At 59.6% G+C, this 57,671-nt stretch carries 47 protein-coding genes (1 of these 47 running past the window's edge); 18 read left to right on the top strand and 29 right to left on the bottom strand.

The genetic code is table 11. From position 1 onward, the window contains the following. The 4 genes from HMPREF2878_RS10100 to HMPREF2878_RS10085 form a co-directional block, all read right to left on the bottom strand. Positions 1-1,331, bottom strand: partial view of a bifunctional uroporphyrinogen-III C-methyltransferase/uroporphyrinogen-III synthase gene (locus HMPREF2878_RS10100; protein WP_070603565.1) — the 5' portion only. 337 nt of this gene lie to the left of the window's left edge; only the first 1,331 of its 1,668 coding nucleotides appear in the window; its start codon is at positions 1,329-1,331; its stop codon lies off the left edge, out of view. A gap of 204 nt (positions 1,332-1,535) precedes the next feature. Next, entirely contained in the window at positions 1,536-2,468 is a 933-nt protein-coding gene (gene hemC, locus HMPREF2878_RS10095) for a hydroxymethylbilane synthase (protein ID WP_049190547.1), read from the bottom strand. 15 nt (positions 2,469-2,483) lie between these two features. Beyond that, on the bottom strand, positions 2,484-3,926 hold the full coding sequence (locus HMPREF2878_RS10090) for a glutamyl-tRNA reductase (RefSeq protein ID WP_042388369.1): 1,443 nt from the start codon (positions 3,924-3,926) through the stop codon (positions 2,484-2,486). A gap of 224 nt (positions 3,927-4,150) precedes the next feature. Then, on the bottom strand, positions 4,151-4,393 hold the full coding sequence (locus HMPREF2878_RS10085) for a glutaredoxin family protein (protein ID WP_016421985.1): 243 nt from the start codon (positions 4,391-4,393) through the stop codon (positions 4,151-4,153). A 164-nt stretch (positions 4,394-4,557) separates the two neighbouring features. Between HMPREF2878_RS10085 and HMPREF2878_RS10080 the strand changes: the two genes are divergently transcribed. Beyond that, the gene (locus tag HMPREF2878_RS10080; RefSeq protein WP_016421984.1) at positions 4,558-5,682 is read left to right on the top strand and encodes an HAD family hydrolase; all 1,125 of its coding nucleotides are present in this window, start codon (positions 4,558-4,560) and stop codon (positions 5,680-5,682) included. Between the two features lie 238 nt (positions 5,683-5,920). Here HMPREF2878_RS10080 and HMPREF2878_RS11055 read toward each other — a convergent pair whose 3' ends face one another. The 5 genes from HMPREF2878_RS11055 to HMPREF2878_RS10060 all read right to left on the bottom strand — a co-directional run bounded on the left by HMPREF2878_RS11055 (position 5,921) and on the right by HMPREF2878_RS10060 (position 9,975). Further along, entirely contained in the window at positions 5,921-6,022 is a 102-nt protein-coding gene (locus HMPREF2878_RS11055) for a 30S ribosomal protein bS22 (RefSeq protein ID WP_003855542.1), read from the bottom strand. 242 nt (positions 6,023-6,264) lie between these two features. After that, the gene (locus tag HMPREF2878_RS10075; protein WP_005509751.1) at positions 6,265-6,456 is read right to left on the bottom strand and encodes a helix-turn-helix domain-containing protein; all 192 of its coding nucleotides are present in this window, start codon (positions 6,454-6,456) and stop codon (positions 6,265-6,267) included. A gap of 263 nt (positions 6,457-6,719) precedes the next feature. Continuing rightward, complete coding sequence (gene proC, locus HMPREF2878_RS10070; protein ID WP_016421983.1) at positions 6,720-7,529, bottom strand: pyrroline-5-carboxylate reductase; 810 nt, start codon at positions 7,527-7,529, stop codon at positions 6,720-6,722. Positions 7,530-7,631: 102 nt separating this feature from the next. Further along, positions 7,632-9,035, bottom strand: a complete 1,404-nt coding sequence (locus HMPREF2878_RS10065; protein WP_016421982.1) for a hypothetical protein — start codon at positions 9,033-9,035, stop codon at positions 7,632-7,634. 1 nt (position 9,036) lies between these two features. Further along, entirely contained in the window at positions 9,037-9,975 is a 939-nt protein-coding gene (locus HMPREF2878_RS10060) for a Ppx/GppA family phosphatase (RefSeq protein WP_161798518.1), read from the bottom strand. A gap of 34 nt (positions 9,976-10,009) precedes the next feature. On the opposite strand from HMPREF2878_RS10060, the gene HMPREF2878_RS10055 reads away from it, so the two are divergent. After that, the gene (locus HMPREF2878_RS10055; protein WP_016421980.1) at positions 10,010-10,942 is read left to right on the top strand and encodes a DUF3109 family protein; all 933 of its coding nucleotides are present in this window, start codon (positions 10,010-10,012) and stop codon (positions 10,940-10,942) included. A 51-nt stretch (positions 10,943-10,993) separates the two neighbouring features. Here HMPREF2878_RS10055 and HMPREF2878_RS10050 read toward each other — a convergent pair whose 3' ends face one another. The 5 genes from HMPREF2878_RS10050 to mshA all read right to left on the bottom strand — a co-directional run bounded on the left by HMPREF2878_RS10050 (position 10,994) and on the right by mshA (position 15,756). Continuing rightward, positions 10,994-11,689, bottom strand: coding sequence for a response regulator transcription factor (locus HMPREF2878_RS10050; RefSeq protein WP_016421979.1), 696 nt, complete (start codon positions 11,687-11,689; stop codon positions 10,994-10,996). A 3-nt stretch (positions 11,690-11,692) separates the two neighbouring features. Beyond that, positions 11,693-13,000, bottom strand: a complete 1,308-nt coding sequence (locus tag HMPREF2878_RS10045) for a sensor histidine kinase (RefSeq protein ID WP_016421978.1) — start codon at positions 12,998-13,000, stop codon at positions 11,693-11,695. A 130-nt stretch (positions 13,001-13,130) separates the two neighbouring features. Continuing rightward, entirely contained in the window at positions 13,131-13,877 is a 747-nt protein-coding gene (locus HMPREF2878_RS10040; protein ID WP_016421977.1) for a phosphoglyceromutase, read from the bottom strand. Positions 13,878-13,948: 71 nt separating this feature from the next. After that, positions 13,949-14,434: a type III secretion system chaperone family protein gene (locus HMPREF2878_RS10035; protein WP_048732346.1), complete on the bottom strand. Its 486-nt coding sequence runs from the start codon at positions 14,432-14,434 to the stop codon at positions 13,949-13,951. A 59-nt stretch (positions 14,435-14,493) separates the two neighbouring features. Continuing rightward, positions 14,494-15,756 carry a D-inositol-3-phosphate glycosyltransferase gene (mshA, locus tag HMPREF2878_RS10030; protein WP_193388701.1) on the bottom strand — a complete coding sequence of 421 codons (1,263 nt, stop codon included), beginning with the start codon at positions 15,754-15,756 and terminating at the stop codon, positions 14,494-14,496. Between the two features lie 258 nt (positions 15,757-16,014). Between mshA and HMPREF2878_RS10025 the strand changes: the two genes are divergently transcribed. Beyond that, the gene (locus tag HMPREF2878_RS10025; protein ID WP_083310847.1) at positions 16,015-17,850 is read left to right on the top strand and encodes a long-chain-fatty-acid--CoA ligase; all 1,836 of its coding nucleotides are present in this window, start codon (positions 16,015-16,017) and stop codon (positions 17,848-17,850) included. Between the two features lie 302 nt (positions 17,851-18,152). Here HMPREF2878_RS10025 and HMPREF2878_RS10020 read toward each other — a convergent pair whose 3' ends face one another. Then, entirely contained in the window at positions 18,153-19,328 is a 1,176-nt protein-coding gene (locus tag HMPREF2878_RS10020; RefSeq protein WP_070429289.1) for a UDP-N-acetylmuramate dehydrogenase, read from the bottom strand. A gap of 85 nt (positions 19,329-19,413) precedes the next feature. Between HMPREF2878_RS10020 and HMPREF2878_RS10015 the strand changes: the two genes are divergently transcribed. The 3 genes from HMPREF2878_RS10015 to purU all read left to right on the top strand — a co-directional run bounded on the left by HMPREF2878_RS10015 (position 19,414) and on the right by purU (position 21,702). After that, entirely contained in the window at positions 19,414-19,911 is a 498-nt protein-coding gene (locus HMPREF2878_RS10015; RefSeq protein ID WP_070653439.1) for a DUF2505 domain-containing protein, read from the top strand. Positions 19,912-20,008: 97 nt separating this feature from the next. Beyond that, positions 20,009-20,779 carry an LmeA family phospholipid-binding protein gene (locus tag HMPREF2878_RS10010; RefSeq protein WP_070429269.1) on the top strand — a complete coding sequence of 257 codons (771 nt, stop codon included), beginning with the start codon at positions 20,009-20,011 and terminating at the stop codon, positions 20,777-20,779. A 17-nt stretch (positions 20,780-20,796) separates the two neighbouring features. Further along, the gene (purU, locus tag HMPREF2878_RS10005) at positions 20,797-21,702 is read left to right on the top strand and encodes a formyltetrahydrofolate deformylase (RefSeq protein ID WP_016421970.1); all 906 of its coding nucleotides are present in this window, start codon (positions 20,797-20,799) and stop codon (positions 21,700-21,702) included. 182 nt (positions 21,703-21,884) lie between these two features. On the opposite strand, the gene HMPREF2878_RS10000 is transcribed toward purU, so the two are convergent. The 9 genes from HMPREF2878_RS10000 to HMPREF2878_RS09960 form a co-directional block, all read right to left on the bottom strand. After that, positions 21,885-22,241 (bottom strand): DUF2516 family protein, encoded by a 357-nt coding sequence (locus HMPREF2878_RS10000; RefSeq protein ID WP_016421969.1) that lies wholly within the window; start codon positions 22,239-22,241, stop codon positions 21,885-21,887. A 79-nt stretch (positions 22,242-22,320) separates the two neighbouring features. After that, positions 22,321-23,670, bottom strand: a complete 1,350-nt coding sequence (locus HMPREF2878_RS09995) for a DUF445 domain-containing protein (protein WP_070549781.1) — start codon at positions 23,668-23,670, stop codon at positions 22,321-22,323. Between the two features lie 190 nt (positions 23,671-23,860). Then, on the bottom strand, positions 23,861-24,259 hold the full coding sequence (locus HMPREF2878_RS09990) for a hypothetical protein (RefSeq protein ID WP_016421967.1): 399 nt from the start codon (positions 24,257-24,259) through the stop codon (positions 23,861-23,863). Positions 24,260-24,299: 40 nt separating this feature from the next. Next, positions 24,300-25,049 (bottom strand): succinate dehydrogenase/fumarate reductase iron-sulfur subunit, encoded by a 750-nt coding sequence (locus HMPREF2878_RS09985; protein ID WP_016421966.1) that lies wholly within the window; start codon positions 25,047-25,049, stop codon positions 24,300-24,302. Then, the gene (locus HMPREF2878_RS09980) at positions 25,049-27,067 is read right to left on the bottom strand and encodes a fumarate reductase/succinate dehydrogenase flavoprotein subunit (protein ID WP_016421965.1); all 2,019 of its coding nucleotides are present in this window, start codon (positions 27,065-27,067) and stop codon (positions 25,049-25,051) included. The genes HMPREF2878_RS09985 and HMPREF2878_RS09980 overlap by 1 nt, the downstream gene beginning before the upstream one ends. Positions 27,068-27,086: 19 nt before the next feature. After that, positions 27,087-27,827: a succinate dehydrogenase cytochrome b subunit gene (locus HMPREF2878_RS09975; RefSeq protein WP_049189509.1), complete on the bottom strand. Its 741-nt coding sequence runs from the start codon at positions 27,825-27,827 to the stop codon at positions 27,087-27,089. A gap of 415 nt (positions 27,828-28,242) precedes the next feature. After that, positions 28,243-30,858 (bottom strand): glycoside hydrolase family 65 protein, encoded by a 2,616-nt coding sequence (locus HMPREF2878_RS09970; RefSeq protein ID WP_070604907.1) that lies wholly within the window; start codon positions 30,856-30,858, stop codon positions 28,243-28,245. 15 nt (positions 30,859-30,873) lie between these two features. Beyond that, positions 30,874-31,647 (bottom strand): HAD family hydrolase, encoded by a 774-nt coding sequence (locus HMPREF2878_RS09965; protein WP_191622132.1) that lies wholly within the window; start codon positions 31,645-31,647, stop codon positions 30,874-30,876. A 259-nt stretch (positions 31,648-31,906) separates the two neighbouring features. Beyond that, on the bottom strand, positions 31,907-34,117 hold the full coding sequence (locus HMPREF2878_RS09960; RefSeq protein WP_048732321.1) for a malate synthase G: 2,211 nt from the start codon (positions 34,115-34,117) through the stop codon (positions 31,907-31,909). Positions 34,118-35,132: 1,015 nt separating this feature from the next. Here HMPREF2878_RS09960 and aceA point away from each other — a divergent pair. Together aceA and ramB are read left to right on the top strand one after the other, a co-directional pair. After that, entirely contained in the window at positions 35,133-36,425 is a 1,293-nt protein-coding gene (gene aceA / locus HMPREF2878_RS09955) for an isocitrate lyase (protein WP_070606815.1), read from the top strand. Between the two features lie 214 nt (positions 36,426-36,639). Then, positions 36,640-38,064 (top strand): acetate metabolism transcriptional regulator RamB, encoded by a 1,425-nt coding sequence (gene ramB / locus HMPREF2878_RS09950; protein ID WP_038629316.1) that lies wholly within the window; start codon positions 36,640-36,642, stop codon positions 38,062-38,064. Positions 38,065-38,300: 236 nt separating this feature from the next. Here the strand turns inward: ramB and lpdA are convergent, their stop codons facing one another. Further along, positions 38,301-39,716 carry a dihydrolipoyl dehydrogenase gene (lpdA, locus tag HMPREF2878_RS09945; protein ID WP_070546388.1) on the bottom strand — a complete coding sequence of 472 codons (1,416 nt, stop codon included), beginning with the start codon at positions 39,714-39,716 and terminating at the stop codon, positions 38,301-38,303. 82 nt (positions 39,717-39,798) lie between these two features. On the opposite strand from lpdA, the gene HMPREF2878_RS09940 reads away from it, so the two are divergent. From HMPREF2878_RS09940 to HMPREF2878_RS09910, 7 genes are all read left to right on the top strand, one after another. Then, entirely contained in the window at positions 39,799-41,973 is a 2,175-nt protein-coding gene (locus HMPREF2878_RS09940) for a prolyl oligopeptidase family serine peptidase (protein WP_083310851.1), read from the top strand. Positions 41,974-41,983: 10 nt separating this feature from the next. Beyond that, a complete protein-coding gene (locus tag HMPREF2878_RS09935) occupies positions 41,984-43,444 on the top strand; it encodes a M1 family metallopeptidase (RefSeq protein WP_016421956.1) in 1,461 nt (486 codons plus the stop codon). Between the two features lie 18 nt (positions 43,445-43,462). Further along, a complete protein-coding gene (locus tag HMPREF2878_RS09930) occupies positions 43,463-44,818 on the top strand; it encodes a lipopolysaccharide biosynthesis protein (RefSeq protein ID WP_070549778.1) in 1,356 nt (451 codons plus the stop codon). A gap of 83 nt (positions 44,819-44,901) precedes the next feature. Next, positions 44,902-45,723: a glycosyltransferase gene (locus HMPREF2878_RS09925; protein WP_049192969.1), complete on the top strand. Its 822-nt coding sequence runs from the start codon at positions 44,902-44,904 to the stop codon at positions 45,721-45,723. Between the two features lie 11 nt (positions 45,724-45,734). Beyond that, complete coding sequence (locus tag HMPREF2878_RS09920; protein ID WP_246821962.1) at positions 45,735-46,439, top strand: glycosyltransferase family 2 protein; 705 nt, start codon at positions 45,735-45,737, stop codon at positions 46,437-46,439. Next, entirely contained in the window at positions 46,436-46,858 is a 423-nt protein-coding gene (locus HMPREF2878_RS09915; RefSeq protein ID WP_038627495.1) for a DUF2304 domain-containing protein, read from the top strand. The genes HMPREF2878_RS09920 and HMPREF2878_RS09915 overlap by 4 nt, the downstream gene beginning before the upstream one ends. 49 nt (positions 46,859-46,907) lie before the next feature. Continuing rightward, entirely contained in the window at positions 46,908-47,903 is a 996-nt protein-coding gene (locus HMPREF2878_RS09910) for a DsbA family protein (RefSeq protein ID WP_070653438.1), read from the top strand. Between the two features lie 62 nt (positions 47,904-47,965). Here HMPREF2878_RS09910 and HMPREF2878_RS09905 read toward each other — a convergent pair whose 3' ends face one another. Further along, positions 47,966-48,931 (bottom strand): GDP-mannose 4,6-dehydratase, encoded by a 966-nt coding sequence (locus tag HMPREF2878_RS09905; RefSeq protein ID WP_070653473.1) that lies wholly within the window; start codon positions 48,929-48,931, stop codon positions 47,966-47,968. Between the two features lie 129 nt (positions 48,932-49,060). Beyond that, positions 49,061-50,350, bottom strand: a complete 1,290-nt coding sequence (locus tag HMPREF2878_RS09900) for an MFS transporter (RefSeq protein WP_069359068.1) — start codon at positions 50,348-50,350, stop codon at positions 49,061-49,063. An 834-nt stretch (positions 50,351-51,184) separates the two neighbouring features. Here HMPREF2878_RS09900 and HMPREF2878_RS09895 point away from each other — a divergent pair. After that, a complete protein-coding gene (locus HMPREF2878_RS09895) occupies positions 51,185-52,528 on the top strand; it encodes an MFS transporter (RefSeq protein WP_070653437.1) in 1,344 nt (447 codons plus the stop codon). Positions 52,529-52,743: 215 nt separating this feature from the next. Then, positions 52,744-54,795 carry an acyl-CoA dehydrogenase family protein gene (locus HMPREF2878_RS09890; protein ID WP_016421947.1) on the top strand — a complete coding sequence of 684 codons (2,052 nt, stop codon included), beginning with the start codon at positions 52,744-52,746 and terminating at the stop codon, positions 54,793-54,795. A 69-nt stretch (positions 54,796-54,864) separates the two neighbouring features. On the opposite strand, the gene HMPREF2878_RS09885 is transcribed toward HMPREF2878_RS09890, so the two are convergent. Then, positions 54,865-55,836 (bottom strand): N-acetylmuramoyl-L-alanine amidase, encoded by a 972-nt coding sequence (locus tag HMPREF2878_RS09885; RefSeq protein WP_016421946.1) that lies wholly within the window; start codon positions 55,834-55,836, stop codon positions 54,865-54,867. Positions 55,837-55,997: 161 nt separating this feature from the next. Further along, positions 55,998-56,579: a TetR/AcrR family transcriptional regulator gene (locus tag HMPREF2878_RS09880; RefSeq protein ID WP_042388357.1), complete on the bottom strand. Its 582-nt coding sequence runs from the start codon at positions 56,577-56,579 to the stop codon at positions 55,998-56,000. Positions 56,580-56,672: 93 nt separating this feature from the next. Here HMPREF2878_RS09880 and HMPREF2878_RS09875 point away from each other — a divergent pair, with 93 nt between their 5' ends. Continuing rightward, positions 56,673-57,641 (top strand): ABC transporter permease, encoded by a 969-nt coding sequence (locus HMPREF2878_RS09875; protein ID WP_016421944.1) that lies wholly within the window; start codon positions 56,673-56,675, stop codon positions 57,639-57,641. The last annotated feature ends 30 nt before the right edge of the window (positions 57,642-57,671 follow it).

The raw sequence follows: 57,671 nt of genomic DNA, 5'->3' as shown, positions 1-57,671 counted from the left end.
GCGACCACATCATCAACTTCCCAGCCCAGATCAATCAGACCGTCGACAAGCACGTCAGTGCCGATATCGGCGCGCGGCAGCAGCACGCGGTTGACCGGATCGAGATCCTCGATGTACTCCGGGAACACGTCGACAATGCCCGCGGCATTTTGACGAGTGTCATCCGGAAGCAGCTCCGGAGTGATGCCGAGATCGCGGATGGCAGCGGCGGTGCGATGGCCGACTGCTGCGATGCGGACCCCGGCGAAGGAGCGCGCGTCCAAACCGAATTCCTGGAACTTCTCCCACACTGCGGTGACGGCGTTGACGGAAGTGAAGACAACCCACTGGTAACGGCCGTCGACAAGCCCCTTGATGGCGCGTTCCATCTGCGCCGGGCTGCGCGGTGGCTCGATTGAGATGGTCGGGACCTCAATCGGGATGGCGCCGTGCGCAACGAGACGGGCACTCATCGGCCCTGCCTGCGCCTTGGCACGTGGGACCAGCACCTTCCATCCGTAGAGAGCGCGGTTTTCCCACCATGAGTACTTCGAACGATTGTCCACACCCTTGCCAAGCGTGACCACCAGCGGACCGGCCAGGTCACCCGAGAGCTGCGCCAAGGTGCCCAGCGTGACGTCGTAGGTGCGCTGCAGACGAGTCGTACCGTTGACAGTCACCGACACCGGCAACGACGACGGCAGGCCGCGTTCGCCGAGCTCAGTTGCAATGGCGGACAGGTCGTCCTGCACGGCCTGCAGTACCAGCGGCTGTGGTGCCTGGGCCAGCTCGTCCCAGTCCACATCGGCGCGACCGAGATCGGTCTCCGTGTACGTCGAGCCCAACGCGATACCGGCAAATGCCGGGACGGTGGAGGGCACGGACATGCCAGGGACAATCTGGAACTCAACATCGGCGTGCGAGACCTCGTTGATTTCGGCCAGCAGCGAATCGTTGGTCAGCGGATTGCCTGCCACCAAACGCACCACGTCATTGCCTTTAGCGGCTTCTTCGACCAGCAGGTTGGCCATCTTCTTGGGATCGTCGATAGGCGTGCGCAGATCTGCGGCGGTCGGTGGTGCCGGACGCGGCGGCTTACGACGAGATCCCTTGGCCTTGGCTGCGGCGCACATGCGCTCGTACTCTTCCTCGGCTTCCTTCAGCAGCTCGGGAGGAACAGGCACATCGGTTGCGACGAGCTCTCGAACCCCCGGCATGACATCGGCGTCGACGTAGGCGATAGCGGTGTCTGCGAGAATCTCACGGGCGCGAAGCGTCAGCAGGTCGGGATTTCCAGGACCAGCGCCGACGAACAGGATGCGTCCCGTTGCTGAGGGGAGGGAGGTGTTCATCGTTGCGGAGTGATTTCTTTTCTATTGGTTGTTCACTTTTCGTGCCGATGAGTCTTGAAGGAAGAAAGCGGACATGCGCCAACGCATGTGAGTGGCAGGTGGACACCTGAATCTCACATGCGAGCACACGAAGGAAACCCTTATCCCAACGGCATGCATACAGGCCTATTAGCATAAAGGGTTTGAGCCAAATTAACTAACCGGCTACTTTTGAGATTCCCGCAGGGTATCGCCCATTACCTCATGAGCACCCCGTTCGAGCAGGGCCGCCGCAACCTTCCGGCCAAGCTCATCGGCCTTATCCACGTTTGCGGTAGCGGTCTCGAGCAACTGACGCGAACCGTCGAGTGCGAACACCCCCGCCTGCAGGGTGAGTTCACCACTGTCGCTCACGGTTGAGTAGGCCGCGACCGGAGCGGTGCAGCCCGCTTCCAGCTCATTGAGTACCGCGCGCTCAGCGACAGCGCGGGCATGGGACACCGGGTGGTCAATCTTGCGCAGAATATCCACAATTTCGCGGTCAGCAGTGCGGCACTCCAGCGCCAGGGCGCCCTGAGCCGGGGCCGGCATGAGGACGTCCACGTCCAGGGATTCCGCAATCTCTCCGAGGCGACCCGTGCGCTCCAGCCCAGCGCGAGCCAGAATGACAGCGTCCAAGTCCTCAGAGACGCGCCCCATGCGGGTTTCGATGTTTCCACGCAATGGTACAAGTTCCAGATCGGAGCGCAGCGCACGCAGCTGAGAGACACGACGCGGCGCGGAGGTACCCACACGAGCCCCCTCAGGCAGGTCCATCAGCGGCGTGGCATCGCGGGAAATCAGCGCTTCTCGCGGATCGACGCGCTCCGGCACGGCTGCGACCATCATGTCGTCTTCCGGCAGGGTCGGCAGGTCCTTAAACGAGTGCACGATAATGTCGCACACCCCCTCGCGGAGTGCATGACGCAGCGCCTGGGTGAAGACACCGATGCCAATCTTTTCCACCGGGTCGTGGCGGTTATGGTCACCGGCGGTCTTTACAATCACCAGCTCTGCAGGCTGTCCCAGCTCAATCAGTGCATCACGGACGTGACCGGCCTGTGTCGTGGCCAGTTCCGAGCCCCTGGTACCGATACGAATAGTCGCTGGGTCAGGCATGTTTCCCTCCGGGTGTTAATTTTTGGTGGTTTCAGCAACGCCTTCAATGATGGCACTACTGTCAAGACCATACTGCTCAAATCCCTGCATCCGCCCAATTCGGCCCTCTACCATGAGATCTGCGGGGATATCGGTGTCAGCATACAGGCCAGAGGGGGTGGATAGGGGCAGGTCGAAGAGCTTCTGCAGGGCAAGCGCGTAGTTGCCACCACCCTGCTGGCTAGAAAGCTTCTTGACCTGAACCGTTGGCGCGTGCAAGAGCTTATCGACGACGCGGCGAACCGTGGACTCGACCTCGCGACGTTCCTTTTGAGTAAGACCCGGTGTCTTCGCCTCCAGGCGAGCGAGCTCAGCCGCCGCCACATCCGCCGCGCGCTCACGCAGAGCGCGAACAGTCGGTGCTACCTCGCTTGCGCGCTGCGCCGTGAGGTAGGACTCCAACTCTTCGGCCACAATGTCGCGCGCTGCAGCCTCATCATCACGACCCGGAACCTCCGTGCGAGTCATCTGCAGCAATTCGATGTTGAAGAGTGCGATCCCCTCAAGCCCGGAGACATCCTCCGCGACGTCGCGAGGCATAGACAAATCGACGATGGCGAGCGGGCCGTGGTCGACAACATCTGCAGCTGAGACCACTGGAGTCATGGCTCCGGTGGCACTGACGAGAATGTCCACATCATCGAGGACATCAGCGAAATCATGCAACGCAATAGCAGTAGCGGGGATGCCCGCTTCGATCGAGTGGTTAGCCAGGTTCTGCGCCCGGTCAACGGTGCGGTTGGCAATAATCAGACGATCAATGCCGCAGCGCCCCAGGTAACTGGCGGCCAGCGAACTCATCGCACCGGCGCCGAGGATAAGGGCCGAACGTCCGGCCAGAATATCGGTACCCTCAGCGACGTCAACACCAGAGTTGAACCCAGGATGCAGCGCAGCAATCGCCTCGTCGATGGCCACGGAGACCATCGATGCGCCCGCATTATCAATCAGTGTTTCGCTGTGGACTCGCTTGCCTGTGTGCAGCGCCTTCTGCGCCAAGTCATGCAGCATGCGACCGACGGTGCCGGCTTCGTCCGCTTCCTGGTAAGCATTGCGAAGCTGACCGATAATCTGCTGTTCCCCCAGCACCATCGAGTCAAGACCAGCACACACCGAGAAGGCATGCTCCGCTGCGGCCTGTGCGTACCGCACATAGAGGTGCGGTGTCAGTTCATCGAGTTCGAGCCCAGTACGACCGACAATTTCACGGACCACGGCCGATAGGCCAGAGTGGAAGCCGTTGGCCACCACGTAGTACTCAACGCGGTTACAGGTCGACAACAGCATCGCTTCGCTGATCGCTTCATCCGCGACCAGCCGAGCCAAAATGGCCTCTCGCTCAGTTTCACCGACGGAGACCTTTTCAAGAAGGGTCACCGGTGCAGACCGGTACGACATTCCGACGAGAAGCACACTCACCGCTCAATCACCGCTCTATTGCTCCTTCACAGGCCCCGCTACGGGCTTTTTCACACAGCTATGACTGTTAACGCTAGACAACTCTGCCATCTCGTCACAACAAAGGCATACTTTACTTAGTCTCTACCTCGATGTTCGCAGCACTCCCCTACTTCTTTGCCGCTACTCCACATTCTGCCATGTCTCCGCAGCTCCTAGCAGTTCGGCAGAGTTGTCTCCCGAACTTATTCGGCCTCCGCTATCGCTTCCAGGAGTTCATCATCATCGATTTCCCAGCAAGCGATTTCCTCATCATTGACCAAAATCACCGGCACGCGATCGCCAAATTCCATGGCCAAGTTCGGATCGGTATCGACGTCTTCCACCTGGAACTGCGCATTTTGGTCCCGAACTAGCGGCTCAATCTGCGCAATCACTCGGGCGCACGAACCGCACGTCTTCCTACTCATCACCGTCACAGTCACCATAACGGCCAGTCTAAAGGTCGACTGTTTCGCTTTACGACGTCCCCCTCCCCACACTTCCCCTGCAAAAGTGACTCTTCTTATCCTTGCCCCATCCGCTCCTTGAATCTCAGCGCGCAGCTTTGCCTAAAGACCGGATACTATTCAACAAGAGCTTCCGATAACGGATGTCGGTTGCATACACCGTGGAAAGAGATTTTCGTGCCGTGAGTGAGTTCAGTGCCGACAACCGCTCCCCCTTCCCCATCGACATGCTGGGTGACCTTGCGTCCTCGCAGGGTAACGTCCGCAACTTCCTCGAGCAGGTAGTTCTCGCTCCGCTCAATGACGAAGCACAGGAGGAAGCTGGTGCTGCAGCGGCTGCCAATGCACTGGAAGCTCTCGGCGAAGTCTACGACGTCGGCGGCGAAGAACTGGCTACGGGATTTCGCAGTGTAGCTGGTGCCGAAGATGCCGCTGGCGGTGCCCGTGTGCTCTCGCAGCCCATTCCAGGTGTCGAACGCGATCAGGGCGCAGCCGCTTTCTTCGATGTGGACAACACGCTTGTCCAAGGCGCATCAATCTTCCTCTTTGCCATGGGTTTGGTCGAGCGCGGCTTCATCAAGAAGCGTGATTTGGCCGGCATGATTTGGAAGCAGCTGAAATTCCGAATCTCAGGCGCGGAAAACGCTGCCGACGTAGCTAAGGCCCGTGAACAGGCATTGGAGTTTTTCGCCGGCCACGATGTGAATGAAATGGTCAAACTCGGCGAAGAAATCTTTGAAGAAAAGATCAGCGACCGCGTTTACCAGGGCACCCGCGATCTGGCGGAACTACATATCCAGGCTGGCCAAGAGGTCTGGCTGGTCACCGCCACCCCGGTGCAGCTGGCCCAGGTTATCGCTAAGCACATCGGACTGACCGGCGCCCTTGGCACGGTCGCCGAGGTCAAAGATGGCAAGTTCACTGGCCGCCTGGTAGGCGATATTCTCCACGGCCCGGGTAAGAAGCACGCGGTGGCAGCTCTGGCAGCCTCTTCCGGGTTGGACATGTCTCGCTGCACGGCATACTCAGATTCCGCCAACGACATTCCCATGCTGTCCATGGTGGGCACCGCCGTGGCCATCAACCCGGACCGCAAGTTGCGGAATTACGCCCAGAAGATGGGGTGGACTATCTACGACTATCGCCACTTTCGCTCCGCAACCTTCGCCACGATGCGGTGGCTCTCGATCGGAGCACTGCTGGCAGGAGCTGTCGGGGGCGCGGGACTCGTCGGCAAGCGACTGTGGGACGCGAACAAGGAAAGTTAAACGCTGCTAGGCGCACTCGAGAGTTAGTGACTGCGTTTATGACAAAAATGGCTCGAAAAATGGCATGAAAGTGTCATAAACTCCTACAGTTTCACATTTGCAGCCCGTAATCGGCAGCCCGTGATTAGCCCCCAACGACAAAACCCGCCCTATCTCAACGAGACCGGGCGGGTTCTGCTTTTAAAACGTGTACGCGACGCAGCACGCGCGCTCCTGCGATAACGGCAGGAATGCTGGCTTACTTGCCGAGCTTACGACGCTGCACGCGGGTACGGCGAAGCATCTTGCGGTGCTTCTTCTTCGACATGCGCTTGCGACGCTTCTTAATGACGGAACCCATCGGCTCGACCTCGCTATTCGTTGACGGAAATTTCTTTTCTTGCACAATGGCGGCGTACTCAATGCGGCCTTACAACCGCCGAGATGTCACGCCCTTTTTCCTTCCGCCTTCACAGCTAGATACTTCATGACTTGAAGACGATAGGAAACAGGGGCGCAGCACAGCACCATGTACTAATCGGATTAATCATAGCGGGGACATATGCGTTCAGGTCAAACAGCCCCGCTTAAAGGCAGAAAAAATTAACCCGCGTTGTAGAAGGAGGAGTCCAGGTATTCCTTGACTGCGGACTCATGGACGCGGAAAGAACGGCCAACGCGCACTGCCGGCAGCTCGCCAGCGTGAACCAGGCGGTAGACGGTCATCTTGGATACGCGCATGATGTCAGCAACTTCTGCAACGGTCAGAAAGGTGCCTTTATCTGCATTCTGCATTAGTAAATATTCCCTTCAGCGCACGCGACGCGCTGCAGGCTTCCCCTCCTGCAGAAAATCGTGACACGCACGTGCTTTTCATATCCTACCGGTAGGCAAGGTGCCGGTGCGATTTTTGATAAAAAATAGGGGCATTGGCGAATGGTGTGACAGTTGTGACTAACCCATCGTCCCTGCGTATCGGATTAGCTACTGCCGCTGACCATTTCCAATGCCCCAAATATTGGGGTTACTTGTACACCCGCCTCTACTCGGCGAAATGCTTATTTACCCATCTCGTTGGCCTTGTCATAGCAAGCCTGCAGCGCACGATGCACCGCGCGACGAATGCCTTCTTCCTCGAAAACTCGGGTGGCCGCAGCGGTTGTACCGCCCGGAGAGGTGACATCGGCACGCAACGCAGTCGGGTCCGCGCCTTCCTGCATCATCATCTCGGCTGCACCAGCAGCCGTAGCCGACGCCAGACGCTTAGCCTGATCACGCTTGAGGCCCAGATTCACACCCGCGTCGGTCATCGCCTCGACGAACTGGAAGAAGTAAGCCGGACCGGAGCCCGAGACTGCAGTGACTGCAGACATCAGCGACTCATCGACAACCTCAACGCTGCCGACCTTCTTCAACAGTTCGACAACCTCGTCGGTCTGGCTCTCCGTGACAAAGCGGCCCGGCGCGACTGCACAGACCCCCTTGCCCACCAGCATCGGGGTATTCGGCATGACGCGGATCACCGGAGTACCGACAGCACAGACGCTTTCCATCTTGTCCAGCGTGATGCCAGCCGCCATCGACACCACAATGGTGTCGACCTCAGAGTCATCGAGCACGTCGGCAATCTGCTCGAGCATGTCGATAATCAAGTACGGTTTTACGCACAAGAACACCACGTCGGCACCGTCGACGGCCCCTACTGGGTCGTCGGCATCGACAATGCCGTAGGTCTCCTTCAGACCGGCCAGGCTCTCCTTGGTGCGCCCCACCACATAAATCGAGGAGGGCGAGACACCACCGTCGATGAGACCACCGACGAGTGCGCTACCAATCTTTCCGCCACCAATTACAGCAATTCTTGTCATGGACGCTAAGTGTGCCAAAACTGGCCCACACATGCGAATGCAGGGACCGGAAAACTACGCTTCCGACCCCTGCATCAGGTGATGATTATTCTGTTGACCCCACTACAACTGGAAGAGAATCCAGGGGCCAAATGTCAGCGCCAAACCGACAAGTCCTGCGAGAATCGGTGTCAGTTTGTCCTTCTCACGGCGCAGGTAGTTCGCCATTCCCGCGAAGCCACCAGCGACCACGAGAGCCATGATGACAACCACAATCTTTGGCAGCGACGACCAGGCCATGGTGAAGCCCAGGAACACCAATGCACCAGCAATCAGACCCACGAAGACCTGGATTAGCAGCAACGGCACCGAGAGGGAATTGTCCTCGGCGTAGCCATCGCGCGCGACGGCCTTGCCCTTGGAGCTCTTGGATTCTTCACGCTTAACGACGTCCCGGGGCTCCGCCTGCTTCTCGTCAGCTGCGGCCTGGGTCGGTGTGGTCTCGACCTGTGCAGCCTCAGTGGGGGCGTCCTCGGCCTGCTCGATATCGGCCTGTGCGTCTTCTGCCTGTGCAACTTCAGGAGCGACAGCGGCTGCCACTGCCGCCTTGGAAGCGGCACCGGTATCGGCGTCAGCGTCGGCAGCCTCGAAGGTAGCGGTTTCCTGAGCAGCTTCAGCCTCAGCAAATTGTTCACCGTCGACGTCATCCGATTCAGCGGATGCCTCGGACTCTTCGTCGACATTGTCCTGGACAACCGGAATGGAGGCAGTCGGACGGTCGTCGTAAGCGTTGGAACCGGTGAGTACCGCACGAGCGACTGGCCCCGGCTCCCCAAGCTGCTGCGACTCGTCTGCCATGTCACGCAGTTCGGTGAAGGTGTAGGTAATCTCCGAACGCTCGGAGTTGACCATGACCGGACGGGGTTCCATCGGAATTGCCAATGGCACCGCAGGGGCTGCTGGCTGCGCAGTTGGTGTGCTCTGCGCGGCTTGCTCCTGCTGCGGAGCTGCCGGTGCAACCGGTGCAACCGGTTCTTCAGCAACTTCGGCAACCTCGTCAGCTTCGGCCTCAGCGACCTCGGCGTCAGCTACTTCGGCGTCAGCCTCAGCTAATTCCGACTCCTCTTCTTCCTGATCAGCAGCTTCAGCCTCGGCCTCAGCTTGAACCTCATGCTCCGACGAATCCGCCCCTTCAGCAACTACCACTGGCTCAGCGACAGCCTCCGAGTGCTCCGGAGCTTCTACCTCCGGTTCGGTTGCCTGCGCTTCTTCGGCGGCGTTGGCCGCAGCTTCGTCGGCAAGCAAATCACTCGTAGTCGTCTGATCGTCGTCTGCGTTGGAAAGAGCGTGAGCACCACGTCGCGGTTCGTCGGCCTTTACACGAGGGATTGAGCCGGTGAGCTCCTGAACAGACACACCGCCTTCTTCAAGGCTGCGTCGACGGCGGCGCCGCGGTGGTTCAGAGGGGGCTCCCTCCTTCTGCCGCCGCGCCAGCAGTTCGGCAACGGTGAGCTTTTCCTCGCTCATCTCAACCCTTTCCGTATAGGTCACTGTCCAGTCGTCGGAAGATAATGCCCTCACGCAGCGCCCAAGGACAAATCTCGACCTTCTCTAATCCCAATGCTCGCATACTAGCCTCTGCAACGAGAGCACCTGCGACAATTTGGTGAGAACGATTCGCACTAACACCCTCAAGTTCAGCACGGTCAGCCGCCGTCATGCGGGAAATAAACGCAATCAACTGGCGCAAACCAGCGGCAGTCAGAGTGCGCTTAACCCGGGGACCAGCAGCGGAAGGCGCCGCACCGGTCAGGCGAGCGAGAGTGCGGAAAGTCTTCGAGGTGGCGACAGCCAAGTCCGGCTCACCAAGCGTACGCAGATGACGAGCTGGCTCAGCGAGCTCAGCATCAATGTAATCGCGCAGCAGGTCAATCTTCTTGCGCTCCGGCGGATCGGTCTCGAACCACTCGTGGGTCAACCGTCCCGCACCGAGCAGCAGCGAGTACGCGGCCTCCGGATCTTCATCAGTACCCGACGTCAGCTCAAGAGAACCGCCACCGATATCCAGGTTGATTAGACGACCAGCAGACCAGCCGTACCAGCGCCGTACTGCCAAAAAGGTCAGACGAGCCTCATCCTCACCGGAGAGAATCTGCAGCTTAATGCCAGTTTCTTTCTCAACGTGGGCGAGAACCTCGTCCGCATTCGTGGCATCGCGAACAGCTGAAGTGGCGAAGCTAATCATCTCTTCGCACTTCATCTGCTCAACCAATTCCTTGGATTCAGCGACGTAGCCCGTCAGCTTGTCAATGCCCTTCTTGGACAGGTTGTTGTCCTTATCCAGGTACTCGACCAGCTTCATCGTCGACTTGGAATCGCTCATCGGAGTCGGATGTCCGCCCCGGCGGGCGTCCACCATCACCAAGTGGACGGTATTACTACCTACATCTAATACACCTAATCTCACTCTTAGTAGGTTAGACGGTCTACGGTGTATTGGTGTGAATCAACCCCACCCCCGCCCCGGTCGTGGACCGCAACCGTCTCCCGCTGAAGTCGCCTATGACTTTCCCCGCGAGTGGTTCGAGTTCGCCCACCCGGAGGACCCAGAACATATCATCACCTGCGACCTAACCTGGTTGATGAGCTCCTATCAATGCGCTTTCGGCACCTCCGCTTGCCAGGGCATCGACTCCGCGAACGCGGATGTCGGATGCTGTGGCCATGGCGCCTTTATCACCGACGAAGAAGACCGCGAGAGGGTTATTGACGTCGTAAAGCGAATGGAAGGCGACTCCGCAGAGCCCCAGTGGTGGCAGAACCGCCCCGAACAAACTCTGAAGTGGCTTGAAACCTACGAAACCGACCCCTCCGAACCGTTGGAACCGTGGTTAGTGTGGGACGAGCTTGACGACGAAAACGGAGAGCCTGAGCCTGCTCTGAAAACGAAGGTCGTGAAGAATGCCTGCATTTTTGCCAACCGTGACGGATGGCGCAATGGTGCGGGCTGTGCCATCCACCAATGGGCGATGGCCAACGACATTGACCCCGTAAAGGTCAAGCCGGATGTGTGTTGGCAGGTGCCGCTGCGCCGACTGGAGGACTGGGAGGAACGCCCGGACGGCCAGGAGATTCTGCGCACGACCATTACCGAATACGATCGTCGTGCCTGGGGCGATGGCGGCGAGGACTTTGAATGGTTCTGCACGGGCGCGCCGGCCACACATACCGGTGGCGAGCCGGTGTGGCGCACGCACAAGTCCGAGCTAATAGAGCTCATCGGCGAAGAGTGCTACGAAATTCTGGCGGAGCACTGCCGTGCCCGAGAAATAGCGGGCGCGGCCAAGGCTTTCGGGCCGAGTGGCTACCCACTGCTGGCGATTCACCCGGCCACACGCGCAGCGGCCGAGGGGCTGGCGCCGGACGAGGTTTAAGTCGGGGTTTCTCAGACCGACGGCGGAGATTGTCGGCAGCAGTCTGCTGAGCTAGTCCTCGAACTTGTAACCCAAGCCGCGAACGGTGACCAGGAACTCCGGCGAGGAAGGATTGCGCTCGATCTTGGAGCGCAGGCGCTTGATGTGTACGTCCAGCGTCTTGGTGTCGCCGACGTAGTCGGAGCCCCAGACGCGGTCGATGAGCTGGCCACGGGTTAGCACACGACCACGGTTGCGCAGCAAGTACTCCAGCAGGTCGAATTCCTTGAGCGGCATTGCGACATCATCGCCGTCAACGGTGACTACATGGCGCTCGACGTCCAGCACGACCGGGCCGCCGCGCAAGACCTCCTCGTAGATATCCTCGACATCGTCGGAGTCGTCGTGGCGACCGCGGCGCAGCACAGCCCGGATACGGGCAATAAGTTCCCGAGAGGAATACGGCTTGGTCACATAGTCATCCGCACCAATTTCGAGGCCGACGACCTTGTCAATCTCAGTGTCACGGGCGGTCACCATAATCACTGGGACAGAGGACTTTAAGCGGATGTTTTTGCAGACCTCGGTGCCACTCATACCTGGCAGCATGAGGTCCAGCAGCACAATGTCCGGTTCTGCCTTGGAGAATTCTGCAAGTGCTTCCTGGCCGTCAGCGGCCATCCGCACCTCGAATCCTTCGCGCTGCAGCAGAAACGCAAGCGGCTCCGCCAAAGCCGTCTCGTCTTCGACAATAAGTACCTCAGTCACGGATTACTTCATTCCTTCCTTGGAATCCTTGTTCTGGGAATCCTTATCCTTGCCACGGGTTTTGCCCGTACCGCGCTGCGCGTTTTTCTTAGCCGCAATTTTACCCGCAGGCTGGGTGTGGCCGATTGGCAAACGTGCAGATACATCGCCATCATTCGACGCGGAACCGTTCTTTTCCATCAGCGGGAGCTCAATGGTGAAGGTCGATCCTGTGCCCAGCCGACTCCACAGCTTCACGGTTCCCTTGTGATTCGCTGCGACGTGCTTAACAATTGCCAAGCCCAGACCGGTACCGCCTGTCGCCCGCGAGCGTGCCTTATCCGCACGGAAGAAGCGCTCGAAGATACGCTTCTGATTCGCCTGGGAAATGCCGATACCGCGGTCAGTGACGCGGATAGCGACGGTGTCGTTATCCTCCTTGACCGCAGTCACAGATACAGGCGTGGCCTCTGGCGAGTAGTTGATCGCATTTGAAATCAGGTTGGACACCGCGGTGATCAGCAGGCTGCGTTCACCTTCAACCACCAAATCCGGCTCACAGTCAACGGTGATTTCAATACCCGCCTGCTCCGAGAGCATCTGGTTACGACGCACAGCTCCTTGGACAATCTCTTCAACCTTCACGGGAGACATGTCCGGCAGCGGCTCTGCCCCCTGCAGCTTCGACAGCGAGATGAGTTCCGTAATCATGGTCGACATCCGCTTGGACTCCTGCGTCAGGCTCTCACTAAAGTGACGCACGGCAACCGGGTCGTCGGTAGCTTCATTCAGCGCCTCGACCAAGAGGCTGATGGCCCCCACCGGAGTCTTGAGCTCGTGGGAAACGTTAGCCACAAAGTCACGTCGCGCGGCCTCCATACGGGCCTGTTCGGAGACATCCGCCGCATAAATCACCACAAAACGGTCGTCCACCAGTGACAACGGAGTTAGCTGACAGCGGACAATTGTGTCCGGCGCCCCCGCCCGGCGCGACGGCAGCACCAGCGTTAGCTCCTGGTCCTCCTGCGAGTCAAAGACCTTGAGCGCAGCTTCCCAGCCCACGTCATTGAGGCGGCGCTCATAGACCAGCCCTAACTTGTGCGCCATGGAGTTCGACAAAATCAAATCACGTGAGATGTCAACGACCACCACACCCGTCGGAGACTTCTGAATGGCCAGGTGCATGACCTGCGCCATGGTGGTTATTGAACTTTCCTCGTCGCTCTTCTGACGCCGAGCGGCGTTATAGGCACCCGAGACAACTCCACCAAGAATCAGCACAGCTGCCATAACCGCAGCACCTAATAGAGCGGCGATAATGATTTTTGACACGGGTCTTACCCTAAGCTCTTTTCACAATCCGCGCGCGCTGAAAATCAGTGCGCTAGCTAGCTCTAAATAGACCAAGGAGCACAGCCCCACTTGGCTGCGCCCCTTATCGGCCTATCAAACACCTACATTTTTACTTGTTGCCCTGAGCAGCAACAGCAGCAGCACCTGCAGCTGCAGCTTCCGGATCCAGGTAGGTGCCACCCGGGTTCAAAACCTTGCCCTCAGCATCAAAGTCGTAAACCAGCGGGATACCGGTCGGGATGTTCAGAGCGGCAATGTCCTCGTCCGAGATGTTGTCCAGGTGCTTGACCAGTGCACGCAGGGAGTTACCGTGAGCTGCCACCATGACAGTCTCACCGGCCTTCAGACGCGGCAGGATTTCCTCTTCAAAGTAAGGAATGAAACGCTTCACGACGTCCAGGAGGCACTCCGTGCGCGGAACCTCATCCAGGTTGGCGTAACGCGGGTCATTAGCCTGCGAGAACTCGCTGTCATCCGACAGCTCCGGCGGCGGAGTGTCGTAGGAGCGACGCCAGGACATGAACTGGTCCTCGCCGTACTTCTCCTTGGTCTCTGCCTTGTTCAGACCCTGCAGAGCACCATAGTGGCGCTCGTTCAGACGCCAGTCACGGATAACCGGAATCCACAACAGGTCAGCGGTATCCAGGGCAATGTGTGCGGTGTTAATTGCGCGACGCAGCAGCGACGTGTAGAGAACCTGCGGCTTCAGGCCTGCCTCTACGAGCATCTCACCGGCACGTACTGCCTCAGCGCGGCCCTTGTCGGTCAGTGCAACGTCGACCCAGCCCGTGAACTGGTTGGATGCGTTCCACTCACTCTGGCCATGACGGACAAGAATCAGTTTTCCATTGCTCATACCCCTAATTGTGCCCCAAAACGGGAAAGCCCGCCGTTCGTTGCCCCGCTATGTGGGTTGCTACCCCCCGGCTACTCAACCATGTGGCGGAACTGCTCCAGATTGGCCAGGTTTTCCCCACGGTCAACCCGCCACTCCCACTCACGCTTAATTGCCGATGCAAAGCCGCGTTCGAGGATCTGGTTGAAGTCCCCATCGGCCGTCTCCAGCAGCTGACCGAGGAGACGGTCGAGGTCATCGTCGGAAAGCTCAGCGGGCAGTTGACCGACCAGGTAGATGTCGCCGGCGGCATCGATGGTGTAACCGATGCCGAACAGACGACGGTTGCGCTGCAGCAACCACTTGTAGACGGCCTCGTGGTTTTCTTCGACCGCGCGACAGACGAAGGCTTCAACACGCAGGGAGTCCGGCGCCGGGATGAGGCCGACGATAGTCTTGAGCTTCTTCTTACCAGGCAGGACCACCACGGCGGCATTGTCTGCAATACCATGCTCGACACCGAGGCGTTCCAGCTGCTCACCGAGGGATTTCAGCTGTACTTGGATGTCCGTGCTCATCGTGAATCATCTCCCTGTTTTTGTGGTTACGGCCCTGGCGATACTGAAGCTAACGAAACCTACCGGGAGCCGCCCGCATCCCGGATAGAGCCGGGACAATTTTCCTTTTGGAGTTCGGTTCGATGATAGACATCGACCAACCGATCCACGGTCTTTTGCCAGGAAAACTCCAAGGAGTGCTCACGCGCCTGGGTGGCCAACTTAATGCGCAGCTCGTCGTCCTCCACCAGGCGACCGAGGGCATCGGCCCAGGCTGCGGACTCGTGACCGTCGACAAGCAAACCGCTGACCCCGTCGTCGACAGCGATGGAGAGTCCGCCGACATTCGCCGCGACAACGGGAGTGCCGGTGGCCTGAGCCTCCATCGCCACCAACCCGAAAGTTTCGTTGTAACTGGGCACGGCGACAATATCTGCGGCCTGGTAGAGCTTCGCCAGGTCCTGCGGCGGGCGCGGGGGCATGAAACGGACCAGGTGGTCGATCCCCTCTTCCGCGGCGAGATTGGTGAATTCGTCGGGCGCATGCAGCCCAGAACCGGAAAGTCCACCGCAGATAATCACTCGGACATTAGTGGCGGGATGGCGACGCATGAGCTCACCGACACCCCGCAGCAATACCTGCGGGCCTTTCAGCCGCTGCAGCCTACCGACGAACAAAATGACCTTAGTGTGCAACGGGATGCCCAGCTCACGACGGGACCGCTCGGTGGCACGATCACTGCCCGGCGAAAAGAGCTCCACGTCCACCCCGGGCGGCACGACATTGATGCGCCACGGGTCGGCATCGTGGAGATCCGCGAGCTGCTTAGCCTCGGCATCTGTGTTGACGATGAGCCGGCACGCATTGTCCACAATCTGCTGCTCACAGATACGCCGAGACTCCGGCTCCGGCGTATCTCCCTCCGCCAGATGGAGATTCTTCACTGCCGCCAGCGTGTGCGCCGTGTGCACAAACGGAATGTCAAGCAAATCCGACAGCAGCCACCCCACCTGGCCAGAGAGCCAGTAGTGCGAATGGATCAGGTCGTATTCAATCCCCTGTTTGCGGGCGAATTCAATGACCCCACCGGCAAAGGCCGGCATCTGCGTAGCCAGGTCTGACTTCTCTAACCCCTCATAGGGACCAGCCACAATGTTGATGACGCGGAAGTTCTCACTGACCTGAATCACCGGCCCATCGCTGGAACGCGTGGCGCGGGTGAAAACATCCACCTTCACACCGCGTCGCGCCAGCTCCTCGCAGGTGCGCAGCACGTAGACATTCATGCCACCAGCGTCACCGATGCCCGGTTGCTCCAGCGGAGAGGTATGCATGGAGATCATCGCGATGCGGTTCGGCCATGCCGGCGTGTTAGAGGTGGCGGCGTCTGCGCCCGCCGTTGCCGACGGAAATGTTTCGGTCATACTGCCCAGAGTGCCTATTCCAAGGGCAACCCCGCAAATGAGTACCTCAAATACGTGTATAGAAATCCCGACATTGCAGTGCGACGTACGGCACAATAGGGGTCGATACCTACTACGTCGTAAGTTATTATCACCTCACGACGTGGTCAGGTCACACACAAAAACTAGGAGGACCCCATGGCCGATACATCCAGCTCGCGCGCTGAAAAAAACTCTGCCCCAGCTAACGGTTCGACACCCAACGCTGCTATTTCCAAGGCCTGGCTGAACCTGTATCCGGAGTGGACCCCGCCTCACATTGACTACAACTTCGACACCCTCCTAGATGTCTACCGCCACACTCTGAGCAACCACCCGCGCCGCAAGGCACTGACCTTCTTCGGTCGCTCTACCTCCTATGCCGAACTGGATGCCAAGGTTCGCAGCGTTGCCGCCGGCCTGCGCGCACTCGGTGTACGCAAAGGCGATCGCGTGGCACTGCTCATGCCGAACTGCCCGCAGCACGTCATCGCCTACTGGGCAGTTCTGCATCTCGGCGCTGTTGCCGTAGAGCACAACCCCCTCTACACCGCCCACGAGCTGCGCCATCCGTTCAACGACCACGGTGCCCGCTTTGCCATCTGCTGGGACAAGATCGTCCCCGTACTTGAAGACCTTCGCAGCAACACCCCGCTCGAGACCATCATTGCGGTCAACATGCTGCAGGATCTGCCGTTTGTCATGCGCACCGCCCTGTCAATCCCGCTGCCGAAACTCCGCGCCGCCCGCGCTAAGCTGCATTCCTCCGCACCGCAGGTCATGGGTTTTGATGCTTTGCTTCACGACGCCGTCGGCGGAGACGGCCACGACCTCCAGGCCGATGAATCCATCATTGCCGATGACACTGCAGTGATGATGTACACCTCTGGCACCACGGGCTCGCCAAAGGGCGCGCAGCTGAGCCACCGCGGGCTGGTCGCCAACATTCTGCAGGGCAAGGCCTGGGTGCCGGGCCTTGGCAAGGAGCGGGAAATCTCCCTCGGCATCCTGCCAATGTTCCATGCCTACGGCCTGACCATTGTCACCAACTTGTCCATGCTGATTGGCGCTGAACTGGTGCTGGTGCCGGCACCGGAGATTCCGCTGATTATGAAGGTGATGAAGAACAATCGCCCGACATGGGTGCCTGGTGTGCCGACTCTCTACGAGAAGATTGTCGAAGCCGCCGAGCGCGATAATGTCGACCTCTCCGGCGTGAAGTTCGCCTTCTGCGGTGCTGCTACCCTGCCGGTTTCCCTTGTGCAGAAGTGGGAGAAACTCACTGGCGGGCGCCTTGTCGAGGGCTACGGCCTCACCGAAACGTCACCGATCATCGTCGGCAACCCGATGGACGGTAACCGCCGCCCCGGCTACGTTGGCCTGCCATTCCCGGACACCGAGGTCGCCATCGTTGACCCCGAAGATCCCACCAAGCTCCGCGCTGACGGCGAGGAGGGCGAGGTCATCGTCCGAGGCCCACAGGTTTTCGCCGGTTATCTCAACCTCCCGGAGGCAACGGAGAAGTCCTTCACCGATGGGCCTGCTGAGCTTCCCGCTGGCGATCGTTGGTACCGCACCGGCGATGTCGGAGTCATGGAGTCGGACGGCTTCATCAAGCTGGTTGCCCGCATCAAGGAGGTCATCATCACAGGTGGCTTCAATGTCTACCCGGCCGAAGTCGAGGAAGTACTGCTCTCCCACCCGGACATCACCGATGCCACGGTCGTCGGCCTGCCGAAGAGTGACGGCTCCGAGATGGTCGTGGCCGCCATTACCCTTGCTGACTACGCCCGACTGGATTCTGACGCCTACCGCGACCACTGCTACGACAACCTGACCCGGTACAAGGTGCCGCGCGCATTCTTCCACCTGGAGGAACTACCTCGCGACCAGATGGGCAAGGTCCGCCGCCGCGATGTCCGCGACGTGCTGCTCACGCAGCTGGAGCAGAAGGGCCAGAGCGTCGATTCGCTTTCCCACCGCAAGCACCATTAGGTCACGGTGGTTTTGTAGTTGGGATAGGGGCCTGAGTAGAGCGGGCTCCTATCCCTTTAAGGCGGACCCCGGCTCCCCCCCAGACTTAGTGACTAGGTTTATGACAAAAAACTGAGGGTGAATACTATTCACATGTCATAAACCTAGTCACTTTCTCTATCCCCGCCATTGGGAGAAGGCCCGGGAGCGCAAACTGAGGACTACCCGGCGGTTCTATCAGCCCCAGCGCCCCGGTCAGCCCCAGCAGTCCCGCCAGCCTCTCCAGTCCGCCCCCCACTGGCCATCAGCCACCCGCCGCGGGCCTAGTCGATGCTCACGCCGACCCACACCGGCTCGGGCACCAGGGTCACGCCGAAGGCCTTTTCCACACCAGCGCGCACATCGCGCGCTAAAGCCACCAAGTCGGCGGCGGTCGTAGGCGTACCATCGCCGGACTCCCCGCGGTTGGTCAGGGCAAGAGTGTGCTTAGTCGACAGTCGCGCGGGCGCACCGTCACCGGGGTAGCCCTTGGGGAACCCGGCGCGCTCGATAAGCCACGCCGCCGAGAGCTTCACGGCTCCCTCGTGGCCGGGGCCAGCGGGGAATGCGGGCATATTCGCGGCCTCATCGGCCCCACGCAGCGCGGCAACCTTTGCACGCACGGCCTCCACCGAGTTCTCCGGAATGATCGGGTTGGTAAAGAAAGAACCCGCCGACCAGGTATCGCGGTCAGCATCTTCGAGCACCATGCCCTTGCCCCGGCGCAGCTCAAGCACCTTTTCGCGCACCAACTCAGCCGGCCTGCGAATCTCGCCAGCCGCAGCCTCGGCCTCGTCGACGCCCAGGCGCCGCGCCAGTTCGCCATAGCGAAGTGGCGCGGACATGCCATCCACACTGAGCTCGAACCGCACGGCCAGCACCACTGCCCGTGCGGTGAACTTCAGGTTCGAGTAGCGGTAGGAAAGGTCGAGAGACTCCGGTTCCACCCACTCGACCGAGCCGGTTGCGCGATCGTAAAGCTGCACCGAGTCCAGGACCTGCGACACCTCAGCACCGTAGGCGCCAACGTTCTGCACCGGAGTGGCTCCGGCCGATCCCGGAATACCCGACAGGCATTCAAGGCCGCCAAAACCTGCGTCGACACTCATCTCCACGACCTCGTCCCAGACCGCACCGGCCTCGGCCTCCACGATTGCCGACACGGACTCCAGCCCGTGTCCGCGAGTGCTCATGGTCACGTTGTCGGCCTCGATCACCACAGCCACCAGCGGCTCGAGTTCATCGGCCACCACCAGGTTGGATCCGCCTCCCACGATGAGGAGGGGCACGTTAGCGTCGTCAAGCGTGCGTACAACATCGACCACAGCGTCCGTCGTGTTGCACCGCACGACCGCGCGTGGCACCCCGCCAAGGCGGAGCGTCGTCAAATCCGCGAAAGCGGTATGCGTGCTGAGCTCCACCCCCTCTAGCCCCGCAAGCCCATCGATGGCTTCTTCCATGTCGGAGGTCAGGTGAATTGGGTTCGGCGATTGGTCGAGATTTTCCACGCCCCTAGCGTAGTGCAAATTACGTATCATCAAGCGCATGAGTACGACTAACACGCACACCGTCAACTTCGACCAGCCGATTGAGAAGGTTTACGAGGCCCTCACCGACGCCGGTTTCTGGGAGAAGGTCGCAAACCGTTTCTCGGCGGCTGACGGCAAGGTGGAAAAGTTCGAGACCACCGACGCTGGCACCACCGTCGTGATTCGCCAGACCGTCTCTGCTGACAAGATTCCGGCGCAGGCACAGAAGTTCGTCAAGTCCGGGGTCGGCATGACGCGCACGTTCGTCATCAGCCCGCTTAACGACGACGGCGCGACCTCCACCGTGACCACAGAAGCTTCGGACGTACCGGCGTCCTTCAGTGCGTCCCAGAAGCTCACCGTCCAGGGTGAAGGTTCAGTGCTGACCACCAACTCCGAGTTCGCCATCAACGTGCCGCTGCTCGGTGGCAAGCTCGAGGAGAAGGCAGCTCCGTACCTGGAACGCGTCCTCAACGCTGAGACCGCTGTGCTGGCGGACTACGTCACTAAGTAGGTTGCGCAGCGGGGCACACCGAGGCGGCACCGGGGGCGGACACCCGGGCGAAGAAAGGTGGTAGCGACGGAGCCGTCGTTAAGCAAGACTGGGAACCATGAGTTCTGCTAAACGCTCGTCGAGCGTCAAAGTCCTGCCCACCGTCCTCGGTGTCATCATCGTGGTGGCACTCATTGCGATTGCCGGCGAAATCGGCGTCCGGATGTTCGTGAGCAAGGAGATTTCCGACGGCTACCGCACCTCCGCCGAAGAGCGTGGTGCGACGGTCACTGAAGACCCCAAGGTTTCTTTCGGCACCCGCCCGATGCTGCTCGCCTTGGCCACCAAGTCAGTGCCCTCGATGGATCTGTCCACTCCGAACACACTGGAGGTCAAGAACCCGGAAGCGCTGGGTAGCGCACCGGAGATCAACGGTGACCCGGCAGCGGAAGTGCACCTGGAAAACGTGGATCTGAGCAATCGTGCGGATCCGACCGCAGAGTCGCTGCGAGTAGACGTCACAATCCCACCTCAGCTGCTGCAGGCGCTAATTAACCGGGAAAGCGGTGTACGCGCTTCCACAATCACGCCGTTGCCGGACGAAGGCCTGTTCAACATTGAATTCGCCTCCGGATTTGCGACCTCCAAATTCCGCCCGATTGCCAACGGCGGCCATATCGAAATCAACTTGGAGGGCGGCTCAATCCTCGGCTTAAACCTCGATGGCCTGGCCGGCTGGCTGGGAGAAGCGAGCGGTACGCTGTTGAGCTACGACATCGGCCACGGTATGCAGGTGGAGGAAGCACACGTCACAGGGGAGGGCCTGGCGTTGACGCTGACGGGCGCAAATCTGCCTTTGTCGACCGTGAGCGAACTTACCTTTAGCTAGCAGGTAAGATACCGAGAATGACTCGCTCTCTCATCACCGCAAATAGCGGTACTCCCACCGAGCGCCAGTACATCTTCTCGCTCGGCTGTCCAGACCGTACCGGTATCGTTTCCACCCTGTCGACCTTCCTGTCCGACATTGGTGCGTGGATTACCGAGGCGGACTTCTTCTCCGACCCGGAGACCGGATGGTTTTTCACTCGCCAGGCGGTCCGCGCCGACGCTCTCGACCTGACGGTAGAAGAGCTGCGCGAGAAGTTCGCTGAGCTCGTCGGTGATTGGGGCCCTGAGGTCCGCTGGAAGGTCACCGACAACGCTGTCCCGAAGCGCGCTGTCATCCTGGTGACCAAGGAAGGCCACTGCCTGCAGGATCTGCTCGGCCGCGTCGCACAGTCCGACTATCCGATGGAAATCGCTGCAGTAATTGGTAACCACCGCGATCTGGAGCCACTGGTCGCAGCGTATGACATTCCCTTCCACCACGTGCCCTTCCCCAAGGATGCCGTCGGCAAGCGTAAGGCATTCGATGAGGTCGCCGAGATTGTCGACGCCGAAAACCCGGATGCCATCGTGCTCGCACGTTTCATGCAGATTCTGCCGCCGGATCTGTGCGAAAAGTGGGAAGGCCGCGCGATCAATATCCACCACAGCTTCCTGCCGTCGTTCATGGGCGCGCGCCCGTACCTGCAGGCTTATCGACGTGGTGTGAAGCTCATCGGTGCCACCTGCCACTACGCCACTGAGGACCTCGACGACGGCCCGATTATTGAGCAGGACGTCATGCGTGTCTCCCACAAGTACACCGCTGCGGACATGCAGCGTGAGGGTCGCGATGCGGAGAAGCAGGTCCTCGCCCGCGGTTTGCGCTGGCACCTGGAGGATCGTGTGCAGGTCTACGGCAACCGCACCGTGGTGTTCCAGTAGGTTTTCGGGGCGTTCCAGTAGGTTTTCGGGGAGCCAGACCTATCCCTATCCCCTCCCCCAGAAAGAAAGTGTCTGGGTTTATGACAAAATCACCGGGTTTTTCACCCAGAAACTGTCATAAACCCAGACACTTTCTCAGTTGTGCGGGCTAACACCCGCCCTGGGCTAGCACCCGCCCGGGACTAATACCCGCCCTGTGCGTTCGACAAAATGTCCTTGATCTGTGGGCGAACATCCAGCCAGTAAATACCCGTGATGACTAGTCCGGCAATCAGCGGGATGCCCAGCATTGCCCAGCCCAGCCACGGCAGGAGTAGGAAGATAGCCGAACCGACCAGCATGCCGGCCCAGACGTTGCGGCTCTTGCGGTCTGCAGCGTCAAAGGCATCCGCGCGGGTGGTGATGACAAGCACCGCACCGATTAGCGCCAAGATGCCGATGACAAACGGAATGGCGAACTGAAACAGGACGTCCACATAGACGGAAATTGCCATCAGCGGCGAATCCGCAAGACTGGGCAAAGATGGTAACAGGCGCACCGGGGGAACAACTCCTTTAACAGGGATGCATTGCTTTTTACATGCTAACGCACACGGTCTGATGTGCTGGGTTGTGCTGCTAAATAGCCCCAAACACCAAGGTCGACAGGGTGTAAATAGCCAAACCGGCCAGTGATCCGACAACAGTGCCGTTAACGCGAATGAACTGCAGATCGCGACCGACCATCAGTTCAATCTTGTCGGAAGCCTCATCGGCGTCCCAACGCTCGACGGTCTCGGAAATGATCGAGGTAATCTCGCCCGCGTAGTTCTCAGCGATGAAGACGACAGCCGCTTCCAGACGGCGGTCCATTCGTTTGCGCAACTCAGGATCGGACTGGATTCGCTCGCCGTAGCGGGCGGCCGTTTCCGAGACCTTCCGACGGAGCAGGGAGTCCGGGTCGCGGGCAGCGTCGACAAGCTTTGCGGATGTTGATGCCCAAATCTTCGCCGGTGCCTGTGTGACAGCGGCGGACGAAAGAATGTCAGTCTTAATTTCTTCGACCTTGGCGATGGTCTTCTCGTCGTTCTGCAAATCAACGGCGAGCTGCGTGAGGAAGCGGTGGAGCGCCAGGCGCGCGTCGTGCTTAGGGTCATGCTGCACCTGCCAGGTCCAGTCAACCAGCTCGCGATAGACCTTGTCGCCGATGAGATCGTTGACAAAGCTCGGTGCCCAGGAGGGGGCGCGCTCTCCGACGAGTCGGTCGATAAGATTCTGCGAGCCCAGCGACTTCCGGTGCAGCCACTCAGCCATCTGCTGGACAATAGGCTCGGTGCGCCCTTCTTCGATCAGCTGCTCGAGAACCTTACCCGCTGGTGGCCCCCACTCCGGGGCTGCAACTTCGTCGATGACTGCTGACTTCAGCACTGCGGCGGCATCGTCAGGATTAATCGCCTCCAGCACATTTCCGGTGAACTTACCGACCTCTGCGGACACTTTGTCGGCGTTTCCCGGCGCTACCAGCCATTCGCCGATACGCTCAGGAATCTCGGCCTTACGCACCTTGTCCACAATCAAAGCGGGGTTCAGGAAGTTATCACCGACGAACTGCGCCAGGGACTCACCGACCTGGTCCTTCTTGCGGCGGACGATAGCGGTGTGTGGGATAGGAATGCCGAGCGGGTGGCGGAACAGAGCTACGACTGCGAACCAGTCGGCGAGGGCACCGACCATGCCAGCCTCAGAAGCAGCGCGAACGTAGCCCACCCACGCGGGCACAACTTCGCCTGCGGATAAGTGTGAAGACTCAATACCGCGGCATGTGAAATACACAGCGGTTGCGATGACCAGCAGCATCGTAGCGAAGGCCTTGGCCTTACGCAGTTGCGCACGTTTTTCCGCCTCAACCTCTGGTGATGGCCCGGGAACTTCGAGACGGTCCGAGACTGTATCTACAGCTGCCGGGAGCTTAGCGGGGTTGTTATCCATGTGTATAGATTAGGCGCCGAAAACGCGAAAATGCCACCGCGCCGCAGTCCGCTGTTGGTGAGAGAGGTACTTCTCAATACTTCCCTACCCCAGCGCACTGTGCACAGTGGCATCAACTGTGGAGGTGCTAGTTCAAAAGGCTAGCGTTGCATCCGCCTAGAGGCGAGCCCCTTTAAACTGGGGCAAGCCTTTAGTGGTGAGTGCCGAATTCCTTTCGGTAAGCCTTGTAGTCACGACGACCGATGGAGATGCAGGCCAGACCCGCAATAACCATAACCAGTCCGACTACCAGGCCAGCCCACATGAACACGCTGCCGTCGAAGTTCCAACCACCGGTGTAGTCGGTGTAGTTGGCGGCATCCTTAGCCAGGAAACCGTTGCTGTGAGAGGCAGCAGTCTGGTCGGCAAAAACGGTCGTTGCGAGACCGAAAATGAAGGTGCCCCAAGCCGCCAGAGAGGCGAGCATGAGTCCCATGCCAATCCAGGTAATGCTCTTGTGAAGCGAGGAGTATTCGGCATTCATGCTCTGAGGCACGTAACCGTCGACGAAGTGCTCTTCGCCCTGGTAACGCTTGACTGCATTCGCCATAATCTATGTCCCTTCTGGAAAACTCTAATCGAGAAAGAGTTTAGTCGTCCTTACCGCGGAAGAACGAACGAGCTCGTTCCTTGGTAACGGCGGCAACCGCAGTCAGCGGGATACCGGCCGGGCAGACATCAGCACATTCACCATAGAGGGAGCACGGACCGAAGGTGCCTTCGACCTCGTCAACCATCTTGCGAGCACGCTTGCCACGCTCTTCCTTACCCAGCGGGACCAGGGAGAGGTGAACCAGCTTTGCGCCGGTGAACAGGTGTGCAGCACCGTTCGGGCAAGCTGCCACACAAGCACCACAGCCGATGCAGGCTGCGTGGTCAAGTGCGAACTCAGCGGTCTCGTGGTTCAGGTGCAGAGTATCTGCATCCGGAGCGGTACCAGCGTTGATGGAGACGTAGCCACCCTGCTCGAGGACACGGTCCAGAGCGGAGCGGTCAACGACCATGTCCTTGATGACCGGGTATGCGGCGGAGCGCATCGGCTCGATCTTCAGGGTGTCACCATCGCTGAACTGGTGCAGACGCTGCTGACAGGTCGGGGTGTTCTGGCCCGGGCCGTGCGGACGACCGTTGACGTTCAGACCACAGGTACCACAGATACCCTCACGGCAGTCAGATGCGAACGCGAACGGCTCCTTGCCGGACTCGACGTACTTGGAGTTGACGTGGTCAAGCAGCTCCAGGATCGACATCTCTGCGACGGCGTCGTCAACGTCAACGGATTCAAAGTGTCCCTCGACGTTCGGACCTGCTTGGCGCCAGATTTCAAGGTGCAGTTTCATTACTTGTAGTTCCTTGTCATGAGCGGGACGGCTTCGAAGGTGAGCGGCTCGGCGTGGCGAATGAATTCGTGACCGGATTGATCCCATGCAGGACCATTGTTGCCTCGCTCCCATGCGGAAACGAAGCACCAGTTAGCGTCATCGCGCTCTGCCTCGCCATCTTCGGAGATGTGGTCATCGCGGTAGTGAGCACCGCAGGACTCATCGCGGTCGAGGGCGTCGACACACATGAGCTCACCGAGGTCGATGTAGTCAGCAACGCGGTTAGCGTACTCGAGCTGCTGGTTCATCTCGTTCGGCTCACCCGGGATGAAAAGGTCAGACCAGAATGCCTTACGCAGTTCGCGGATCTCCTCGATACCGCGAGCCAGGTCTTCCTTGTTACGAGCCACACCACAGTCGCGGTAGAGAATCTCACCGAGCTGACGGTGGAAGTACTCAGCGCCGTGCTTACCCTGGATGCTCATCAGCTTGTCCAGGCGAGCCTGAGCGCGGTCCAGTGCTTCCTTGGCCTCCGGGGCATCCTCAGCCAGGCGGTCGGTACCGAGCAGTGGGCCAAGGTAGTTCGGAATGGTGAACGGCAGGGTGAACCAACCGTCGACCGAACCGGACAGCAGGGAGTTCGCACCCAGGCGGTTTGCACCGTGGTAGGTCCAGGATGCCTCGCCACCGGTGAACAGACCCGGGATGGAGGTCATCTGGTTGAAGTCAGACCACAGGCCACCCATGGTGAAGTGGCAGGTTGGAGCAATACGCATCGGAACCTTGTACGGGTCCTCACCGATTGCCTCTTCGTACATCTGAATCAGGTTCGAGTAGCGTTCCTTGATGACCGGCTGGCCCAGGCGCTCAATTGCGTCACGCAGATCCAGATAGACGGAGTTCTTCAGCGGGCCAACACCGTAGCCGGCGTTAATCTGCTGAGAGTTGGCGCGGGAAGCGACGTCACGCGGGACGAGGTTACCGAATGCCGGGTAGCGACGCTCCAGGAAGTAGTCGCGCTCGTCCTCCGGGATGTCGTTGGCCGGGCGCTCGTCGCCCTTCTTCTTCGGGGTCCAAATACGTGCGTCGTTACGCAGGGACTCGGACATCAGAATGGTCTTCGACTGCCAGTGCGCGTTGACCGGAAGACCGGTCGGGTGGAACTGGATGAAGGACGGGGATGCGAAGTAAGCACCCTGGTCGTATGCACGCATGATGGCCGAAGCGTTGGAGTTCTTGGCCAGCGTGGACATGTGGTAGACGTTGCCGTAACCGCCGGTAGCCAGAATAACTGCGTGAGCAGTGTGAACGGTCAGCTCACCATTGATGAGGTTACGCATGATGGCACCCTGGCAACGGCCGTCGGCGACGATGATGTCAACCAGCTCGTTGTGGGTGAAGATCTCGACGTTGCCGAGACCAATCTGACGCTGCAGAGCCGAGGTAGTCGACAGCTGCAGCTGCTGACCCGTCTGACCACGGGTGTAGTACGTACGGGAGACCTGCACACCACCGAAGGAACGGGTTGCCAGGGTACCGCCGTACTCGCGAGCGAACGGAGCACCAATTGCATTCAGGTGGTCGATGACGCGGACAGACTCGACAGCCAGACGCCAGCAGTCGTTCTCGCGGCAGCGGTAGTCGCCGCCCTTAACGGTGTCCTTGACGTGGCGGTAAGCGCCGTCGTTGTCGACCTTCTTACCGCGAGCGGAGTTGACACCACCCTGTGCAGCAATGGAGTGCGCACGGCGCGGAGCGTCGTGGTAGGTGAAAACCTGCACGTCGTAGCCGAGCTCGCCGAGCGCAGCAGCGGCAGCGCCGCCAGCCAGGCCGGTACCGACGACCATGACGCGGAACTTACGACGGTTCAGCGGCGAAACCAGGTTGGCGTGATCCTTCTGGTACTGCCAGTGGTCCTTCATGGAGACCTTGTCACCCGGGGAGTTATCGGACAGAACCTTGCCGATCTTGACCCCGTCGACAGCGCTTTCCGGCGCGCGGAAGTCCGCAGCGACGGTTGCTTCAGTGTTAGTCATAGTAAATTTCCTCCTCGACCTACGAGACCAGACCGGTCAGGACGGCGACTGGGATGAAGATGTTGCCGACAACAACCAGCAGCGGCAGCAGGCCGGACAGGAACAGCAGAACCTTGCGCCAGCGCTTACCGGTGATACCGAGGTCGGAAGTAGCGGTCCACAGACCGTGGGACAGGTGCAGCAGCAGAGCGAGCTGCGCAATGATGTACCAAACAACAACACCCGGACGCGAGAAGGACGCAACCACGTTCTGGTATGCCTCACCGTGCTCGAAAGAAGACGGAGCAACGCCAGCACCGATGGTCAGGTCCAGCAGGTGGAAGATGATGAAGGCCAGCAGCACAATGCCGGTGATCACCATCGAACGTGCAGTAAAGGTGTTCCAGCTGGACACCATGCCCTGACGGCGGAACTTGCCGCGGGACTGCTTAGCACGTGCAGCCAGGGTGAGGCCACCGAAAATGTGCAGGACAATAGCTACCAGCAGGACAATGCGGAAAATCCACAGAATGCCCTCGTTCGGAACTGCCGGAGCACCGACAGTGCGCAGGAAGGTCGCGTATGCGTTGAAGTCTTCCTCGCCAGCGAAAATCTTCAGGTTACCCAGCATGTGGACAATAACGAAGAGGCCAAACAGCACGCCAGTGACGGCCATGGTCAGCTTCAGAGCCCATGAAGGGTATTTAGGCTGCTCGCGCAGCGGTTCTACATTAATTTTGCCGTGCGCGATTGCGTCACGGTTTGAACTTTTAACAGTCATGGCACCTCCAGTGTCATATTCACTCTAAAGTCACACAGCGCCTGGTAAACATTTTTCCCCCTTTTGGGTGGGGATTTTCACAGGTTACCTAGGTCTTTTCTCCGCCTTTTCTCAGGTTATCGCATTTTAGCCACTTCTGACGTCGTCGCTGCATAAACCCTCTCCCCCACCATAAAAACGCCCCTACCCCGACTTTTGCCGATTTTTCCCCCGCCCAAACTAGCTAATAACGCAACATAAATAGCACGAAAATAAAAAACCGCCCACTTTTCTCAGGTGGACGGATTTAATACTCAATAATTATGTTGCGAAATTCTTTATTTTTACCCCTGCCGAATTCCCCAAAGGCCCAAACAGCCACCCCCAACAGGCAATCCCCCCCCTATTGGCACCGTGTACGGCCGAAGCCGTCCGACTAATCCTCGCTCTGATCCGAGTTCGCCATCACCACGGTCAACGGCTCCGGACCAATAATCACCTCATGTCCTGCGACCATAATCGGCCCAACCTGGTGGTCTCCCTCCTCCAGGACGACTTCCACCGTGCGGCCGCGCACCGTCACTCGGATACGACAACCACGAATAGTGACTCGGTACGTCAGACCACTCCAGTCCTCCGGCAGACGCGGGTCAATACTGTAGCGGCCGTCATGATCGCGGAAACCACCGAAACCATAGACCAGGGACTGCCACACACCACCGGCAGATGCGACGTGGACACCATCGGCAGCGTTGCCATGCAAGTTCGCCAGGTCCACATAGAGTCCGCGTAGGAAGAAGTCCATTGCCTGCTCCTGCAAGCCCAACTCGGCCGCAACAATGGACTGCACAACGGCGGACAGCGAGGAATCACCGGTGGTGAGCGGATCGTAATACATGTAGTCTGCGCGCTTTTGTTCCGTCGTAAAGCGATTGCCCATGAGGAACAGTGCGAGGACGACGTCCGCCTGCTTAATGACCTGGTGACGGTAAATCGTCAGCGGGTGGTAATGCAGCAGCAGCGGGCGCAGCGGGCCAACTTCGGGATCGTCGAGATTCCAGCGCTTACGCAGCAGGAACTGGTCATCCTGAGGGTGAATGCCGAGCTTCTCATCGAACGGGATGTACATCGCCTCAGCGGCCTGCTCCCACTCTTCAACCTCGCGCTCAGTGAGGTCGAAGCGGTTGGTCAGTTCGCGATAGGCAGCAGGGCGATCACGCTTCATCTGCTTGACGACGTCCGCAGCAACCCGCAGGTTATACTGCGCCATCACGTTGGTGTACAGGTTGTTGTTCACCACCGTGTTGTACTCATCTGGACCGGTGACGCTGTGAATTTGGAACTCTCGCTGCTCGGCATCAAAGAATCCCAACGACATCCAAAACCTGGCCGTGCCGAGCAACAGATCCGTGCCCTCCTTGAGCAGGAACTCCTCATCGCCGGAGGCATAGACGTACTTCATCATCGCGTACACGATGTCCGCATCGATGTGGTACTGCGCCGTGCCGGCCTCAAAGTAGGCCGAGGACTCCTGACCATTGATAGTGCGCCACGGGAAGAGGGCACCGTCGTGCGCCAGTTCGTCGGCACGCGCCCACGCGGCTTCGAGCATGTCCCAGCGGAAACGCATGGCATTGCGCGAGAATTGCGGCGACGTATAGGTAAGGAATGGGGTCACGTAGATTTCCGTGTCCCAGAAGTAGTGGCCGCCGTAGCCGGTGCCGGTCATTCCCTTGGCCGGGACGCCTTGGAATTCGGCGCGCGCGGCGGCCTGGATAATCTGCCAAATGTTCCAGCGCACTGCCTGCTGAATCTCCGGCTGATTGTAAATGACCACGTCAGAGCGCTCCCAGAAGCGTTCGAGCCACTCTTCCTGGTTCTCCATCAGCCCCAGCATGCCGATGCGACCGACGCGGTTCAGGGTGCGTTCACAGCGGAATGCCAGCTCTTCGGCACGCACCTTGCGGGAGGAGTGGTACGCGACCAGCTTCTCCAGGCGTATGACAGTGCCGACCGGCGCATCCAGGTTGAACAGGGAGCTGGCCACATCCGGCTCGGTCGACTGCGAAATCTCTACGAACGGCTCCGTGCCGTCGGGAGTGCGGACAGTAAAGGTGTGGTCCATGGAGGTGGCCACGGTCATACCGGAGTTCGCGCAGCGGTAGCCCAGCGTCGAGCGCTGCCCGTGCGCCGATTCCGACTGAAATGCCGGAATGAGAACGCGGTCTTCCAGCGCCTCGGCGCGACGGGGATCCAGTTCGGTGCCCTGCGCCTTGGCGGCATCGTGGTATTCGTCCTCGCCGTCCTGGCGGTTGAGGATCTGCGAGTTAATCATCACCGCAGCATCCGCATCCAGCAGCTCGACTTCCAGACTCATCGCGGCGACATGCTTTTCCTGGAAAGACACCATGCGCTCAGAGGTGACGCGAACGCGCTTGCCACCCGGGGTGCGCCAAATGAACCGACGACGCAGCACACCCTCGCGGAAATCCAGGCTACGTTCGTAGTCGCTGACCTCAGCATTGCCGAGACGCAGGGGCTCATCGTCAATGTAGAGACGCATTGCCTTGGCGTCCGGAGCATTGGCAATCGTCTGCCCCTGACGGGCTAGGCCGTAGGCGTCCTCGGCGTGCCTAATCGGCCAGGTCTCATGCAGACCGTTGATATAAGTGCCGTGCTCACTGGAGTCACGGCCCTCCGGCGGGTTGCCACGCATGCCGATGTACCCGTTCGACAGCGCAAACAGCGTCTCGCCCAAACCGAGCGGGAGGCCGTTCGGCTTCGTCTCAATCAGACGCCACTCATCGACCGGAGTGATGTCTCGGTCCATGAGTCCCTCGGCATTTACAAGGTGGTGGTGCTTATCCGCACGATCCGCCGGGAAGTTACGACGCTGCTTACGACGAACTGGGGACACCGTCTCCTCCTGTTTTTCAGCTTCGGCGGTCTCCGCGTCGTGACCCTGCCCCTGCGGAATCACACGCTCGGTCTCGTCGACTGCTGCCGTGGTCGAATCGTTGGCCATGATGCCTTCCGGTTTTGTCTCAGCCATTTGTCACGAGCCAGCCTAGACGAGTGCCGCCAAGTCACTGACCACAACGTCGGCGCCCGCTCGGCGCAGCGCTTCCGCACCAGCACCGCGGTCAACACCAATGACCAGACCAAATGCGCCGGCTGCACCCGCTTGCACACCACTGATGGCATCCTCGACCACCACAGCATCGCGCGGCGCCACCCCCAGATTCTTCGCCGCGTACACGAAAGTATCGGCGGCTGGCTTACCCGGCAGGTTGTTCTCATGCGCCACCACGCCGTCAACAATCTCCACGAACCGCTCACGCAGCCCAGCGGCCGTCAGCACCGGCACCGCGTTCTTCGACGAGCTAACCACCGCCAACTGAGGTTTTTCGCTTGCCGACGAGTCCCTCGCGCCCTGTAACTCGTCGAGCAGCGCAACCGACCCCGGGTAGGCCTCAATTCCCCTCTCGACTCGCGCCAAGAAGTCATCATTTTTGCGCTTCCCGAGCCCGACAATCGTCTCGTCTTTCGCTGTGTCCTCATCGCTACCGTGCGGCAGCAAAATGCCGCGAGATTCCAGGATTGCTGCGATGCCCTCATCGCGGCGGCGGCCATCGAGGTAGGTGAAGTAGTCCTCCTCTGTGTAGGCCGAGACGCCCTTGTGCTCGAAGTAGTCGCTAAACATGTCCGCCCACGCCTGCTCGTGCACATCGGCGGTAGGGGTAATCACTCCGTCGAGGTCAAAGAGGATTGCGCCCGCGCTATGGAGGAATTCTTTGGCCTTGGCGAGGTTGGTAGCACTATCGGTCGTGGAATTAGTCATGGGGGTCGCAGCTCCTTGGACGTTGCAGACTGCATTTTCTCAATTAACTTCCCAATCAACGCTAGCAACGTTGCCCCTACCCCGCTTGTGAACCCGGGTATCTCGAATCTGAGAATCATGGTGCGCTTCCCCCAAAAAAACAAAACTGCCGGCGCGCATGCGGAATTGGCATCAGAGGTTAGCCAATACCACCTACACACCGGCAGTTTGGGTATCTATTTTGTTATTTCAGGCTCGGCAGCCGCAGCCCGACCAAGAATTAATCCTGGTCGATGCCCTCGCGCTTCTTGAACTCCAGGCGACGGCGGTGCAGGATCGGCTCGGTGTAACCGGACGGCTGGTTCACACCGTCGAGGATGAGCTCCTTGGCAGCCTGGAAACCAATGGACTTGTCGAAGTCCGGAGCCATCGGCAGGTATGCCTCATCGCCCTCGTTCTGGCGGTCAACGACCTCGGCCATGCGCTCCAGCGAATCGATGATCTGCTCCTCGGTGACAACACCGTGCAGCAGCCAGTTAGCCAGAGTCTGGGAGGAAATACGCAGGGTAGCGCGGTCCTCCATCAGGTCAACATCGTTGATGTCCGGCACCTTGGAGCAGCCAACACCCTGCTCAACCCAGCGGATAACGTAGCCCAGGATGGACTGGCAGTTGTTATCCAGCTCGTTGGCCTTGTCCTCATCGGACCAGTCAGCGCCCGGCTCGCCAGCCTTAGCTGCCGCTACCGGGATGGTGAGCAGATCACCGAAGGTGTCGCGGCGACCGTCGGTAAGCAGCTTGTCCTGAACGCCGAAGACGTCAACCTCGTGGTAGTGGGTAGCGTGCAGGACACCACCGGTCGGGGACGGAACCCACGCGGTGGAAGCACCCTGCTTCGGCTGACCGATCTTCTGCTCCAGCAGCTCGGCCATCTGCTCGGTCATGGCCCACATGCCCTTACCAATCTGAGCCTTGCCCTGCAGGCCGTGTGCCAGACCGGAGTCGACGTTGTTGTCCTCGTAAGCCAGCATCCATGGAGCGGTCTTCTGGACAGCCTTGCGGAACATCGGACCAGCCTGGATGGAGGTGTGGATCTCATCACCAGTGCGGTCCATGAAGCCGGTGTTAATGAAGACGACACGCTCGGAAACAGCCTTGATGGCGGCGTCCAGGTTGACGGAGGTACGACGCTCCTCGTCCATCAGGCCGACCTTCAGGGTGTTGTGCGGAAGACCCAGCAGCTTCTCAACGTCTGCGAACAGCTCGTTGGTGAATGCAGCCTCATCCGGGCCGTGCTGCTTCGGCTTCACGATGTAGATCGAACCGGTACGGGAGTTCTTACGTGCGTTGTCCTGGTCCAGGCCCGGGATTGCACACACAGCGGTGACGACGGCATCCATGATGCCCTCGAAAATCTCCTCGCCGTCGCGGTCGAGGATGGCCGGGTTCTGCATCAGGTGGCCGACGTTACGGACCAGGTTCAGGGAACGACCGTGCAGGGTGACCTCGGAACCGTCAAGAGCGGTGTAGGTGCGGTCGTCGTTGATGGTACGGGACAGCTTCTTGCCGCCACGGGTGAACTCGACTGCGAGGTCACCGACGTTCAGGCCCAGCCAGTTGGTGTAACCCAGGGTCTTGTCTGCAGCGTCAACTGCGGCGACAGAGTCCTCGAGGTCCATGATGTTGGTGACAGCGGCTTCCAGGATGATGTCCTTGACGCCAGCCTTGTCGGTCTTGCCAACCGGGGACTCCGGGTCAATCAGCAGCTGGATGTGCAGACCGTTGTGCTTGAAGTAAATGGACTCCGGCGCGTCCTTATCACCGGTGTAGCCGACCAGGGTCTCCGGCTCGCGCAGACCGGAGGTAGCGCCACCTTCCAGGGTTGCCTGCAGGTGACCGTCGACGATGTCGTAAGAGGTGACGTCCGCGTGGGAACCGTCAACCAGCGGCAGAGCCTTGTCCAGGAAGTTACGACCCCATGCGATAACGCGGTCACCGCGGACCTTGTTGTAGCCCGGGGTGTCCTTCTCCGCACCGCCATCTTCAGGAATAGCGTTGGTGCCGTACAGCGCGTCGTAAAGCGAGCCCCAGCGTGCGTTCGCAGCGTTGATGGCGAAGCGGGCGTTGAGAACCGGCACAACCAGCTGCGGGCCAGCGGTGGAAGTGATCTCGGTGTCGACGTTAGCGGTAGTGACCTGGAAGTCACCCGGGTTGTCAACGAGGTAGCCAATTTCCTTCAGGAATGCGACGTACTCATCCTGATTCTGCTCGCCCGGGTGTTCCTTGTACCAAGCGTCGAGCTTTTCCTGCAGCTCATCGCGCTTGGCCAGCAGCTCGCGGTTGCGCGGAGTGTACTTAGCGACAATGTCACCGAAGCCGTTCCAGAACGCGTCCTTGTCCTCAATGCCGGCGGCGGGGAGTGCGGTGTCATTAACGAAGTCGTAAAGAACCTTCGCGACCTGCATTCCACCTGCCGAAATACGCTGTGCCATTGCTCTCCTCAAAACTATTGATTGCAATTTGCCCATCCAGCCATGGCCACGTCAGCGGCTCACACTGGATGCGTTGTTCCCCTACTGTATGTGATTCGGCGCACTTATGAACCGTCTTTTTCCATAACCGCCAACCGCCAGCCCGGTATAGCGCCGCTCACATTTGCCATTTCATTCGCTTTACGACGAGCACCCTGCGAACAGACCCCACCCCTCCCCAATGACCATTCGGGCATTCAATCCTGACGCCACAACCAGTCCTCCCCCACCCGCATTGACTGCAGCATCCCCGGCACTCTTTCCTCCAGCCACAGAACACCACACACAATGGGAAAGTGTCGCGCCTCACAGACATTTACTATTGCGACCTGCGTATCAACGGCCAGCGACCAATCACGTCGCTACAGTCTCCGCCTTCAAACCAGACCATAAAAGCGAGATGACAACCGAGACCCTGGCCACTACCCAGGGATGCTCCGGCGGGGTACTGACGGTGTAACGGCAGTGTATTTAGAAGCCCGTTTCTACCTTTGCGGCCGTAATTTCGGGGGTAGCGAAACACCCCCTAAACCCCAAACACTGTTAACGGCCAGCTTTGATAATTACCAAAATATAAATCACCCCAAAGCGGGGGGAACATTATTAGCGAGCCAGCCATAGGGAAATAACAGTACAAATGTACCGGCCGGTCACAGGCGAAAATTGTTAAAGCCAAGCTACACATCACAATGTTTGCAATCTTCACAAGTGTTATCCGTATTACATACTTGAATTCACATCGGAAGCTGCTTGACGAACGTAGCGCTATGCCCCAAAATGTGAGACATGGCACGCGGAAGCGGACATTGTTTTTGTTCGCGTGTTTGCGTGCAGGGGTACAGCATTTTGCTAGCGCCCCTGCATTCACGTGACACCGCGGTCACTATCGGGTCAGCCTGTAGATCGGTTCTGTCGGAATTGTTCTTAAGTCAGCACCCGGAGTTCAAAAAGCAAGCAAAAGGAAGTGACTCCGTTTATGTCTAACGTTGGTAAGGCACGTACCGTCGCCGAAATCCAGAAGGATTGGGACGAGAACCCGCGCTGGGAAGGTATCACCCGCGACTACACCGCTGAGCAGGTTGCTGAGCTCCAGGGCTCCGTCGTCGAGGAGAACACCCTCGCTCGCCGCGGCGCTGAGATCCTGTGGGAAGGCGTCAACGTTAAGGACGACTCCTACATCAACGCTCTGGGCGCACTGACCGGTAACATGGCCGTTCAGCAGGCTCGCGCTGGCCTGAAGGCTGTCTACCTCTCCGGTTGGCAGGTTGCTGGTGACGCTAACCTCTCCGGCCACACCTACCCGGACCAGTCCCTGTACCCGGCTAACTCCGTGCCGAACGTCGTTCGTCGCATCAACAACGCTCTGCTCCGCGCAGACGAGATCGCTCGCATCGAGGGCGACGACTCCGTCGACAACTGGCTGCTGCCGATCGTCGCTGACGGTGAGGCTGGCTTCGGTGGCGCTCTGAACGTCTACGAGCTGCAGAAGGCTATGATCAACGCTGGTGCCGCTGGTACCCACTGGGAGGACCAGCTCGCTTCTGAGAAGAAGTGTGGCCACCTGGGCGGCAAGGTCCTGATCCCGACCCAGCAGCACATCCGCACCCTGACCTCTGCTCGCCTGGCTGCTGACGTCTCCAACACCCCGACCGTCATCATCGCCCGCACCGACGCTGAGGCCGCTACCCTCATCACCTCCGATGTTGATGAGCGCGACCAGAAGTTCATCACCGGTGACCGCACCTCCGAGGGCTTCTACCACGTCCAGAACGGCCTGGAGCCGTGCATCGAGCGTGCAAAGTCCTACGCTCCGTACGCTGACATGATCTGGATGGAGACCGGTACTCCGGACCTCGAGCTGGCTAAGAAGTTCGCTGAGGGCGTCAAGGCTGAGTACCCGGACCAGCTCCTGGCTTACAACTGCTCCCCGTCCTTCAACTGGTCCGCTCACCTCGAGAAGGACGAGATCGCCAAGTTCCAGAACGAGCTGGGCAAGATGGGCTTCAAGTTCCAGTTCATCACCCTGGCTGGCTTCCACGCCCTGAACTACGGCATGTTCGACCTGGCTTACGGCTACGCTCGCGAGCAGATGTCCGCATTCGTCGACCTGCAGAACCGCGAGTTCGAGGCTGCCGAGAAGCGCGGCTTCACCGCTGTCAAGCACCAGCGCGAGGTTGGCGCTGGCTACTTCGACCGCATCGCCACCACCGTCGACCCGAACTCCTCCACCACCGCCCTGAAGGGCTCCACCGAGGAGGGTCAGTTCTAAGTCACTCGGCTTAGGGCTTAGGTCAAGGGCCTAACTTCAACACCCAGCGAGGGTTGCACTTGCAGCCCTCGCTGGGTGTTTTTGTGTGTTCATCGACATGTCGACTCCGGGCCGTCGTGAAGCGTGCCTGAGAACCTCAGCACCTACACACGCAAGCAAAGGTTGCAACGGTTCTCTACACAAGTTCAGCAAAGCCCGCGATATGCTGGGCAGTATGTCGAAAACCTATGTCGGATCCCGCCTCCGCCAGCTACGCCGCGAGCGCGACCTCAGCCAGGCTGCGCTCGCGCAGGCGTTGGGCCTCTCGGCTAGTTACGTCAACCAGATTGAGCACGACGTCCGCCCGCTGACTGTGCCCGTGCTGCTCCGCATCACGGACACATTCGGCGTTGACGCGACTTTCTTCTCCCGAGATGACGACTCCCGCCTCCTCGCTGAGGTCCAGGACGTGGTAATGGACAAGGAGATCGCTAAGTCTCCCATGGATCTGCAGGAGATCTCGGAAATGGTTCGCGACCACCCTGATATCGCCCGCATCATGGTGGACATTCACCGCCGCTACCGCAACGTCACGGACAAACTCTCTCTGGCCACCGAGGAGCGCAACTTCGGCAACAGCACCGACACCGCCTCCGGTTCACAGGCGCTGACCATGCCTCATGAGGAGGTCCGCGACTACTTCTACGCCCGCCAGAACTACATCGCTTCGGTCGACACCGCCGCTGAGGAGCTGGCCCGCGAGCTGCGCATCACCGACGAGACCACCGATGTGGTCTCTGTGCTGGCCGACAGGCTGTCCAACGACCATGGGATTCGGATTGCGCTGGAATCGTCGTTAGGCGATGTGCAGCACAGCCTTGATCGGCGGACGAAGACGCTCTACCTCGCGCGGCACCTCTCGCCGGGACAGCGGGCCTTCCGCATGGCCACGGAGCTGGGGTTTTTGGAGCAGGGCGAGACCATTTCCGAGGCCGTCGCGTCCGGGCATTTCATGTCGGAGGAGTCGCGGAAGCTGGCGCAGCGCGGAGTCGCGACGTATTACGCGGCGGCGCTGATTCTGCCGTATGAGTCGTTCCATGCGATGGCTGAGTCGAAGCGCTACGACATCGAGCTGTTGTCGCGCACTTACGGTGTCGGCTACGAGACCATCTGCCACCGATTGTCCACGATGCAACGCCCCAGCTTGCGCGGCATCCCGTGGACATTCGTGCGCGTCGACCGCGCGGGCAACATGTCCAAACGTCAATCCGCCACGGGCTTCCACTTCACGCATTCGGGCGGTACCTGCCCGCTGTGGAACGTCTACGAGACTTTCTCCTACCCCGGCAAAGTCATGCGGCAGGTCGCGCTCATGCCGGATGGTCGGCCGTACATGTGGATCTCGCGGACCGTGGAGCATCACGCGGCACGTTTCGGCAAGCCAGGTAAGGTTTTTGCCATCGGTTTGGGCTGCGAGGCCCGTCACGCTGAGCGCACCGTGTACGCCGATGGTCTCGATCTCGCGGACCTCGACGCCGCCACTCCAATCGGTGCCGGCTGCAGGGTCTGCTCCCGCGAGGCCTGTCCGCAGCGCGCGTTCCCGCCGATCCATCGCGATATCGACATCAACATGCACCGCTCCACCGTCTCGCCGTACTAGTTCGCTTTACGACGGGCGCAGGGCCGGCCTGTTTGCGGGGGGCTTGGTTCGCGCAGTATGCCCCCAAAAAAGAAGACCCCAAAAAAGAAAGTGCTTAAGTTTATGACACTTTCGCACCGATTTTCACGGTCAAACTGTCATAAACTTAAGCACTAACTCGTATCTGCCTGAGCCGGGACCAGCCCGGTGAGAGCCAGGACCAGCGAAAACTGGCCCCAGGCCAAAGCCACAACCTCTTACAGGTTGATCATCTTGCCCATAACGCCCTCAGCTGCTTCCTTCATAGCCTCGGACATGGTCGGGTGAATGTGGACGGCGCGGCCGATTTCCTCAGTGGTCAGCTCGTACTTCTCAGCCAGGACCAGCTGCGGCATGAGCTCGGAAACGTTGGCGCCCACCATGTGGCCACCCAGCAGCTCGCCGTATTCGGCATCTGCAATGAGCTTCACGAAACCAGCCGGCTCCGCCAGACCCTGGGCCTTACCGTTTGCAGAGAACGGGAAGGTGGAGACCTTAATCTCGCGGCCGTTCTCCTCTGCCCACTTCTTGGCCTGCGCCTCGGTCTTACCGAAGGAACCAACCTGCGGGTTACAGAAGGTTGCGCGCGGCATCATGTTGTAGTCCGGGATGGTCTCGGTCTCGTGACCCACCATGTGCTCAGCTGCGATAACGCCCTGTGCCTCAGCGACGTGTGCCAGCTGCAGCTTCATGGTGACGTCGCCGATGGCGTAGATGTTGTCGACGTTGGTGCGCATGTACTCGTCGATGACAATCTCGCCGCGCTCGCCCAGCTCAACACCGGCCTTGTCCAGGCCGATGCCCTCGGTGCGCGGTGCGAAGCCGATGGAGACCATAACGCGGTCGACGGTCAGAGTCTGCTCGTCGCCACCATCCTTGGCCTCGACCTTGACCTCAACCGAGTCACCATTGTCCACGATGGAGGTGGTCTTGTGCCCGGTCATGAGCTTGACGCCCAGCTTCTTGTATTCCTTGGCAATAACCTTGGAGACGTCTGCGTCCTCGTTCGGCAGAACGTTGTCCATGAACTCGACGATGGTGACATCCACGCCGTAGTTAGCCAAGACGTATGCGAACTCCATACCGATGGCGCCAGCACCGACGATAACCATGGAGTCCGGCAGCTCGTCGGAGAGAATCTGCTCTTCGTAGGAAACGATGTTGCCGCCGACCTCAACGCCCGGCAGGGAACGGACGACAGAGCCGGTTGCAATAATCGCCTTGTCGAAGGTAATTTCCTTGCCCTTGTCATCGCCATCAGTGATGGCCATGGAGGTCGGGCCGGTGAATTCACCGAAACCGTTGATTTCGGTGATCTTGTTCTTCTTCATCAGGAAATGAACGCCCTTGACGATGCCCGCGGACACCTTGCGCGAACGCGCGTGTGCGGCACCGAAGTCAAAGGAGACATCGCCGGAGATACCGAAGGTCTTAGCCTCATGGTTGAAAATGTGCGCCACCTCGGCGTTCTTCAACAGAGACTTGGATGGAATACAGCCAACGTTGAGGCAGACACCGCCCCAGTATTGCTTCTCCACCACAGCGGTCTTCAGACCCAGCTGGGATGCACGGATTGCTGCGACGTATCCGCCAGGACCGCCGCCGAGTACTACAAGATCAAAATGTTCAGCCACGTGCACAAGTCTACGCACGACTTGTCTTTACTTCACGCGCGAGTCCCGGTTTTACCTACTGCGGTCGGCTACGGTGGTGGGCATGGGCACCGACACGGACACCGACTTGGGCAACGATTTCTCCTTCCTCTCCACTGATCTTGTCCCCGATTGGCTGGACGATATCGACGGCTCCCAGGCGCTGGCGTGGGCTCGCGCGCAGTCGAAGGCCACCGTCGCAGGTGTCGATTCGCTTGCCGACGACACCAGCGACCGCACCAACCTGGAACAACGCATCCTGGCTGCGCTCAACACCGATGCCCGGATCGCATACCCGGTGCGGCGCGGCGAGTACCTCTATAACTTCTGGCGGGATGCCGAGCATCCGCGGGGCCTGTGGCGGCGCACCTCGTTGCAGAGCTATCTGGCTGGCCAGGAAGATCCGCAGGCGACCGAGTGGGAAACTCTCATCGACCTCGATGCGCTGGCGAAAGCCGAGGGAGAAAACTGGGTCTGGAAGGGCACGGTGTGCCGTTATCCGGAGTATGACCGCGCGTTGATTCTGCTCTCTCGCGGCGGGGCCGATGCCACTGTGGTGCGGGAGTTTGACCTCGTCAACTGCACTTTTGTGGAGGATGAGCCGTTCTACCTCCCGGAGGCGAAGTCCGATGTCTGTTGGTTGGGTCGTGACGAAATTCTCGTTGGCAGTGACTTTGGTCCGGGGTCACTGACGGATTCGGGCTACCCGCGGCAGGTGCGGAGGTGGCGGCGCGGCATGCCGTCGTCAAGCGCGGATGTGGTTTTCTCGGGCCACAGTGATGATGTGGCCGTGGGCGGCTGGTTCGACGCGACGGAGGGTTTTGAGCGGCTGTTTGTCGAGCGTGCGCATGATTTTTATAATTCGCAGCGGTTCGTGGCAGCGGAGCGTCCGGGCAAGTTGGCGGCGCAGCAGAATGGGGACTTTTCCCTGCAGATCCTGGAGGTACCGCAGGACTGCCGGACGAGTGTCCATAGGCAGTGGTTGGTGCTGATGCCGCGCACGGAGTTCAATGGCATTCCGGCTGGTGGCGTGGCCGTTGTGGAGCTCGATAAGTGGCTGGCGGGCTCGCGTGAGGTGGAGGTGATTTTCACCCCTGATGCGCACACCTCGTTCCAGCAACTGGCGTGGACGAAGAATTTCCTGGTGTTGACGCTGCTGGAGGATGTCGCGACGAAGTTGGTCGTCTTGCGGGAGGGCTCGTGGGAGCCGGTGGAGGCTTTCGGCGAGTTACCTGCGCAAGCCACTGTGAGCGTGATTGATACAGCCTCTGAACGCGACGATGAGATCTGGTTGGTTTCGACGTCGGCAACGCAGCCGGCAACCCTCTGGTACGGGCAGGTCGGCAGCCCGCTCACGGAAGTGCGGCGTGCTCCGGCGCTCTTCGACAGTGAGGGGATGGAGACGCGGCAGCACTGGGCGACTTCGGCCGATGGCACGCGGATTCCGTATCGCATCACCGGTCGCTTCGGCGCGGGGGCTGGTGCAAGTGCTGACGCAGGCGCTAGTGCAGAGACAACCACAGCCACACCCGCTCCGAACCCAGCCCCTACCCTCGTGCACGCCTACGGCGGTTTCGAGGTCTCACTGGTCCCGCAGTACTCGGCGATTCGTGGCCTGACCTGGCTCGAGCGGGGCGGGTACTTCGTGGAGGCCAACCTGCGTGGCGGTGGCGAATTCGGCCCGACCTGGCACTCCTCGGTGGTCAAGACTGAGCGGATGAGGGTCTATGAGGATCATCAGGCCGTGCTGCGCGACCTGGTTGAACGCGGCTACTGCACGCGCGAGCAGCTGGGCGTGCGCGGTGGTTCCAACGGCGGGCTGCTGACCGCTGTCTGCCTCACCTCCTACCCGGAGTTGGTGGGCGCAGTGGTGTCCCAGGTGCCACTGGCGGACATGATGCGCTATCACAAGCTGTCCGCGGGAGCCTCCTGGATGGCCGAATATGGAAACCCGGACGACCCCACCGAGCGGGCTGCGATTGCGCAGTATTCGCCGGTCCAGCGCGTCGTCAAGCGAGAGCAGCGCGCCTACCCACCAGCGTTGATTACGACGTCTACCAGGGACGACCGCGTCCACCCAGCGCATGCGCGGAGCCTGGCGTGGCTGCTGGAGGAAGCGGGACAGCCGGTGGACTATCACGAAAACACAGAGGGCGGGCACGCGGGCGCGGCGGATAATTCGCAGGTCGCGTTCGTCGAGGCACTCATATCTACGTGGCTGTGGAACAAGCTCAAGTAAGGTAACAGCCGTGAGTAGCGCTGATTTCACTAATCCTTATACCGGTATTGCGTTCAACCTGGGTTTCCGGGTGAACAAATACGAGCTGGACCTCGATTATCGGGTCGGGCCGAATCGTCTGAAGGCGACGGCGACTCTGCATATCGAAATCAATGCTTGGACCTCACACATCACGCTCGACTTTGCGGATGCGCTGGGGGTCGATTCGGTGGATGCGATTTCCGATTCGCAGGCACACTCAATCGATGTAAAGCGCTGGCGCCATTCGGGACGCAAGCTGCGCGTCACCTTTGACCGCGAGTTGGCTCCCGACGAGACGCTGCGGCTGATTGTGACTTACTCGGGCACGCCACGTCCGGTGCGCTCGAAGTGGGGCGAAATTGGCTGGGAGGAACTCGAAAACGGTGCACTCGTGGCATCGCAGCCGGTGGGCGCGGCGTCGTGGTACCCCTGCGATGACGATCCCGAGGTCAAGGCATTTTACGAGTTCACGATGGTCACCGACGCTCCCTACGAGGTCGTCGCACCAGGGCTTGCCGACGCTCCGGTGAACGTGGGCGGATCGCGCCGCCGCTGGCGGTTTGTCACCGAGGAGCCCATGGCCTCCTACTTGGCCACCATCAATGTCGGCCAGTTTAAGAAGGTCGAGCTGCCGTGCCAGACCTCGACCGTAGTGGCCTGGGTGCCCTCTGAGTTGGTGGCAAATGCCCGCCACGACTTCCGCGACCAGGGACGCATGCTCGATGAATTCGCCAAGCTCTTTGGCCCTTACCCCTTCCGTGCCTACCAGGTGGTCATTTGTGAAGACGACCTGGAGATCCCCATCGAGGCACAGGGTCTGTCCATCTTCGGAGCCAACCACGCCGACGGCAAGGACACGTGGAATCGACTGATTGCCCACGAGTTGTCGCACCAGTGGTTCGGCAACAGTGTCGGCATTTCGCAGTGGCGCGATATCTGGCTCAACGAGGGTTTTGCCTGCTATTCCGAGTGGGTGTGGTCCGAGGTCAGCGGCGGTGCCAGCGCGGATGTGCACGCCCGCAAGCACTACCTGGACCTGCTTGAAGATGATCAGGACATCGTCATCGCCAACCCAGGGCCCAAGCTGATGTTCGACGACCGTCTGTACAAGCGCGGCGCGCTGACTGTGCACGCTCTGCGTCTGCTGCTGGGCGACGAGGTGTTCTTCGACCTGGTGCACAAGTGGACCACCACCAACCGCCACAGTGTGGTCGATGCAGTGGACTTCCGCGCACTGGCCAACCGTGTATGCCGCGAGCGTGGCATCACCACCTCGCACCTGGATGTCATCTTTGACTCCTGGCTGTCACGCAGCTCCTTGCCGGACTTCCCCACTGATCCGACGCGCTCCCCTGCTGACCAGGGCATCGACGATAATGGTGCTCCAATCGTGGATGAGGAACTGGCCGCTCAGTTTGAAAAGCTCGGCTACTCGAAGGCCAAGGACTAGAGAGCTAGAGGCACGTCAATGTCCGGTTTCAAATGGTTGTCGCTGGCCACGATTGTCGCGGCGATAGGCAGCTTCGCGGTGCTGATTATCTCGGCCCGCGCACTTCCCAATGCGGTAAACCTGCAGTTCGTGGCGTTCTGGGGGCTTTTCTTCGCGCTCACGGGTGTTCTCGGCGGGCTGATGCAGGAGACCACGCGCGCAATCGGTGCTGCGGAATCGCGGGAGCGGGATCGAGAGCAGGGGCAGAGCCAGGAGCAGGAAGCCTCGGAAGCGGGTCAAACTCTCGGTGCTCGTCCCATCACAGTGTCCCTGGGCGTCGCCGCAGTTACTTTCGTCACCATGGCAGTGACGGGTCCGCTGTGGGCCCCACTGGTCGTGCAGGATGGCGCCGGCACTGCAATTCTGCTCATGGCTTTTGGTCTGGCGCTGTACTCTATGCAGGCAACCACCTCGGGTCTGCTCAGCGGCCGCCAACTGTGGGGCCCCTACGCCGCGCTAATCATGATTGACATTCTCGTGCGCGTGGCTCTGGCACTCATCGCCTGGTACTTCGGCTGGGGCCTGCTGGCCTGGCTGATTATCACGGTGTTCGGCACTGTCAGTTGGCTTATTCTCGCGCTGTTTTCCCCGGCAACCCGCTCGGTCATGTTCGCGCGTGCCGACGTCCCGGTGCGCCGCTTCATCACTCTCATGGTCACGGCCATGGGCGCATCCGGCGCATCTGCTGTGCTGGTCACAGGTTTTCCGACAATCGTCAAGATTGCCGGCGAAGCGGTCACCACTGGCGCAGGGATAGCCGAGTCGCTTACCCCGCCGCATGCCAACAACTTCACCGCAGCGGTGACCATTGCGGGTATCGCCTACGCCGTAACGCTGACCCGCGCTCCACTGCTCATGCCCTTAGAGAAGTTCCAAAACGCCATCATTGTGAGCTTTGTCCGGCATCGCTCCGAAGGCGTGCTGGCAGCGCTGGCCAAGCCGTTGGGAGCGCTGGCTGCTTTCGGCACCTTCGGGGCGGGCCTGGCATGGCTCATCGGCCCGTGGATTATGACTCTCATCCTGGACGATAGCTATCACGTGTCCGGGCCGGTGCTCGCAGCGCTGACGCTCGGTGCGACGTTGACCGCCATGTTGATGATTACCGGCTCGGTCACCTTGGCAGTGGAAAAGCACCATATGTATCTGATCGGTTGGTTGGCTGCGACCACGATCGCCGTTGCCATTCTTTTCCTCCCTGGGCACCTGTCGGTACGCACGGTCGCGGCTATCGCCGTAGGCTCTGCAGTAGGTGTTGTCATTCACCTGCTTGCGCTGCGCAAACTTTCCCCACGTGCTGCCAGGTCAGCCGTATCGGAGGCTTTTGCGGTGGAATAACACCACCCACATCCAATGCCGTCCCCCCCCCCCCAAAAAAAACCGTCCACATCCCCCTGCAACTCCCAAGGTTCGAGACTCACATGTCCACCATCACTAACCTCACGGTTCTCATGACCGTCTACCACCGCGTCGTCCCCGACCAGCTCGATGCTGCGCTGCAGTCGCTGTGGAACCAGACGCGTCCGGCCGCGCACGTCATTGTGGTCATCGATGGCCCGATCGGGCAGGAACTCGACCGGGTCGTCGTCAAGCATGAGCAGGCGCATTCGGAGATGACCGTGCTGCGTTGTGCGGAAAATGGCGGCTCGGGAGTGGCTTCGCAGGCGGGTCTTCAGTTGGTGGAAACGCCATGGGTGGCGCGGCTGGATGCGGACGATATTGCGCGTGCGGACCGCTTTGAAAAGCAGTGGGACGTGCTGACCGCTAATCCGGAGTTGGATGTGCTGGGCAGTGCAATGGCGGAGTTCGAGGGCACGCCGGACAACGTGGTGCGCGTGCGGACTCTGCCGCAGACGCACGCCGAGATTGCGCGTTATATCAAGATTAATTCACCCGTGAATAACCCCTCCTCGATGCTGCGAACGGCGAAGGTGCGTGAAGTCGGCGGCTATCGTGACATCCGTCTGATGGAGGACTACGACCTCTGGGTGCGCCTCATGGCCGCCGGCGCGAAATTTGAGAATCTGCCCGAGCCGCTGGTGTACTTCCGTGCCGACGGCATGTTCGAGCGGCGAACCTCGCGCGGCATCATCCGCGGTGAACGCCAGCTCCAGCGCACGCTGGTAGCTGAGGGGCTGATTTCCAGGCCGCGGGCGGTGTTTAACTTGGCGGTGCGGACACTTTTCCGACTTTTGCCAACTCAGCTCATGTCACGCGCATATCGACGATTGTTTGTGCGGTAGGCTTCGGAGCGATGACTGACAACATGGATTTCTCGGACACCTGGCTGATTGTGCCGTGCTACAACGAGGGCCAGGTTATTCGTGAGGTTCTCGAGCACGCTCGCGAGACCTTCCCCAACATTGTCGCGGTCAACGACGGCTCTTCGGATAACTCCAGCCTGGAGATCCACAGGGCCGGCGCTCACCTGGTCAACCACCCTGTCAATTTGGGTCAAGGGGCGGCTATCCAGACCGGCGTGGAATACGCTCGCGCGCAGGCTGGATCGAAGTACTTTGTCACCTTCGACGCCGATGGCCAGCACCAGGTCAAGGACGTCGTCGCTATGGTGCAGCGACTGCGCACCGAACCAATCGACATCATTGTGGGAACCCGTTTCGGCCGCCCTCGCGCCGAGGATGACCAGGTGCCGCTGATTAAGCGAATTGTCCTCAAGACGGTGGTCATGTTGTCACCACGCACGCGCCGGCTCGGGCTTACCGACGCCCACAACGGCCTACGCGCCTTCAACCGCACGGTGGCAGAGCAACTGAACCTGCGCATGAACGGCATGAGCCATGCCTCCGAATTTATCGAGGTCATGGACAGCACAGGTTGGCGTACCGCTGAGCAGCCGGTGGATATCCTCTACACGGAATACTCCATGTCCAAAGGGCAATCCTTGTTCAACGGTGTCAATATCCTTGCCGACTCCCTGATTTCGAAGAGGCTGCCATGACCGCATCCATCGTTCAAATTATTTTGCTGCTGGCGATGGTGGGCCTGGTGGCTTACTTCGTCGCTAACCGTCGTAAAGCGCGCGCCAAGGCGGGCGTGAAACTGGGATTCGTCGTTTTCGTCATCGCGTGCCTGTGGGCAATCGTGCGTCCCGACGATCTGACCGTGGTGGCCAACTGGATTGGTGTGAACCGAGGCACCGATTTGCTGCTCTACGTACTGGTGTTGGCGTTCGTGTTTACCACGGTGTCGTCCTACATCCGCTTCCGCGAACAGGAGCTGCGCTACGCACGACTGGCTCGTGCAGTGGCCTTGAAGACCGCTGTGCGTCCGGAAGAAGAAATTGTGATTTCGGGCAGCCAGAACAGCAGCCAAAAAGACAGCGCGACAAACGTCGAGAACAACGCTCCGTCCGACTAATCGGCACGCTAAGCGCATGTGAATCTGAGGCTGTGGTTCCATAGAAGCCATGAGCGAAGAAAATAAGAACAACATCGCCGCTGACAACAGCAGCGATTCGCAGCAGCCCTCGGCAGACGCAGCGCCGCAGGGGACACAGCAGGAACCCCAGCAGGCTTCTCAGCCGGTACCCACTGAGCAGGACTTGGAGTCCTGGTCTGCCGACAGTGATGGAAAAACCAAGTCGTGGTACTCGATTCCGAACGCCGCATGGGCGCTAGCTGTCGTAGCATTGATCGTTGTCGGCGCAGCGGGCTTCTTCGCTGGCTCGCGTTCGGCTAGCTTCAACGGCGTGAGCACCGTCAACATGGCGGGCGTTGCACCAGGCAAGGGGGAAATTGCGCCTGTACCTGGCCCGAATGGCTCTTTCGACGCCAGCATCTACGGCCCAAAGGCGGGAGCGCAGCTGAAGTCCCCGGAGGATATGGACAATGTCCACCGCCGCAATGAAAATGATCCTTTTGCTCTCGGTGCAGTGGATGCGCCGGTCGTAATCTCGATCTACTCGGACTTCGAATGCCCGTTCTGCGCGAAGTTCGCAAACGAAACCGAGTCTGCCCTCGTGGAAAAGTACGTCAATGAGGGACTGGTCCGCCTGGAGTGGAACGACATGGCCATCAATGGCGAGAAGGCCATCAAGGACGCTGAGGCCGGCCGTGCCGCGGCAGCTCAGGGCAAGTTCTGGGAGTTCTCCCGTGCGCTGTTTAAGAAGGCCGGCGAGAAGGGCCAGGGCCACCCGGAGTTCACTGAAAAGGAACTGATTGCCGTCGCTCGCGAGGCCGGTGTGCCGGACATGAAGCGCTTTGAAAAGGAACTTAAGGACGGCAAGTGGACCGAGGCGGTCGAGAAGGCCACCCAGTTCGGTTCCATGCTGGGCATTTCCGGTACTCCGGGCTTCCTCGTTGGTACTCAGTTCGTCTCAGGCGCACAGCCTCTTGACGTGTTCGAGGACAATATCGAGCTGGCTCTCATCCACGCTAAGCGCATGGAAGAAACTGGCAAGTAAGCTGCGCTGACTTGCTGCTAACTTATGCGGGCGAGTGCATGAAGCCGCCCGCTTAAGCTGCGCTAGCCCTGATTCCGGAAGTACTCCACAGTACGGGCAACGCCCTCCTGAATACTCATAGCCGGCTCCCAGCCGAGTACCTCACGCGCCCGCGTGGGATCCAACGCCGACCGCGCCACATCACCAGTGCGCGGCGGTGCAAACTCCGGGTTATCCTCGGCATCCGCAGCCTGCGCCACCAACGAGTGCAGCTGACGATCCGAAGTTTCGACACCGGTGCCAATGTTAAATCGCATTCCGCCACCGACCTCGCCGGATGCGCGGTAGAAAGCATCCACCACATCGTCGACATACACATAGTCGCGGGTATTTCCGCCGTCACCGAACACTTTGGTCGGCTCTCCCGCCAGCAATCGCTGGGCGAAAATAGCCACCACACCAGCCTCGCCGTGCGGATCCTGCCGCGGGCCGTACACATTCGCCGGCGCGATGTGCGAGCATTCGAGCCCGTAAAGATTGCGGAACATATTCAAGTACAGTTCGCCCGTCGCCTTTGAGGCGGCATAGGGGCTCATCGGATTGACCGGCACATTTTCCGTCACCGGAAGCTCCTCCGGCGTGCCGTAGATGGAACCGCCCGACGATGTAAACACAACCTTGCGGACACCGTGCTTTCGGGCCGCATCGGCAAGTTTGATTGTGCCAATGATGTTCAGCGTCGCATCTCGCACCGGGTCGGCCACGGAAATCCGCACATCAATCTGCGCTGCGAGGTGGAAAATAACCTCCGGGCCGCTTTGCTCGAGCAGCTCGTCCCAGTCCACCTCCAGCACATCGGCGGTTATGAACTCAAAATCGTCGTTAAGCGATGCCTGCTGGAGGTTTTCCAGCTTTCCGTGGGAGAGATCGTCCAACGCCGTGACCGCGTACCCTTCAGCCAGCAGCCGGTCAACTAGCGTCGAACCGATAAATCCGGCACCGCCCGTCACCAGCGCGCGCGGTTTCGCGCTTACCGACGATTCTGTCATCGCGGTGGCCGGTGATTCGTTCTTGTGCTTCTCCATAGGAAGAACTATAGGCGCTTAGTAAGGAAAACCGCTTATACGTGTACCAACCTCACATTGACGGGGTTGATTAATCTTCCGAGGAATGCGAGATTACTCAGCGCGCTGTGGCAGGTTGACAGTGGAATTGAAGAAAATAACCAAGCCCATCAGGATGGCGATGACCATACCGCCACCGAGCATGACCGGGTAGGTCATCCAGGAGATGGACTCGGAGAGCTTGGTCAGAATTGCTGGGAATGCGAAGCCGATGTAAGTCAGGCAGTAGAAGATACCGGTCAGCCCAGCCATGTCGCGCGGGCCGGCGATGCGCTGTACCTCGTTAAGGCCGGTAAACATGGCCAGGCCGTAGCCGGTGCCCAGCACCAGCGCTGCAATAAACGCCGTCACTGCGGTGGGGTTGGTGGACATCCATGCGGCCATTCCCATGCCGATAACCACAATGCCAATTGCGATCAGCGAACCGCGGGCGTTGTGTTCGGTCACAAAGCGTGGACCAATCTGCTGAATACCAAAACCACAGAGCAGCGCAAACAGTGTGACCATCGCGGAGTAGAACACTGGCTGGGAGACGTGGTCCTGAAGCAGAGAAGGAATGATTGCATAGGCAACACCGGCTGCACCGAAGACCCACGGCGCTCCCATCGCGGCGACGAGCAGGAAGCGACGGTTAGTTACCGAAGGGGTGTGTAGAGACTCCCAGACGCTTTCATGCGGAGCGTTGCTGCCGCCCAGGTGCGGCGACTGGCGGGTCTCCGGCACAGCCACAAGACCGAAGATTGTCGGGATAGAAATCAGGATGTGGATGATATAAGCCAACTGCCCCGGCAGCGGTGCGAACTGCGCCAACGTGCCGGCAATACCCGCACCCAGGCCAAAGCCCAAGGTCAACGCCATGGACTGACGCTTCGCGCCCGAGGTGGAAGTGGCCTTGGGGTCAAAGCGTGGATCGGAAAGCTCCTTTACCCACGAGCCGCCCACGGCCATGACAATGCCGACTGCCAAGCCCGAGATAAAACGACCAGTGAGGATGAGCGGGGCGATGGTCTCGCCCAGCGCGATGAGAGTCGAGCCCAGAATCGAGAGCACCGGCGCGGCGAGCATCACCGGCTTACGGCCGATACGGTCCGAGATTGGGCCAGAAATCAGCAGTGCCGGCGCGATGCCGAGAGCGTAGACCAGCAATAGAAGGTCAATGAACACCGGCGCCAGGTCAGCGTTTTCGCGGTACATCACCATCAGCGGTGTGAATTCATTGCCACCCCACGCGACGGCGAAAACTGCAATTGCGGCGAGCAGCCACAACGGCGTGCCTTTATTGGATTTGGCCCTGCCGTGAGGTACCTCATTTTCATTGCCGTTAGTTCCTGCGTGAGAAGACATGTCGTTTACTTTACGACGGTCCCCAGCGCCTTACGCACAATGGTGCAGATTTTAAGCCACCGGAGCTAACCACAAGAGGTGTGCCGAGATAGTTGAGCAGGCGGGGCGGGGCAACTGAGTCGGTTAGTGCTGTGGCGACTAGTGGAGTGGTGGCTAATGCGGTGGCGTGCCCAGTTTGGTCACCTCGGGTTGGTCTCGGCACAAATGCCCCTGAAACCTGGGGCTCACACCCCCGTCTCGGGGTGGCATGTTGCCGACCTTGCATCCCTGCCCCATCCGGGGGCAATGACCTTTTCGACACTACATCGTTATTGTTCCGTTACTTCTTTCGTATCTTGCGCCACTTTCGCCGCACTATTCACACAACTTCTGATTATATAATTACAAATTAGTTCAATGTGGGGGTAGCCGAACAGCCATAAAACGCAGATTTCCCCTATTTAAGACAGTCTCACGCACAAACGGCCATCAGCTCGCGCACATCAGGCCGGAAACGGCCCGTCGTTAAGCAGCATCCATTCCACACCCTTTACATACCCCCAATTCCACCTTTTTCAGACATCTAGAAAATGAATTCGGTCACAAACAAAGGAAATCTACCGCCATTCACCAACCCCCATTACCCCCGTTGCCTACTTTTTGTCGTCGCTCGCTGAAGTTCAAACGCTGGTCGCTACCGGTCTGGCTGTGTAAGAATTCGACACCGTCAAACAATCTGTCCATTCCCCAAACGCTGGCTGAGAAAAACCTGGGGCGATTTCTGCACGACCGCTGAAATCACCAAGGTCCTCGATGGCCGTGCGGACGGGTATGTAAAGAAAGTCTTGTTGTTTTATGACTACTTCGATCATCGCGAATGATCCCAAGCAGCGCCGCAAGGTGCTCACGGGAACTCTCGTGGGTACGACCATCGAGTTTTATGACTTCCTGATTTACGCTCAGGCCGCAGCTATCGTGCTCGCTCCGCACTTCATCGAGCCGGCTGCGAAGTCGAACCCACAGGTCGCTCAGGTGCTCGCCTGGGCAACCCTGGGTATTTCCTTCCTCTTCCGCCCGCTTGGCGCTATCGTCGCCGGCCATATCGGTGACCGCTACGGCCGCAAGATGATTCTGGTCTTCACCCTCATCGGCATGGGTGCGGCTACTTTCTGCATCGGCCTGCTACCGACCTATGAATCAATCGGCATCGCCGCACCTATCCTGCTGGTTCTCCTCCGTGTTTTCCAGGGTATTTCCGCTGGCGGTGAATGGGGCGGTGCAGCCCTGATGTCCGTGGAGTACGCACCGAAGGAAAAGCGCGGTCTCTACGGCGCATTCCCGCAGGCCGGTGTTCCGCTGGGTCTGACCCTCGCGACCGGCACCATGCTGATTGTTATGGCAATCGTCGGCGAGGAAGCCTACATGGACTGGGGCTGGCGTGTGCCGTTCCTGCTGTCCTTCATCTTGGTTCTGATCGGTTACATGATTCGCCGTTCCGTTGACGAGTCCCCGGTCTTCCAGGCTATGCAGACTGAGTCTGCCGAGCGTTCTGCTCCGCTGCCGGAGCTCTTCCGCAACCACTGGGGCAAGGTCATCCAGGGTGCTCTGATCTTCGCTGCTCAGCAGGCTACCGGTTACCTCGTGATCGCATTCTTCGGCGCTTACGCACAGAAGACACTGGGCTACCCCGCAACCGTCGCATGGACCGGTACTCTCGTCGCTGGTATTTGCTGGACCATCTTCATGTTCATCGCCGGTGCTTGGTCCGACCGCATCGGCCGCGCTAAGACCTTCATCATCGGCTACGTCGTGATTATGATTTGGGAGGCCGTCATGTGGAGCATCCTGGACCAGGGTCCGTTCCTGTACATCATGACCGTCGCAGTTCTCACCCTGCCACTGGCCCTGACCTTCGGCCCGCAGCCAGCCATGTACTCCGAGATGTTCCCGGCTGAGGTCCGCTACTCGGGCGCTTCCATCGCTTACGCCATCGGCGCCGTCCTCGGTGGCGCATTCGCTCCGATGATTGCCCAGATGATCATGGACGCCACCGGCAACCCGTTCTACATCTCCGTCTACCTGATGGCCATGGCTATCCCGGCACTGATTGCCCTGTTCCTGCTGCCGAAGGGTCTCGAAGACCGAGACCTGATCGAGCACCCGGAAACTAACCTCGACGAAGTTAAGTCGCGCGTCTAGTTCCCACAGCTAAGGGATCTGCCCCACCGAGGGTCTGATTACGCAAGCCGTCGTCAAGCATTGCACAACGCAGCATTTGCTTGACGACGGCTTTTGCGTTTCCACCTTCTTTTTCTCCCGATAACCCGCTTTCTCTTTCCTCGGTCCCGATTTCCTCATGAGTTTCTCAGTCGAAAGCGACTGACAAGCCCCAGATATCCCATTAACGTTGGGTTATGGCACAGAATTCTTCCAGCTCCACGCGAATCCCCCGCCGGCGCTCGACCGACGCTCCGAAGACACTCCCCTCCCGTCCGGAACCGGAAGTGGCACGCGCACTGCAAAAGGTCCTGGACGGCTATTTCCCCGAGGCGCGCGCTGATGTCCGCGCCCTTTTAGAAGACCCCACCCTGCGGCCCACCTCTGGGCTGACCGTGGAGGAGGCCAGGCAGCACACCACCGAGGCGTTGTCCAAGGTGCTTAAGACCGGCATGCCCTATGGTGCTTTCCGCACTGACCAGGGAGGCACAGGAGATACCGGCGGGACACTCTCCGGGATTGAAATGCTCGGCCACACCGACTTGTCGTTGATGGTGAAGTCCGGAGTGCAGTGGGGCCTTTTCGGCGGCGCTGTCAGCAATCTGGGGACTGAGCGTCACAGCGAGTTGGTGCGTGACCTCATTGAGCTGCGGGCTCTCGGCTGCTTTGCGATGACCGAACGCGGCCACGGCTCGGACGTGCAATCACTCGAAACCACGGCACATTACGACCCCGAGACGGAAGAATTCATCCTCAATTCGCCGACAGCTTCCTCTGAGAAATGGTTTTTGGGCAACGCCGCGCGCGATGGGCGCTGGGCTGCGGTTTTTTGCCAGCTCTACACACCAGGACAAGAAGAATCCCATGGTGTGCACTGCATTGTTGCCCGGATCCGCAATGATGACGGTTCGCCTGTCGACGGGGTTGCGATTGGCGACCACGGCACCAAAGGTGGCCTCTTGGGCGTGGACAACGGCACTCTCATGTTCGACCATTACCGCGTGCCGCGGGAGAACCTGCTTAACCGTTTCGCAGATGTCTCGGCCGCTGGCGAGTACAGCAGCGATATTGGCAGCCCCAATGCACGGTTTTTCACGATGCTCGGTGCCCTCGTGCGCGGCCGCGTGACAGTCGGTGCGGCCGCTGGTGCGGCAACCCGCACCGCACTGACCATCGGCACCAAGTACGCACACTTGCGGCGCCAATTTGCTCCCGACGATTCGCTGCCGGAAAAGAAACTCATTGAGCACCGCCAGCACCGAATCCGACTACTCCCCCGCATTGCGCGTTCGTACGGTCTGCAATTTGCCACCAACCTGCTGATCAAGCGGATTCACGACCTCGAAGCGGAAGGGCTGGACCGTGCGAATCTAACCCCGGAGCAGGCTCGCGATCTACGTGAAGCGGAGGCACATGCCGCCGCATTGAAGGTCGCCAACACCGCGCATGCCACCGATGCCATCCAGGAGATGCGTGAGGCCACCGGTGGAGCTGGCTACATGGCGGAGAACCTGTTGACCATTCTCAAAGAGGACTCTGACGTATTCACTACCTTTGAGGGCGACAACGTGGTGATGTTGCAGCTGGTCACCAAGGAACTTTTGGGTGGTTTTGCCCGGGAGGTACAGAGTTTTTCCAACCTGGAAATGGTGCGCTTCGGCCTCGACAATTTCAGTGGCATTTTGCGCCGTCGCACCGGTGCGGACGCCGTCGTTCAGAACCTCTTGGATGCGCTGACTGACGCTGATGAGTCCTCGCTCTTTGACCCCGCCAGCCAGATGCAATTGCTCATCGAGCGCGAGAATCGACTTCTCAAGTCCCTTGCTCGCAGGCTGCGCCCGGCGCGGAAACTGCCTGTGGAAAAGGCCGCGAAGCTGGTGGACAAGGTCCAGGACCACATGATTTCCTGCGCGTGGGCGCATATCGATCGCATGATTTTGGAAGCGTTCTTTGAAGCTGAATCCACACTCACAGATGAGCGCTCTCAAGAGGTGCTCGAGCAGGTTCGCGATGTGTTCTTCCTGTCGGTGGTCTGCGATAACGCCGGCTGGTTCTTGGAGCAGTCACTGCTCACCGGTACTCGCACCAAGGGCGCGCGGGCGGGCTTGGCCGATCTTGTTGATTCCCTTGGCCCCTGGTCTGAGGTGCTTGTCGACGCCTTCGGTGTCCCCAGCACCATGCTGGATATCCCCATGATGGAGCCTTACGACGCGATGACACCGAAAGCTAAGGCAAACCCGGCTAGTTAGCGTGTTGGCCGGTTGGCTGCTGTGGCGGTGACTGGTGTGAGGTAGCTACGGCCTGGATGCGCAGGTTGGCTACTGCGCCAAGAAACCTTCCAACCCAGCCACAGTGGCCTCTGCCAAGCGCTGACGGCCTTCGTTGGAGGTCAAGAGGGCAATGTCGCTGCTATCACGCATGTTGCCGTATTCGACCAGTGCCTTTGGTTTCGTCGATAGGTTGAGTCCGGTGAGGTCAGCGCGCGGATTCAGCCCCTGGCTACCGAGGTAGTTGGATGGAGCAAAACCGGCTGCGACAAAAGCATCGCGCAGCGCGGTTGCCAGCGCGGTAGATCCCTGCTCGTCATTATTGGCGAGCGGCTGCGAAATCGCAGACACATGGAATCCGCGGTTGCCCTCTCCAGCACCATCTGCGTGAAGGCTCACCACGGCATCGGCGTTGGAGGCATTTTCCTTCTCTGCACGGGCATCGATGCAATCTGCACGACCGGTGTCATCGACGCGGCTGAGCAGCACCTGAGCACCGCGCTGTTCGAGCAGCTGCTTAATTTCCTGCGCCATCAGCCAATTGAACTCATGCTCCGGGAAGCCGTCATTGGAAGCGGTACCGGAGGTATTACATGGCTTCTGGCCACCGCGGCCGTCAGTGACCATCATGTCCGCTGGTGGTGGGGTGCCGGCGTGTCCCGGGTCGAGGTAGATGACCTTGCCGGCTACAGCGCTGGAGCCGTCGGCACGCGAAGTAGCGCGATTAGCTTGCTGTTGTTGTGCATCGCCAGAAGCGACTGCGTCGGGGTTAGCAGAATCAGACATTGCAGACTCCTCATTCGGCGGAGTGGGGTTCGGCATCTGCATAGCCTCTTCTTCAGCTGCCAACGACGTTTGCGTTTCTGTCGACGCAGCTTGCTGAGCGCTTCCTGCTTTGGAAGCCTCCGTGTCGATGGTGCAAGCTACAAGACCGGCTGGCAAAATTGCCGCAGCCACCAAAGCCACAGCTAGTCGTCTTGCTGATCGCTGCACTGCTAGTCCCTGGTGTCCGGGCTGCCGCATAGTGCGTTCTCCTAGTTTCCGCGTACCTGCTATGTGCTGAGTAACAGTAGCAAACACTCGATTGAGAGTCGCCGGCTCCGAGATTTCCTCCCCCTTCGTTTCGGGGAATCACCGCACGTCGGGACGTGTGCAGGATTTTTCAGGACTTATCACCGAGGGGTTTAGTGATTCCCCTTCGCCTGTGCTGCCAAACCCGTAAGCATTAAGTCCACAAGCTTTTCTTGCACACCGGGAAAGTACTGCTCGACCGCTGCAGAGTTAGGAAGGGGACGCGACACCACAGCGAGCCCAAGGTGGAAATCAAGCGGTGCAACGTCCTCCGGGCATAGCCCAGCTGCTTTTGCCTTATCCAGCAGTCGCGTATAGCTCTGACGCAACTCCGTCATTCGCTTTTCGATAATGCCATCAATCTTTTTCGCCTCGCTCCCCAAACTGGTATTGAGATCGCTGAATAATGCCTGGGCAAGTGCCGCAACACTTAATTTCGCGATCGCGTGGACTGCTTCGTGCCAAGCGCCGTCCGGATCGTCGTCAAACTGAGCTACGGCTGCCTCAGTAACCCTGTCGATATCAGCTGCAACACGAGCACTGACTGCGCCGAGAAGCTCAATCCTGCTGGGAAAGTGCCTGCTTGCCGTAGCTAAACCGACACCGGCCTCCCTGGCAATCGCACGCATGGATACACCGGCTCCTTGCTCTATCAAGAGTTTTCGCGCTGCTTCCACGATGGCATCACTGTTCATCACTGCATCTTGTCTCACACTCGCATCCTAACAAACGGAACACTATGCTCCACTTTGTAAGTGAAACACTCTGCTCCAGTTAGGAGATAGGCCATGTCAACAGCTACGACTGAGACGAAAAAAGCCTCACCCGCCCCCAAAGCAGTAGCCGTGATCTTCGGTATTCCGCTCGTCATCGGGCTCATGCTCTTCGCGTTCCTGGCACCGACATTTGCCTCCGGCCCGAACGATGTCCCCATTGCGCTGACTGCCCCCGCCCCAATATCCGAACAAATCACCCAAGCCATCGAACACAAAGCTGGCGACGATGCTCCTGATATCCAGGTGATGGACACCCCTGACGCCGTACGCGAGTCAATCCTCAATCGCGAAACTGTTGGCGGCATCGTCATCTCCCCGACGGGCGCTACCGCCTACACCGCTTCAGGCAACGGCGCACCTTACTCGCAGCTTATCGACGGCATTGCGACGACCCTCGAGTCTCAAAACATCCCTGTAGAGCGGGAGGATTTGGCTCCAACCACACAGGATGACCCACAAGCTTCCGGTGTCGCGCTCCTCGGCTTGCCGCTGGCTTTCGGCGGTATCATCTCGGCAGTTATAGCCACCTTCCTCTTCCGAGGTAAGAAGTGGACGAAATTGGGTGTCCTCGCTGGCATCGCAGTCTTCGGAGCCCTCGTGGCAACGTGGATGCTCCACTCTGTCTACGGCACGCTTTCGGGCAGCTTCGGCATGGAATGGCTGGCTATTTCTCTGGGAATCCTGGCTACCTCAATGCTTACCGCCGGGCTTGCGGCCATTATTGGCACTCCCGGTGTGGGCATCGGCGCCATTTTGACGATTTTCTTGGCGAACCCGCTCTCTGGACTGTCCACCGGCCCCTGGCTGCTTCCGGCCGGTTGGTCCACCCTTGGCCAGTGGATGCCCATTGGGGCGACTGGCTACCTAGTCAGGTCACTGTCATTTTTCGATGGCAACGGTGCTGGGGCAGCGTGGTGGGTTCTCATCGTCTGGGTTGCCGCTGGATTTGCTCTACTCATGTTTGATCGTTCCAAAAAATAGGGTTAAGTAAAGAAAAGTGTGTCCGCATGC

It is taken from the genome of Corynebacterium sp. HMSC065H09 (assembly GCF_001812845.1).
Lineage (GTDB): Bacteria > Actinomycetota > Actinomycetes > Mycobacteriales > Mycobacteriaceae > Corynebacterium > Corynebacterium jeikeium_D.
The sequence above is the reverse complement of the archived record's forward strand: the minus strand, read 5'-3'. Positions and strand labels throughout refer to the sequence as shown.

Excerpts from the sequence above, each read along its gene's own strand:
- hemC (WP_049190547.1), bottom strand. The coding sequence starts at position 2,468 with ATGCCTGACCCAGCGACTATTCGTATCGGTACCAGGGGCTCGGAACTG.
- HMPREF2878_RS10085 (WP_016421985.1), bottom strand. The coding sequence starts at position 4,393 with ATGGTGACTGTGACGGTGATGAGTAGGAAGACGTGCGGTTCGTGCGCC.
- HMPREF2878_RS10080 (WP_016421984.1), top strand. The coding sequence starts at position 4,558 with ATGTCGGTTGCATACACCGTGGAAAGAGATTTTCGTGCCGTGAGTGAG.
- HMPREF2878_RS11055 (WP_003855542.1), bottom strand. The coding sequence starts at position 6,022 with ATGGGTTCCGTCATTAAGAAGCGTCGCAAGCGCATGTCGAAGAAGAAG.
- HMPREF2878_RS10075 (WP_005509751.1), bottom strand. The coding sequence starts at position 6,456 with ATGCAGAATGCAGATAAAGGCACCTTTCTGACCGTTGCAGAAGTTGCT.
- proC (WP_016421983.1), bottom strand. The coding sequence starts at position 7,529 with ATGACAAGAATTGCTGTAATTGGTGGCGGAAAGATTGGTAGCGCACTC.
- HMPREF2878_RS10065 (WP_016421982.1), bottom strand. The coding sequence starts at position 9,035 with ATGAGCGAGGAAAAGCTCACCGTTGCCGAACTGCTGGCGCGGCGGCAG.
- HMPREF2878_RS10040 (WP_016421977.1), bottom strand. The coding sequence starts at position 13,877 with ATGAGCAATGGAAAACTGATTCTTGTCCGTCATGGCCAGAGTGAGTGG.
- HMPREF2878_RS10035 (WP_048732346.1), bottom strand. The coding sequence starts at position 14,434 with ATGAGCACGGACATCCAAGTACAGCTGAAATCCCTCGGTGAGCAGCTG.
- mshA (WP_193388701.1), bottom strand. The coding sequence starts at position 15,756 with ATGATCTCCATGCATACCTCTCCGCTGGAGCAACCGGGCATCGGTGAC.
- HMPREF2878_RS10025 (WP_083310847.1), top strand. The coding sequence starts at position 16,015 with ATGGCCGATACATCCAGCTCGCGCGCTGAAAAAAACTCTGCCCCAGCT.
- HMPREF2878_RS10020 (WP_070429289.1), bottom strand. The coding sequence starts at position 19,328 with ATGGAAGAAGCCATCGATGGGCTTGCGGGGCTAGAGGGGGTGGAGCTC.
- HMPREF2878_RS10015 (WP_070653439.1), top strand. The coding sequence starts at position 19,414 with ATGAGTACGACTAACACGCACACCGTCAACTTCGACCAGCCGATTGAG.
- HMPREF2878_RS10010 (WP_070429269.1), top strand. The coding sequence starts at position 20,009 with ATGAGTTCTGCTAAACGCTCGTCGAGCGTCAAAGTCCTGCCCACCGTC.
- purU (WP_016421970.1), top strand. The coding sequence starts at position 20,797 with ATGACTCGCTCTCTCATCACCGCAAATAGCGGTACTCCCACCGAGCGC.
- HMPREF2878_RS09995 (WP_070549781.1), bottom strand. The coding sequence starts at position 23,670 with ATGGATAACAACCCCGCTAAGCTCCCGGCAGCTGTAGATACAGTCTCG.
- HMPREF2878_RS09990 (WP_016421967.1), bottom strand. The coding sequence starts at position 24,259 with ATGGCGAATGCAGTCAAGCGTTACCAGGGCGAAGAGCACTTCGTCGAC.
- HMPREF2878_RS09985 (WP_016421966.1), bottom strand. The coding sequence starts at position 25,049 with ATGAAACTGCACCTTGAAATCTGGCGCCAAGCAGGTCCGAACGTCGAG.
- HMPREF2878_RS09980 (WP_016421965.1), bottom strand. The coding sequence starts at position 27,067 with ATGACTAACACTGAAGCAACCGTCGCTGCGGACTTCCGCGCGCCGGAA.
- HMPREF2878_RS09975 (WP_049189509.1), bottom strand. The coding sequence starts at position 27,827 with ATGACTGTTAAAAGTTCAAACCGTGACGCAATCGCGCACGGCAAAATT.
- HMPREF2878_RS09970 (WP_070604907.1), bottom strand. The coding sequence starts at position 30,858 with ATGGCTGAGACAAAACCGGAAGGCATCATGGCCAACGATTCGACCACG.
- HMPREF2878_RS09965 (WP_191622132.1), bottom strand. The coding sequence starts at position 31,647 with ATGACTAATTCCACGACCGATAGTGCTACCAACCTCGCCAAGGCCAAA.
- HMPREF2878_RS09960 (WP_048732321.1), bottom strand. The coding sequence starts at position 34,117 with ATGGCACAGCGTATTTCGGCAGGTGGAATGCAGGTCGCGAAGGTTCTT.
- aceA (WP_070606815.1), top strand. The coding sequence starts at position 35,133 with ATGTCTAACGTTGGTAAGGCACGTACCGTCGCCGAAATCCAGAAGGAT.
- ramB (WP_038629316.1), top strand. The coding sequence starts at position 36,640 with ATGTCGAAAACCTATGTCGGATCCCGCCTCCGCCAGCTACGCCGCGAG.
- HMPREF2878_RS09940 (WP_083310851.1), top strand. The coding sequence starts at position 39,799 with ATGGGCACCGACACGGACACCGACTTGGGCAACGATTTCTCCTTCCTC.
- HMPREF2878_RS09930 (WP_070549778.1), top strand. The coding sequence starts at position 43,463 with ATGTCCGGTTTCAAATGGTTGTCGCTGGCCACGATTGTCGCGGCGATA.
- HMPREF2878_RS09925 (WP_049192969.1), top strand. The coding sequence starts at position 44,902 with ATGTCCACCATCACTAACCTCACGGTTCTCATGACCGTCTACCACCGC.
- HMPREF2878_RS09920 (WP_246821962.1), top strand. The coding sequence starts at position 45,735 with ATGACTGACAACATGGATTTCTCGGACACCTGGCTGATTGTGCCGTGC.
- HMPREF2878_RS09915 (WP_038627495.1), top strand. The coding sequence starts at position 46,436 with ATGACCGCATCCATCGTTCAAATTATTTTGCTGCTGGCGATGGTGGGC.
- HMPREF2878_RS09910 (WP_070653438.1), top strand. The coding sequence starts at position 46,908 with ATGAGCGAAGAAAATAAGAACAACATCGCCGCTGACAACAGCAGCGAT.
- HMPREF2878_RS09905 (WP_070653473.1), bottom strand. The coding sequence starts at position 48,931 with ATGACAGAATCGTCGGTAAGCGCGAAACCGCGCGCGCTGGTGACGGGC.
- HMPREF2878_RS09900 (WP_069359068.1), bottom strand. The coding sequence starts at position 50,350 with ATGTCTTCTCACGCAGGAACTAACGGCAATGAAAATGAGGTACCTCAC.
- HMPREF2878_RS09895 (WP_070653437.1), top strand. The coding sequence starts at position 51,185 with ATGACTACTTCGATCATCGCGAATGATCCCAAGCAGCGCCGCAAGGTG.
- HMPREF2878_RS09890 (WP_016421947.1), top strand. The coding sequence starts at position 52,744 with ATGGCACAGAATTCTTCCAGCTCCACGCGAATCCCCCGCCGGCGCTCG.
- HMPREF2878_RS09885 (WP_016421946.1), bottom strand. The coding sequence starts at position 55,836 with ATGCGGCAGCCCGGACACCAGGGACTAGCAGTGCAGCGATCAGCAAGA.
- HMPREF2878_RS09880 (WP_042388357.1), bottom strand. The coding sequence starts at position 56,579 with ATGAACAGTGATGCCATCGTGGAAGCAGCGCGAAAACTCTTGATAGAG.
- HMPREF2878_RS09875 (WP_016421944.1), top strand. The coding sequence starts at position 56,673 with ATGTCAACAGCTACGACTGAGACGAAAAAAGCCTCACCCGCCCCCAAA.